This is a genomic window from Xenorhabdus griffiniae, assembly GCF_015163655.1.
Lineage (GTDB): Bacteria > Pseudomonadota > Gammaproteobacteria > Enterobacterales > Enterobacteriaceae > Xenorhabdus > Xenorhabdus griffiniae.
Window position 1 is genome coordinate 1 of sequence record NZ_JADEUF010000006.1, and the last position, 57,671, is coordinate 57,671.

Below are 57,671 nucleotides of genomic sequence, written 5' to 3' on the forward strand. Positions count from 1 at the left end.
AAGATAAGCATGACTCAGTCCTCTCTTTTGCTTTTTTGTTTGTGGAAAATCAAAATTCGCAAAAATTGGACTGAGTTTCTTCGACACTCCTACCATTTTGAAAAGTTATTTTGAAGTGAGATTGGTATAGACTAATTCTTTTTAAAAGACTTAAATATATTCCAATCAATTATTGGATGCATCATAGTTTTATATTCTATAACAAATAATATCCACCTAAAAATACAAACCATAAAACATTAAATATCAGATATATTTTCACATTCACTGATACATAATAGCAACCAGCTATTCAAATGAATATTTCTTAAAAAAAATTTAATAACCAGTATATTGACCGTTGAATTTATATTCAAACATCATCTCCTAAAAATTAAAAAATAAGGAAATAGAATATGTCATCCAAAGAACCAATTAAACAAGAAGATATTGACTTACAAAAACAGATAATTAATGAAACAGAATTTAACTTATCCAACTTTCCCAAAGATGTAATCTGGAAAACCATTAACTTTAAGAATTGGTCTGGAGAAATTAGTGCCAATAATATGCCATGCTGTGTACCAAAAACGGTTGAAGAAGTCATTTCCGTTGCCAATTGGGCATGGAAAGAAAATTATAAATTAAGACCTATTGGGCAATCACATAATTGGTCTCCACTCATATTGGGATCAGGGAAAAATCCCAAAGATAATATTATGTTAATGGATCTTTCTGCTCATTTCACCCATGTTAATATCGAGCATCGTGCCCAATTTTCTATAGTGACTGCACAACCTGGCGTATTGATGGAAACATTAATGGCCCAAATGGAAGAACAGGGCCTGGGCTTTACTGCTACACCTGCTCCTGGTGATTTAACACTCGGCGCGGTTCTCGCAATAAACGGGCATGGAACTGCCATTAAAGCCGTTGACGAAATCCCACTTCCTGGACACACATTTGGTTCTCTGAGTAACACGATATTGTCCTTGTCTGCTGTTGTATGGGATAAAGAAAGTCAGCAATATACGGTTAAACGTTTTGAACGCAATGAACCTGATTGTGCACCGCTACTCACGCATATTGGCTGCGCCCTAATTTTAGAAGTGCAATTTCAGGCGGGTAAAAATCAACGCCTTCGGTGTCAAAGTTTTACCGATATCCCTGCGGATGAATTATTTTCCCTGCCAGAAAACGCGAAAGAAAAGCGGACGTTTAGTTATTTTCTGGATCAAAGTGGTCGAGCTGAAATCATTTTATTTCCCTTTACAAAGAAGCCATGGCTAAAAGTCTGGAGTGTGGCACCAACCAAACCAGCCACCAGCATCGAGGTAACAACGCCTTATAACTACCCGTTTTCCGACAATATTTCATTAACTGTATCAGATATCGTGGAGGATGCGGTTACTACATTCCCGTTGATAACGCCTTTAATGAATCAAATACAATATCAGCATGTCCATGATTCCTTGCAAAATAGGGGAAAAGATATCTGGGGTTGGAGTAAGAACCTGTTGTTATATGTCAAACCAACCACATTGCGTGTTACAGCAAATGGTTATGCGATATTGACACAACGTACTCACATCCAGCTTGTAATGAACAAATTTTATACCCAATGGGGGGCACTCATACAACAATATGAAGAACAACTAAAATATCCCATCAATAGTCCTCTTGAAGTGAGGGTAACGGGATTAGATGATCCTGCTGAAGTCATGGTAACAGGAGCAACGGTTCCCAGTTTATCCGCCATTCGTCCCCGTTTAGATCATCCAGAATGGGATGTGGCTGTTTGGATTGACGTTTTGACTTTTCCAAAAACCCCCGATGCTATTGAATTTTTTCGCCAACTTGAACAATGGCTATTCAACGAATTTGACGGTTCTTATGCCTCTGCTCGTGTTGAATGGAGTAAAGGCTGGGCTTATGGTTCTAAGACTGCATGGGAAGATGAAGAGATATTAACCAAAACAATCCCAGCTTCATTAACTGATGGCTTGCCTGCTGATAACAACTGGGCTTCAGCAGTTTCAGCATTACAAAAGTACGATCCGCATCACATATTTAGGTCGCCATTATTGGATAGGTTGTTCCCTGATTAACAAAACCCTAAGTAACGGAACAGTGCAGGCTTTCTATTTATAACAAGCCTGCATCATAAATAATATCTATACCAATCTAACTTCAAGATGCATGTGACTTCTCCCCGCGAAGCGGGGAGAAGTCAGGTTTCATATCGTGTTGTAAATTGCAGCTTGAAGTTTAATGCGTATATCTGTGTATATGAACGATTGGCTGCGATATGTATTTCATAGCTTTCACACTCTTGATCTATACTATTGCCCCTTTTGTAACACATAAAAAACACAATGGAACGCTTTCTCGAAAATACAATGTACGCCTCCCGCTGGCTACTTGCACCGGTTTATTTCGGTTTATCATTGGCATTATTTGCTCTTGCGGTTAAGTTCTTTCTGGAAATCATGCACATCCTGCCGGATATTCTTTACATTACGGAATCCAACCTAATCCTGACGTTGCTTTCCCTGATTGATATGGCACTGGTTGGCGGGTTGCTGGTCATGGTGATGTTTTCTGGCTATGAAAACTTTGTTTCAAGCCTGGATATCCACGAAAGCAAAGAGAAATTAAGCTGGTTGGGTAAAATGGATGCAACCTCACTCAAAAATAAAGTTGCCGCTTCAATTGTCGCCATTTCCTCCATTCATTTGCTGCGCGTCTTTATGGACGCCAGAAATGTGCCGGACAATAAACTTATGTGGTATGTCATTATTCACCTCACCTTTGTTTTGTCCGCATTTGTGATGGGATATCTGGATAAACTTACGCGCCACAATCATTAGACGATCAAACAGTCGCGAACAAGCAAACCAACAATTATCGCCCTGATGCCAGTTGAACCCAACCGGCTGGCATTACGGAATTCGCCTCTTCGATGAACTTCCTCTCACGGATTCTTTGAGCAGTTTTTCAATAAACCTATCCACGACCATTTCAACGACATCACTTCTGGTTGTCTCCAGACGATTAGCCAAACTATCAATTTTTCTGATAACAGACATTCTTAAGGAAAGAGAAACCGGCTTTTTTTTCTCTTTATCAAGAAAAACATGGCTGGTGGCTTCTTCAGATTTGCAACTGAGATGTTGAGCAAGGAGTTCTTCAATCCTTCTCACATCTTTTCTGGTCAGGCTTCCTTTATCAACTAACTGATAAGTATTACCCATTTTGCTAAACCGGATATTCGCACAGTAAAGATCCCTCAGTTCCCGCAATGCACGTGTTAGCGTTGGCTCCGAACAATTCAATTCCCTAATGATCCTAACCTTACTAACCGGTTTACCATGTGAAAGTAATACCGTTAATTTGAAATTTCTAAATTGTTTGGGACTAAGTAGCATTTTTTATTACCAAGTCAGGGATAAAAAAACCCCCAAGTTCTCTACTGTTAAACTTTCAGCATAGCCACTATCACAGGTAAATCAATATCAAAACGAATTAAAAGCCTTAGCTATATTTTCGACCGTTTAAGATCCTATGCTACCTTGGGTTCTATACCATAATGTGCTGCCCGCTCAAGAATATTCACTGCCCAGCGTTGATGGGTGGCCGGTTCACACATCACTCCCTGCGATTTGAAAACGGCTTTATTGGCCTTGAGAATAGTCAACGCCTCAGCATGATCATGTGCATTAACCATGAGCGCTCGTTGGATGCATTTAATTTGCTTTGGGTGTATGGCCGTTTTTCCCACCAGACCGTGAGCAATATCCAATTCCAGCTCTTTCTCCAGTAATCTCAAATCATCAATATGCTCACAAACCGGTGCAGTCAGGGCAAATCCCCGCGCAACAAAAACGGCAACCAACATTTTAATGACATATCCCATCGGCCCATCATACAGGGTGAAATTACGGGAGCGCCGCAGGGACATGACATTCATCAGATCATTACCACCAATACGCAAGGCAATAATACGATCCTTACAAGGGTGTTGTTTGAGAATGTCGGCAAGCTGATTCATTTTCTGAACATCAAACACCTCTTCACTCTCCAGTGTTGGCATAATGCACAGATGAGTTGAATCAATAACATTCCACCAGCCTGACAACGAAGCATGGGTAAATTTAGGCAAAACCAATCCATCAATAACACTGAGATTGACATTGGCAACCAGATACTCCGCCATCCTTTCATCACGCGGACGGATAAACATCAGGGGACGATGATGGTTGATATTGGAAGAAGAGTTATCCACTTCTGCCAATGTTTGCATAACCTCTCGGAGATTTTCGAGAGCAACGGGAATATCCTGCTCACTGACAGCATCTTCCAGACAAATAACCAGCGAGCGCAGATCAGGGATCTTATTCTGTAACACAATTTCTGTAATATCCTGGCGGGTAGCTGGCATATACAGAGTGGCGCCGAGTCGATGCGGAGAAGGGATTGGTTTCATCACACTACCTTCTTAATAATAGTTACGGCACGGTATTGACCAATGAGATCATCGACTTCCGTAATAACAACATTTTTCTGACGTGCCAAATGAACCAATAAGCCAACATCAGGATCACTCTGGGAACGCACGAGCACATGGTCTGGCACTCGTCGTAATACTGCACGAGTTGCTTCTGCAATGCCAGGTTTAATACGGTTAATACTGTCAATCTGGTATTTTTCAGCAAGACTGGAAATCACCGTTTTGCTTAATTGCCGCAACGCGGTTTTTTCCTGCGGCAACCAAACTGCTTCAGGGATAGCAGCCCCATCTAATTGATTACGACAATCAGCGACAGTGTCTACTAATAAACGGCTGCACTCAAACTTGATCAGGTGATCACACTGCACACAACCGTGCAACCCTTCTTCATGCCAGATCGAACGCGATATCAATCCCGATACCGGCGCTCCCATAATACCGAAAGGAATCAACCAATCATCATCGCTGGCTGCCAGCCACGAGCAGCCACAAGGATCAGCCAATACCACCAGGCGTGGGATACCTGCATAACCAACCCGCCCCGCCAAAGATCGCGACAGTTCTGTGGTAATCGCGCCTTTGCCCGTCCAGCCATCAACAAATACCACGCCATCCGTTCCATGTTTCTGCTCAATATACGATAGCGCTGTATGATCAATACCACGATCCCGAATAATGCTGATGCCATAATGATAAGAGCGTTTGCCCATTTCCCTGAGCGTTTGATGCAACATCACCCCCAAAGGAACGCCAGCCCTGACCAAGCTGACCAATATAATCGGCGTATCACCAAAACGGGCTACCAGAGCTTTGGCGAGCATCACAACTTCCGTCGCCAACCGAACAGCCCCTTGTCCAAGTGCTTTATCAAACAGTTCAAGGTGATAAGACGTAGGCTCTGGCTCCTGACTTAACATATCCGAATAGTGACGAGCGCCAGATTGGATCAACTGCTCCTTAATATCCACAGGTGTCATCTCAATTTGAACGGGCTTTAGCAGAAATTGAACATCATCAGAAGCATAACTCCCAGAGAAAGGGGGAAAGCTATTCATTATTTACAGCTCCAAATAAGGCAGCCATTAATGTGTCAGCAAACTGGCTTTGCTGAGGCATACCAAACCAATCACACAATTGCATAAAACGGTGATCGCTCAGACTGTCTCCCAGGCCGATAACCGGGAAAATACCTCTCTCCGCACGAAGCCTTTGCAAAAGGTGATGAGTTGCCAGTCCCTTATCAACACACTTTGGCAGCACAGTAAGATTGTTATTGTTTTGATGGAAATAAAAGTTTTGATGAAAATGACTTTCTTGGGCCAAAGCTTCAGCCAGTATATTAAGCTGATTCAACCTATCGTGATCGCGGTGCTTGATGATCAGGAAAACAGGTACGTCCTCGTACTCATAGTCAATACGTGCCCAGGCTTCGATACCATAAGATGCCACCAAACGCTGGCTCAGACGTTCCAACTCACATAATTTATCCCGATATAACAACAGTTCTGGCAATAGGCACGATTGCCAAAGCTCATCAACAGCACCTTCTGGTGTGAGGATCACCGCACCATGCGAAACAATACGCCAGGAACGAAAAAGGATCTGCACGCGGCTTAACTGTTCTGTATTTCTGGCGGTGACTGGAATAACTTCTGCATGAGCCAGCAACCAATCCACTAACATAGACTGTTTTTCAGTCATATAGCTGTGGGGAAAACATTTTCGATCCAACGCACCCACGCGAAAAGATATTTCTTTCAGCTTACGGCGAGATTGAAATAGCGTGTCATCCAGATCAGTCAAAAATACAGGCTTAGTCATATCCAACGATCTCGACAACCGGAGAAACACAGGCAAGTTGTGCCATTAACGCCGGATCAACGGATATTTTGGGCGTTTCAAGGCAGAGTAATACCCGATCAAATTTCTGGTGCGCAACATTGTAGAGAAAATTGGGGATGCCAAGTCCGTAATTATCCGTAAAAGCCATCACAGATTGGATAGCATGACCGCAAGAAATGGGAGAACGAGTTGTCGAACCAAATACCACTGATGCCCCTTCCTGCTCAAGCCGTTCAGCCAGCAGGAACGGCTGCCAGACAAATTCACCGGAACCTAATACCAGCACGTTTTCGCCTGCTTTGACATTGATTGCTGCGCCAATGTCACATTGGATCTCATCCAACCCCAACCGTCCCCAGCTCTGTTGACCGATGATATTGATTTTTCCCTTGGCCGTAACATTGACTTGAGGCATCACCGGTGCAGGAGCAGAGATATCTGCTTCCCACTGCCAATTACCCTCGATCAGGGAAACCTCAGAAACTGGCAATGGGCTGCGTTTCACAACCGATTTACCACTCCAATCCGTCAATGTCACGGTGACAATATGTTCAATATGCTCAAGCCCTGCATGGCGCAGTGCCTCCAGCAAATTAAGGAACGTGTTACCCGTCGTTGCTTCATCATCAATCAGAACCAGAGTTCGGGCATTTGTCACCCGTTGACGCAATCGGCTCTCTGTTGGCCAATAAATCAAATGATCAGTAGCATGACTGTGATTTTCTTTAAACTCACACAATAAATCGCCATCAACCGGATGGCGTGTCGAAGTCAGAAATACCGGCTTATTGGCTTTGTGTTTCGTTTCCTGGAATACCCCCGCCGCCAGCCCGACAGCGGTTTCTGCCATGCCAATATAGAGAACCGGACCGGGAAGATGAGCAGGGAACCGTGCAGATAATTGCTGATATACCGAACGCATGATCGATGGCTTAACCGGAATGTGGCGCCCCAAGACTTTACTGACAAACAGGAATGCTCTTTTGGGATTACGGCGTTCAGCAATATCAAACAGGGTGTTCAGACATGCTGTGCCACGCGATGCCGTCACCGTCAATGTCCCGCTGTTTAATTTTTTTTGGTAAACCTGCTCCTGGAAAACAGGTTTTTCATCAGCTGGTTTTTTATAAACATCGGTATCGCTCAACACTGTCATGGAGATGCCTTTTCAAAAAAACTCAGCCGAAACCAATAAGGTCACTTTCAGCATTTGTTCTTAATTCGGTGAAATATACATCGCAGTCTAGAATTTCAAACCAGCACGTGTCAATCATATTATGATTATTTAGGCTAAAATTTGTTTGACTTTTCTGCATGGAAAAGAAATCATACCAAACGAAACCAGGCTGTTGTCTATCATACAGTTAACAGCCAGATATACCTGTTTACGGAGTCATAATATGACAGATTTAAGCTATCTATTTGTCATATTATGATTTTTTAATACGTGAAATTACCGTAATTCACCGACAAACAAAATAGAGGTGTCATTAATGGTTTCGTTAAGCAAAAATCAGTCAGTTTCGCTCGCCAAACAGAGCGCATCACTGGCTAAAATGGATTTTGGTCTGGGATGGGATCCTGTGACCAAAAAGAAAGGCTTTTTGGCGAGCTTATTCGGCGGTGGCAGTGATGAAATCGATCTGGATGCAAGCTGCATTCTGCTGGATAAATCTGGCAATGCCATCGATACGGTATGGTTCGGCCAACTGAAATCAAAATGTGGTTCTATACAACACACTGGCGATAACCTGACTGGTGAAGGCGATGGTGATGATGAAATTATCCGTGTCAATCTCATCAAACTTCCCGCCAATGTCGAATACCTTGCATTTACCGTTAACAGTTTCCGTGGTCAAACCTTTAATGACGTTGAAAATGCCTTCTGCCGCGTCGTTGACCAAAACGGCAAAGAACTGGCTCGCTACCAGTTGAATGAGCAAGGCGCTCACACTGGCATTATCATCTCTTCCCTGCGCCGTAATGGTGGTCAGTGGGATTTCACGGCACACGGCGTCCCTTGTCTTGGACGTACTATTGACGCGATGTATCCACAGATCGTTGAGACGGTGGTGCGCTAATGAATCTGACACCTGGGGGCAACGCCTCTGTCCCCAATCAAACACTGACTGTGCGGGTTCTATCGGGTTCAGCCGTTGATGTTTCTGCTTTCCGTTTGTATGCCGATGGCAAAGTGAAAGGCGATCCAGATATGGTGTTCTACGGTCAACCGATCAATGATGACAACACCATCCGCCTGACTGGTGGCAACATCAATACCTCATTCAGTGTCAATTTGCCTGCCTTGAGCCAGGATGTCCAAAAAGTTGCGTTCACCGCGACTTGCGACGGTAACCAAACGATTTCCAATCTGCGCAACCTTTCCATTCAGGTTGAACTGAACAGCAGCGTGATTTTACAGGGGAATGTTGAAGTACAAGGCCGTCCAGAGGCAGCCTTGATCCTCGGCGAACTGTATCGCCGCAACGGTGAATGGAAATTCCGTTTTATTGCCCAAGGTTTTAATGGCGGTCTCAAGCCACTGGCTGAACATTTTGGCGTCGATATTATTGATGATGAGCCAGCACCAAATACCGTTAATTTGAGTAAGGTTTCTCTGACCAAAGAGAAACCGACTATCAGCCTTAACAAACGTGACAACTACGGTGAAATTCGCATCAATCTGAACTGGAGTCAAAACGCCTCTTCCTCCTCAAGAGGTCTATTGCAAGGCATGTTCGGTGCAAACAAAAACGTGGATTTGGATCTCGGTGCATTCGTTCGACTGCAAGATGGAGAGAAAGACGTTATACAAGCACTGGGGAATCGCTTTGGCAATTACCGTTATGAACCGTATGTAGAATTACAAGGGGATGATCGCACCGGTCAAGTTCGTGATGGTGAATGGCTTCACGTCAATGGGTTTGAATGGAAAAACATCCGTGAAGTTTTGATCTACGCCTTTATCTACGAGGGCGTACCTAGCTGGGACAAAACCGACGGTATAGTCACAATTTATGTCCCTGATCAGCCCCCGATTGAAACGCGGATGACAGAAGGCAACAACCACAAAAGCATGTGTGCCATTGCCCGCCTGGTCAATGAAAACGGCGCTATCAAAGCAGAACGCATCAATCAATACTTTAGCGGGCATAAAGAGATGGACAGGGCGTTTGGCTGGGGTTTTAGCTGGACAGCCGGCAAGAAATAACTCTCTATTTTACCAATAAGCGGAGGGACTAATGTCCTTTTTAAACAAAATCAAATCAGCGTTCAACGCAGGCCGCGAAGAACTCACCACCCAAGTTAGTCGTTTCAAGAACAGAAAGTTCATGGAAGGTACGGTAGCAGTATGTGCACACGTTGCCATGGCAAGTGACGGCGTCAGCTCAGAAGAAAAGCAGAAAATGATCGGATTCATCAAAAACTCTCCTGAACTGAAAGTGTTCGATACCTCTGAGATTATCGAATTCTTTAACAAACTGGTTAGCAGCTACGAGTTTGATGCTGACATTGGCAAAGGTGAGGCTATGAAATTCATTATGGCTCTGAAACAGCAGCCGGAAGCGGCACAACTTGCTTTGCGCGTCGGAATTGCCGTCGCCAAGAGTGATGGTGACTTTGATAACAACGAAAAACAGGCTGCCCGTGAAATTTGCTTAGCCCTTGGCTTTGCACCGACTGATTTTGAACTGTAATCGCAGATATTTAAGAGGCTTACTTCATGGTATCCACGCACATTGGTTTTCCGATGGAAACCGTTGCTGTATTTATTATTCTGTCGGTTGGTGCGCTCTTTATCGACCTCTTTATGCATCGTCATGATAAGCCGATTTCGCTGCGCAGTGCCGCTCTTTGGTCTATTTTCTGGATCGCAATTGCCTTTGTTTTCGCAGGCTTCCTGTATGTCCATCACGGCGCAGAAGCAGCGAGTCTGTTTGTCACAGGCTATGCGCTGGAAAAAGTTCTTTCCGTCGATAACCTGTTTGTCATCATGGCGATTTTCTCCTGGTTCGCTGTTCCAGATCGCTATCGCCACCGAGTTCTGTATTGGGGAATTATCGGCGCGATTGTCTTCCGTGGTATTTTCGTTGCCATTGGGACAAGCCTGCTGGCACTTGGGCCGTGGGTTGAAATCATATTTGCGGTTATCGTTGGCTGGACAGCGGTCATGATGCTGAAAAGCGGTGATGATGACGATGAAATCGAAGACTATTCACAGCACCTTGCCTACCGTCTGGTGAAGCGTTTCTTCCCGATCTGGCCGAAACTGCGTGGCCATGCTTTTGTACTGAACCCAAAAGAAGTGGATCAGGAATTGGCTAAACCAGAAAACGCCGATGTGAAAGTCGGTCGGGCGGGCAAAGCTGCACTTTATGCTACGCCACTGATGCTGTGCCTGGCAGTAGTCGAACTGTCTGACGTGATGTTTGCCTTTGACTCTGTACCCGCGGTGATTGCAGTCAGTCGGGAACCATTAATTGTGTACAGCGCCATGATGTTTGCTATCTTGGGTCTGCGCACGCTCTACTTTGTGCTTGAAGCATTGAAAAAGTATCTGGTGCATTTGGAAAAGGCGGTGATCGTTTTACTGTTCTTTATTGCCATCAAACTAGGTTTAAATGCTTCCGAGCATATATTCCACCACGGTTATTCAATTTCAGCTACAAGTAGCTTATTTGTGGTGATTGGCGTACTGGCAGCCGGTATTCTTGCCAGCCTGCTGTTCCCACAAAAAGAAAATGCACGCTAAATCCGTAAAATCTAAGTAACTAATACGACGTAATAAGTGAGGAAATAACAATGGGTGTATCTCTTTCTAAAGGCGGTAACGTTTCTCTGAGCAAAGAAGCGCCAAGCATGAAAAACGTTCTGATCGGTCTCGGCTGGGACGCTCGTGCTACTGACGGACAAGACTTTGACCTGGATGCCTCAGCTTTCTTGCTGGCAGCAAACGGCAAAGTACGTGGTGATGCAGATTTCATTTTCTACAACAATCTGAAATCGGCTGACGGCTCCATCATGCACACTGGCGACAACCGTACCGGTGAAGGGGATGGTGATGACGAATCACTGAAAATCAAACTGGATCAAGTTCCTGCTGACGTAGAAAAAGTGGTGTTTGTAGTGACTATCCATGACGCACAAACTCGTCGCCAGAGCTTCGGTCAAGTTTCCGGTGCCTTCATCCGTCTGGTTAACGATGACACACAAGTTGAAGTGGCGCGCTACGACCTGACTGAAGATGCGTCTACCGAAACCGCTATGCTATTTGGTGAACTGTATCGCCACAATGCAGAATGGAAATTCCGCGCAGTAGGCCAGGGTTATGCTGGTGGTTTGGCTTCTGTTTGTGCCCAGTATGGTATTAATGCTGCTTAATTTGGATGTGATCCAATTAAGCATTTCAGTGTACATGCACTGAAACTAAAAGCCCTGCGTAATAATAACGACAGGGCTTTTTTGTTGCCTGTCCATATAGTGGCAACAAGGTTAAATTAACCTGAATTCTGTTTAAGTCATCATTGGAAAATTTTCTTCTGAGTAGAAAACTTTCAGTGATATTCAGGGCGACTTTGGGTAGTTCGAACACCTGATTCCGATAGGTATGTGTTTCATTCAGCACGACATACCCACCACAAATGGCACAACATTCATCGCCCACTGTGATTAAAAGTTGGGATGAATTCATTACATTTTCTCTCTCCAGAGCTGTTTTCGGCGTTCACCAAAATTTTGTTTCCAGAACAAGCTTCTCGTCAATTTCTTATCGAGAATTCAAGTTATCTATCAAATTGGCTACATCTTGATTTGATGAAAACAACCATCAAAAGCTCTTTAATAAGCTCATTATCAAAAACGCAGATACGTTTTGATGGGCTAGGCTACAAATTTTTGATTTATTCTACTAACCTCCTTGACGCACGCGTCGCAAATTTTTTTAATATGTTAACGTAATCCTCTTTGGTTTACGTAAGAAGCCATATAATTTAAACCAAACTAAGATGGAACTCTGTATGTCACACATGATCTATTTAACCTTAAACGGTAAGAAGCAAGGCTTAATATCGGCAGGTTGTTCTACTCTCGATTCCATAGGAAACCGATATCAAAAAGGACACGAAGACCAAATTCAAGTATTAGGCCTAACACATTCGATGACTAGAAATCAAAACGTCAGCCATCACCCAATACAATTCATAAAGCCAATAGATAAGTCGTCTCCATTATTGTCTATATCAATAGATACTAATGAGTCACTAAATGGAAGCTTTATTTTCTACAGAACAAGCCAAGCTGGACAACTAGAATTTTTCTATGAATTGAAGATTACAGAAGCTACAATTGCTGACATATCATGTACTTATCCAAACTCAATTAATAACAATGAGCAAATACCATATGAGAAAGTACTTCTTAATTACAAATCAATATCATGGAACCATGTAACAGCTGGAACATCCGCGTATAGCATATGGGATGACAGGGTTTATTAAAAATAATATAACCAAGCATATATAATATATATCCGACATTCTGAACTGCATTAATAATTTACTGTTTTCATAAAGAGTGAATGTGAGAATAAAATTCACACAAACGCTTAAATATCAAATTATTACAGATATAGCTGCGGAATGTCGGATTTATGGTGAACAAAATATTCCTCGATTCTAACATCGAATCCAGGCACCAAGAGAAATAAAAAAACTATATCTACGGTAAAATATTTATGAAGCCAATAGATAAGTTATCGCAGCCATGGAATCATGTAACCACAGGAATATCCATGTATAGCATATGCTTATTTTTTTTTAGATTTAGGCTTAAATGCAAAATAAGCAGTAAATGAAAGAGCAACAATGATACCTAACACAGTTAACGATCCAACATGATTTGGGAAAACAAAATACGCAAAAATCATCCAAACAAAAACACATCCCCATGGAAGATAAGACCATATGATGTAAGAATAAACATCCCTAAGAAATGACATGATTGTTCTTCTTAACCACCCGTTACTAAACATATCTTAACCCTCACTCATAACCAATAATGTCCATGATAGACACATAAACATCATCTACACTACTCCCTTTACCTTTTTGAATGACAGAAATACCTTTTTTAAATAGTGGTTCAAAAATAAAATACAACATTTCAATATTACTAGCATATAAAGACCAATATAAAGTAGGACACTCTCTTTTTAATTTACTAGCAGATACAGCGGCCTTATCAACATAGCCATAAATTTGAAAACCAAAAGTAATAGCCATTCCCATTTTTCTAAAACCTTCTCTAATAAATGCCTTATTAATCACCGCTATATAAATAGTTTCGGTTATGGCAGACATAATAGCGTTTTTCGTCGCCCCTGATGTTGCAATCTTAGATCCAAAATAAAGCATTATGCTAGAAGAACGAACTAATTTTTCATGAAGATCATTTAAAAAAGGCTCATCATGCGCATGAGGTTCCAATAATTTATCCATATAAATTTCAGCAAATTTTCTTATAACATTATTCTCAAAAATACCTCCATCAATTACCGCACCAATAGCGTCAATCATCCTCTTGTCTTCTTTATTTATTCGCTGATTAACATCCTCATAACCCTCAAAAAAATATGAGGTCCGCCATAAAAGCCTTTGCCCTCCTTTTCCTATATTTCGTACCGTGTCCTTTGCAACATCACGTACCCCATTTATCGCATGCTCTAACCTTAAAGCAAAATCACCCTGAGCTTCCCTTAAAATTCTTTGCGCTTCCAGTATGGCATTTTCATGCCCTCTACTATCAAATTCCATATATACCCCAATCAATGTTTAATTAAATTTTCTTCGAACTTTAATACCAATGTTCTTCCATCTGAAATACGCATATTAATCATCTCAGTTTGGGTTATTGATAACAGCCGAAAACAGAACATCATCATCACCGCCAGTTTGTCTTCGTCTATAGCCTGACTATTGACTAATATTTTTGTTATTTCCTGCATCAATGCTTCTTTATCATCCATACCACACCAATATATTTTATTAAGTAGACACCTAAACATAACATGTTTATATAGAAAAGACCTATGTTAATCAAATGACAATAACACTATGAAATTAAATAAACCCCATTCATAAGGATTAAAATGATCATGATTTCACGGTCACATATCCAATTTGTTGTTTTTTATGTAAAATACCCACTTTTTATAAGGAAATGAGATGACAACTGTAGAAGTGAAGTGTCGATTTTGTCAACAAACTGAATCGGTAAGAAAACATGGCACAGGCCAAGGTGAACGTCAGCGTTATCATTGCCTATCCTGACGTCGCACTTTTCGGCTTGATTATGCCTATCGCGCTTGCCAGGCGGTCATAAAAGAACACGTTGTGGATCTTGCCATGAATAATGCAAGTATCCGTGTACGGCACGGGCACTGCATATCAGTATTAATGCCGTCGTTCGTGTTTAAAAAAATTTGAGGCGAATGATGGAAACCGGTAACTAAAATCATAAGGTGCAAATAGGGGAGTCCATATAAAAGTCGGTTCTAAAGATTGCACAGGCAATCGAGAAGTGATGGCAAGACAGGTCGGACCGTGATCAGGAAACTCTGGTGTCATGCAAGCGCTTATAGCGCGCCGAAATGATAAGAGCCTGGTCAGCGAATTCCATCAGGGACAGAGGCGACGGCCTCAACTAAAGTCCGGATGTATGGCTGCAATCTTAACCGGGTTCTGGTCATGACAAACGATTGTATGGCAAACAAGGGGCGTTCATGTATGCATGACAAAACTATCGGGACTTTTATCGAAATAGAATATTACCTTTAAAGCCAATCAACAAATTAAATGCGTGCCTAATTTATCAAAAACCATTTTACTGAAATAGGTACAAAAACCAATACAATATAATTGTCCATAAATATAAAAACATAGACTACCCCAAAAGCCACATATTAAATTTTTCACCCCTATTTTTAATATCACAGAAAATCGCATAATTATTTATCGAGTTATTTTTTTGCTCTAACATTAGAGATGTATTTCAAAATGGATAAATATCCAGTTATTTTTTGCGAGTTGCTTCGCAAAGAGCGACATTACTGATGGCATATTAGCCAACTAACCGTTAGGGTAGATATTGATTATCAACAATGAATACTATTTAGATGAAAAACACGTATGAATTCGCGGTGCAGTGCGGACAAAATGCTGATAGAGTATCGCAGTATATCCATAACACAAGGAATGTCCAAATGAGCCTTCATGTTTCATTTCGCTATTCTGACATTGGCTTCCCTGAATTAATACTGAACGGCAGTGCACTCAGCGATGCTGGATTTACCGCAAATGAATTATTTCATATCTCACAGTTTTCCAATGGCGTTATTATTTCTCTTGTTGATCCTCACACAGATTTAACCAGTTTAATTAACGAAGTGGAAAATAACCCATACCAAGGAATTGATAATATTCGTGAAAATGGGGATCTTTACATTGCGGGGGACTGGCTAACCATCAGCAATTTAGTGGAACAACCTATTAGCATTGAAATACAACCTGATAAAATTATTCTAAAACCGAAATTGATGGAAATATTAGCATAAAATCATGTATCACGATAAAAATAGCTTTCCATTAATTAGCCGGAAAGAAATATTAAGAAGAATTCCGGCTTTTATATTATCTGATATTAAATACCATCTGATTTAAACAGCACTTTGGACTCTATAGACTATTTTCCACCAGCCAAATCAATAAAATTGCCTGTAACATACGACGATTCATCAGATAGCAGCCATGCAATGGCCTGAGCAACTTCTTCCGGTTGTCCACCCCGTTTCATAGGCAAAGAATCTTTGATCCTTTCAACGCGTTCAGGCTCTCCACCATCGGCATGCATTTCGGTATAGATGAATCCAGGGCGCACAGCATTTACCCTGATCCCCTGCGCAGCCACCTCTTGCGCCAACCCAATTGTCAGTGTATCAATGGCCCCTTTTGATGCCGCATAATCAACGTATTCATGGGGAGAACCTAGTCGAGCGGCAGCGGATGAAACATTGACGATGACACCACCTTGTCCACCATGACGCAAAGCCATTCTTTTAACCGCTTCACGCGCACAGAGAAAGGCGCCAGTGACATTAGTGGCAAAAATTTCATTTAGCCTCTCTGCCGTCAACTGTTCAATGGTGGCTTGAGGCTTTAAGATCCCAGCATTATTCACTAGTCCAAAAATATACCCCAACTCTTTTTCCGCTCTTTGGAACAGTGCTATCACTTGCTTTTCATCCGCAATATCCACCTGAACCGCAATTGCTGACTGCCCAAGAGCACGGATCATATCCACCACTTCATAAGCACTGTCTCTGCGGTTACGATAGCCAATGCAGATATGGTGCCCCTGTTTCGCCAAGCAAATTGCTGTGGCCTTACCGATGCCACGGGAACCACCAGTAATGATCGTTACTTTTTTCACAATGCCATCCCATATTCGATTTGCGTTATTTTTTAACTCGTTATGTAAAATTTGCAATCATAACATTCAAAACTATACTCCAAACTGCAAGAGTCGATTTCGAGTTTCAGTACTCTAATCAGAGGAACTATATGATGAAAAGCTTGAAGTTATCAGTTGCAGCATTACTGGTGTTGTTTTCAAGTGCCACACTTGCAGCGCCAGCGGTATCAACCTCAGCCGAAGCCGCCTCAAAAACAGCAACGGCAGTAGAACAAAATGTTAAATCAGCCAAAAATAAAGCTAATTCATTAGAGAAGAAAGTGACCAAAAAAGTAAAAAATCAAAAAGTATCAAAGAAGAAAAATAGAAATAGCTCAGCCAAAAAAGGCGCTAATACAGCTCTTTGTAAAGATGGTAGCTATAGCAAGAGTAAATCCCGTAGAGGAGCCTGCTCTCGCCACGGTGGTGTCGCTAAATGGCTGTAAAGTTTGATTGATTTTTCATCATGCATAATTAGGGAGCTTCGGCTCCCTAATTATTTTTTTGAATATTTTCCATTAAATTAATCAATTATCATGCGAAAAATAAGAGAAAACTGATTCCCCAATCAGAAATAATTTCACCATTATGGTGTTAATGGTTATATTTTCTTGGACAAGAAAATATTGCCTTTTATATTTTATAAACTTCAACTTCTCATACTAAAATTCAGATAAAAAACTCAAAATCAGCCAGAAAAATAGATAAAAAAACATAAACAATAAAATAATTTACAGTAACTCCAACAAAGCAAAAATTCACATACTAACGAGAGTCAAATGAAAATTGAAAATATTTAATTAATAACATATAGTTAAATAAAGACAATTCATCAAATCAAGTTACATAAACAGGCAATATAGCACCATAAAATATGACATAGATAACCCTGTTTACCCGATAAGATCATAATATTTATTACATTAATTTACTATACAAAGTAAAAAGTATAGATATTTGTCAGTAGGATGCTAATATTCATTACAGAAATGAAACTTATGAATGACGAATAACAGTAGCCATATATTGTTTGCTCTGCTAATATTCGTTTAATTTTTATCCAGAGTAATAAAAAGAGGAGAAGCAATGCCCTCTCTAATGATGAGGACAAATGCGGTCTTCGCTTTCTTTATCTCATTAATCTTTATCGGTCTGAGCCATGCCTCGACCAGTACCTCAAAAATGCAAGAGTATTCTCACAATGGCATGCAGATAAGTTTGCCTGATTTGCGACAATACCCTTCAGGTACACCTCGGAAGAAAGCGTTTTTAAATATTATTGTCCCTGTAATTGATCAACATAATCAAAAGATTATGCAAGACCGCAAATGGCTCCTGTCACACCAAAAGAATCATCATTGGTCTGTACAGGATAGTTACCGATTGAAAAAGATCTGCATGGATTATAAAATGACCTGCAATTCGCCAAGACAGGTTAATTGGAGCAAGTTATTAAGTCGGGTTGATATTATTCCCACCCATTTTGTTGCCACTCAAGCAGCGGCTGAATCGGGTTGGGGAACGTCAGAACTTGCCAAAAAAAATAATAATCTGTTCGGAATGCGCTGTAGTGCTTGCAACAATACGAAAGGAAAAGTCAAAGGTTATTCAGTTTACCCTACTGTTAATGCTTCCGTCGTTGCTTATATGAAAAACCTGAATACGCACCGTGCTTATGAGTCACTGCGTTCTTCACGTGCAACGCAGAGAACAACTCAGGAGCCGCTGAATATCAGTAAGCTGATTGATAATCTTAATGGTTATTCTGAACTGGGATCTGCCTATAATCGCTATTTACATCGGGTATTTAATCGCAACAAGGATCTGATCTCACAAGCGCAAGAATTGGCTATCCAATAACACTTCCCTCCACAATCCACATTGTATTAATTACAATGTGGACTCTTTTTTATAATCTGTCTTTGTATTATCTACTGTAAACATCGACAAATTCCATACTATAATGCACTTCAGAATTACATTCTTTCTCCCAACGATAAATGCTTAACCAGAGCCTAATATGAATTTCTTCTCTTTTGAGTTCCTTGGATCGTTTGTTATTCTGCTACTTGTCTATTGGCTTTTACAAAAAACGCCCAGACTACAGAATGGCGTGTTAATTTTAGCGAGTTATTTATTTGTATTCTCTTTTGCCGCGAAATTCGCCTACATTTTATTCGCCTATACCCTGTTTATTTACTTTTTGGCCAATGTTCTTAGTCGTTATTTATCTAATAAGATGATATTTACACTACTGACATTCGGGATCTTTGGCTGTTTCACTGTTTTCAAATATTACTCTTTCTTTCAAGAATCGATTCAACACGTATTGGCTAATGCTGGGATCAACGTGGAACTCCCTGTCCTTGAATTGCTGATACCACTGGGATTGTCATTTTATGCGTTCCATTCGGTCAGCTATGTTGTATCGGTATGCAAGAAAGAGCTGCCTGCCGCACCACTGTATGATGTCATATTGTATCTTTGCTTTTTTCCCAGCATTGTCGCCGGACCGATTAATCGAGCCAAAGATTTTCTGCCACAGATTCAGGCAACGTCGAGAATGGTACTGGAACCATTGAAGGCGCTATTGTTGATTGCTATCGCCATCGTAAAACTCTTTTTACTCAGCGCTACGCTCTCTGAGTATCTCGTGAATCCCGTTTTTGAAGATCCGATTAGCCATCATGCAGGGCAAGTCCTTGTGGCAATTTATGCTTATGCCTGGAATATCTACTTTAACTTTTCCGGCTATACCGACCTTGTCACAGGTATCGCTCTGCTATTAGGTTACCGAGTGCCACGCAATTTTGATGCCCCTTATTTGGCTGAAAACTTACAGGTATTTTGGCGTCGCTGGCATATCAGCCTGTCAACATTCATCCGTGATTATGTCTACATTCCATTAGGCGGTAACAAAAAAGGCGTATTCCGCAAGAACTTAAATATATTCACCGCTATGGTAATTTCTGGCCTATGGCATGGTGCAGGTCTTAGTTTTATTATTTGGGGCGCCATTCATGGATTAGGGTTAATTCTGCAAAATATTAAAAATGCCCTGCTCCCTATGGCAAAGAAACAGAGGGAACTACAAGCCAAAAGTCCACTTGCATTATTTTTATCTCGTGTTGTGACGTTCCATTTTGTTTGCTTTGCATGGATCTTTTTCCGTAGCCCAACGTTTAATGATGCGCTGGCAGTATTAAATCAACTGTTCTCTGGCGACACATTTGCCTCCCTGTTATCCAGCAGGTCGCTATTAATGGTTTTCTGGGGTTCCTTTATTATCTACCCCTGGTTGGTGAATTTCAGACACAAAATTGAAAAAAACTATAACCTGATTTCCTGGGTTTATTACCCAATTCCCTTAGCCCTGATCCTCACATTGGTATTTATTTTGTCACCTTCAGGAATGCCAGGATTTATCTATGCCAACTTCTGAATTTACCTCTAACCTTAAAAAAGTCGGGCAAGTGATTTGTGCCGTGGCATTAACCAGCTTAATGTTAATTTGGCTTAATCAAGATTCGTTAGATAATTTCTGGCAACAGAAATATCACCGCAATAGTCCCTGGACATCTCTCAAGGGGGAACCGTGGTGGGATTTGGGGAATAATGTGCAGCAAGGTTCCATTGCTGCCAGTAAAACTTTTATGGCATATGCGCAGGGTAAATATCAGGTTACCCCGTCATCAGCCATGAATATTGATAACCGGCAAACAATATTTCCTCCTGATTTTCAGGTTGGCTTGCGTTTTCTTGAAGGTTACGTGTATCCCATCGAAAACCTCTCTTTCACCTTTCCTGAACTACTGAACAAAAATATTAAACTCGTTCAGTCTTCTTTACCGCCAAATAGTTCAGCAGAAAATCCGCTTGTTGAAATTGTCCAAAAAACCCATGCGAATTTGGGCGTAAAAGATAAGGTGTTATTTGCCGGTGATTCAATGATGCAGGGCGTAGCCCCACATTTAAAACGTCGACTGTTTCAGCAATATGGCATATCCAGTATTAACTTAAGTAAACAAAGTACAGGGTTATCTTATCCTGGCTTCTTTGATTGGCCAAAAACGATTAACGATACATTGAGGACTCACCCTGACATTAAGTTGGTGATGATATTTTTAGGTCCAAATGATCCATGGGATATTCCTTCAGGACACGGAGGCCCTTATTTGAAATTCGCCAGTGAAAACTGGGAGGATCTTTATCGTCAACGAATTGAATCCATCTTAAATGACGCTCGCCAACATCAGGCTGATGTTATTTGGGTTGGACCACCGAATATGCGCCAGAAAAAACTTTCCAACAGGGTGTCTTACCTTAATAAATTGTACCAAACTGAGGTAGAAAAAAAGGGAGAAATCTATGTTGCGGTTAATGATATGTTCAAATATCAGTCAGATAATTATTCAGACTATATTGGCGATGGCAGCAGCACCATCAAACTCCGCAGCGGAGACGGTATCCATTTCAGTTTGAAAGGGCAACAAACTATTGCGGATTATCTATTTTCATTGATCACATTTACTCAGGAGCCAGTTAAAGAAAATGCAACCATTTAACATGTTCCGCAGATTTTATCGGATAGTGGGTGCAAGTCTGGCTATCGCGCTCTCAATAAGCCTGTTATCGTGCAAGGGAGAAAAATCGCAGCCTGCATCGGAGCTCCAAGCAACACATATATATCGTCAACAACAATTGACGAATTTTGGTGATCCCAATTTCACGCTATTAACAGATAAATTACGTCACAGCGATACTCGCCAACTCCATTTTGTACAATTGGGTGATTCACACACGGCTGCCGATTTCTTTACCGGTAAGTTGCGCAGTTTATTACAGAATCATTATGGTGACGCAGGGCCAGGTTTTATTCCTCCAATGAGCATTCCTGGTCAGCGTAACGCCTTAATACAATTCTCTGAGGATAAAACCGGTTGGTGGCTTTCCAGCAGCCGCAAGGAAAATCGGGCTGATTATCCATTGGGTGGGTTTATCGCCATTCCCGAAAGTACCAGGAGTGCGATACAAATCAAGTCTTCCTCTGCTCGTGGCGAATACTGGTTGAGTGCACTCTATCAATCCCATACAGCGACTCAAATCAAAATGCCATTTACCACCATAGAGTTACCCGCAACACAAAGTGAATGGCATTTCTCACCAGAACAGGGCGTCAGTTTCCCCATCAATCTCTATCCACAGGATACACAATTGAAAATCGGCGGCTGGCTGATAAAGCGTCAAAACCCTGGCATTATGTTATCTGCATTGGGGATTAATGGCGCCACTATTAATATGCTGGATAAATGGCAACCGCAATGGATTAATACGCTGGCACAGATAAAACCGGATATGGTTTTTCTCGCCTATGGCACCAATGAAGCCTTTAACGATTCATTGGATTTGGTTGCTTATCAGAAGGATTTGACAGCTAAAATACAAGAGATCCGCAGAGCCATACCGCAAGCCGTTATCCTGCTGATTGGGCCGAATGATTCGCTAAAAAATAAAACTGCGGCAAGCTGTGAAGAGCAGCAACCTGCCTTACTTGATCATGTGATTCAGATCCAACAAACCGTTGCCAAACAACAGCACACCCTGTTTTGGGATTGGCGGGAATATATGGGGGGGCCATGTTCGATCAGAGGATGGGAACAGCAAAACCTCGCTCGTCCTGATTACATTCACCTTTCCGCAGACGGTTATGAACGCAGTGCCGAAGCGCTTTATACGCAGTTTATGGCATTGATTGAATAATTAAAGTGCCCTATGTAAGTCGTAACAGTTTTTAAATAAAGCGGTTATACCAATCTCCCTGCGTAACGGGAGATATAAAACGCATCTTAAAAGGCGATTGGTATATTAGTGATTGCGGTTGGTAAGCGAGCAGGAAATAAGATTTATTTAGCAGCTAATGAGGGGAATAGTGTAAAACAGCACCTTATGATGGATAAGGTGCCATGAAAAATCGCTTAAAAAGGCTACCACCATTGCGATTAATACTGATATGCAACAACTTAATTCGTACCGGAAAGTGCTGGCAATACATGTTCAGGATCACGTTCAATAGCGCGCAAAAGTGCTTTTGCAGGACCTGTAGGCTGGCGGCGTCCTTGTTCCCAATTTCTCAATGTATCAACATTCACTGAAATCAGTTTTGCAAATCCAGTCTGGGACAATCCCGTCGATTGTCGAATCTTCTTGACTTGCACAGCTACCACATGTGTTTCACGTGAAGGTTCACGAGTACCATCAATAATTTCATTCATTTGCGTCATACTTTCAGTTAGACGCTCAAACAATTTTGCATCCATTTACCACCTCTCATTGAGATCGCGTAATATCTTTTTCTCTTGTTCTGTTAGATTATCTTTAATCCCTTTTCTATAGATTAACAATAATCTTATCTGTGAATCAGATAATTTGTAGTAATAAATGACTCTTACGCCACTGCGCTTTCCTTTTCCATAGGAACTCCATCGAATTTTTCTAAGTCCACCAGTATTAGGAATAACTTGACCAAATTCAGGCTGAATAGCCAAAAATGTCTGAAATTCGCGATAATCATCATCTGTTAATAATTGAACTACATCATCTGTAAATATTTTTGTTTCAATAAATAGCATTACTGTCGTTCAATGAACCATGGATAAAATCTATCCTATCACCCAAAAGCTATAAGTCAATGACTGACACTCAATTATAGAAACAACAAAACCTATGTCGAGAAGTTAGGAGAATTAATAAAAAAGCACCTTAATTCATATCATAAGGTGCCATGAAAAATCGCTTAAAAAGGCTTCATCACAACATAGCGAAATAGATCATACCAACCATCGCGCCGGTTGTGCCGAGAATGGTTTCCATTACCGTCCAAGTTTTTAGGGTTTGTGCTTCTGTCGCACCAGTAAACTTACCGAACAGCCAGAAACCAGAATCGTTCACATGGCTAAGAACCAAAGAGCCACCGGCAATACATACTGACAACGCGGCCATTTGCGCACCGGAATAGCCTAACTCGCCAATCACTGGCAGAACCAATCCTACCGTGGTCAAACATGCGACAGTTGCTGAACCTTGAATCACACGCACCGCTCCCGACAAAATAAAACACGCCAGCGCGATTGGCAGGCCGGCACCGACCAACGCATTACCCAATGCTGGCCCAACACCTGAATCCACCAGCACTTGTTTGAAGACACCACCTGCACCTGTCACCAGCAGAATAATTCCCGCAGGTTGAATCGCTGCAGAGCAGACCTCCATGACTTTCTCTTTGCCCATACCACGACGGATCGCCAACCCGTAAATTGCCACCAGACAAGCAAGCAAAATAGCAATGAAAGGATGACCAAGAAATTCCAGCCAATGATATAGCGTTGATTGCTGATCAACAAAACGTGCACCAATGGTTTTCAAGCCCACCAATATCAATGGGAATAATACCAATGCCAAGCTGAAGGCAAAGGAAGGCATCTGACTTTTGCCAATACTTGGTGTCCCCAGATCTTTGGGTAAATCCAGTGTCACATATTTGCTGATAAAATTACCGTATATCGGGCCAGCCAATAACATGCCGGGAATGGCGGCGCTCAAGCCAATCAATATCATCCAGCCAAAATCGGCTCCCATCTGGGAAGCCAGCATCATTGGCACTGGCCCCGGAACCAAAAACGCGGCCGCCGCCGCAACACCTGCGAACAATGGAAGCGCCAGTTTCACGACATTGCCATTGGTGCGACGCGCAACGGCAAATACCACGCCAATCAATAACACAACCGCCACATCAAAAAACAGTGGTAATGCACAGACAAAACCGGCAACACCCAACGCATAGTTAGCCCGCTTTTCACCGAAACAACTCAACAGTTTCACGGCAATCTGGTCAAGGGCTCCCGTTTCATGCAAGATCTTGCCAAACATTGCGCCAAGAGCCACAACAATGGCAAGAAAACCCAAAGTGCCCGCCATGCCGTCCTGCATTGTCTGGGTGATTTTCTCCAGTGGCATACCAGAAAAAATTCCTGCCCCCACGGAAACTATCATCAAGGCAATAAATGCCTGTAACCTGGCTTTCATCACCAAAAACAATAATAAGAGAACAGAACCGACAGCTGTCAAAACCAGAGTTACAGTGCTCATGAACATCCCTCACTAATACAGTTAATGGATTGAATATGGTCAATAGCTTTAATCGCATTTTTGATGACTTCATCAAGATCGGGTGTGATATCAATGTGATGGACATCTTTTTCATCACTGGTCGGCTCTTCCAGTGTCTCAAATTGTGAGATGAGCATTTGTGGTTTAAAGAAATGTCCTTTGCGTGCTTTCAGGCGGCCTTCGATTAAATCAAAATCCCCTTTCATATAGAGAAACGACAGGTTTTGATTGCCATCACGCAACATATCCCGATAATTTTTTTTCAAGGCAGAACACACGAGCAGGGAGATAGAATTGGTGCGCTGCATGGCAAAAATGGCGTCATTGAGTGCCTTCAACCATGGCCTGCGATCATCATCATTCAAGGCGTGGCCCAGTGCCATTTTTGTAATATTGGCACGGGGATGAAGGAAGTCTCCATCCAGAAACGCAGCCCCTAGTTTACGGGCAACACCACTGGCAACCGCTGATTTACCGCTGCCGGATACCCCCATCAATACAAAAACATGGTTTGGTTGTTGGGTATCACCCATATCAAACTCCTTTACACAGATCTGACTGCTTATATATCCATTTGATTGACACTAAAAAATTAGCAGGGAATATTATTCATGGAATGTTATCGGTAACATTAGCAGCAGAGCTGGATGGTGGGCAATCAATCAGGACCATCAAAAAAGGAAAATGTGAGGCTTATCGCAATTGAAAATGGGAAAGCATCATTTTGAGCTACAAAAATTAAACACTTTCACCCAATGAAAGGGTAAAGCCAACATCGATCAGAGTTTGTTCCAGCTTTTCCCCTCTCAAACGAGTAAGCAAGGATTCCGCAGCCCTGCGTCCCATTAAGTCACGAGGCGTCAACACACTGGCAAGCTTGGGAGTCATTACCTGGCCGACATCATGACCATGAAAGCCAGCTATCGCAATCTCTTCCGGTACTTTAATCCCCTGTCGCTGGCACTCGAAAATTGCCCCGATGGCGATATCATCATTAGTACAAAACAAACCATCAATTTCGGGATATTTCTGACAAGATTCCTGCAAAAGTTGCGCGCCTAACGAATAAGAAGAGCTGACTGGTGTCATCATTTTTCTCGGTTGAAGCCCAGCATTAAACATCGCCATTTCAAACCCTTGCAAACGGATCATCGTTCGCTCATCCTGCCGTGCACCGAGGTAAATAATGTTTTTGCAACCGCGTTCGATCATTGCCATCGTCATCTGACGAGCTGCTGCAAAATTATCGATTCCTACTGCAATATCAAGGCAAGGCGATACACTGTCCATCAATTCAACTACGGGTATGCCTACTGTTTGCAACACCTTTAACGTTTTGGGGGTATGCGTGCGTTCAGCCAGAATCAGGCCATCAATATTGTAAGCAAGCAAGGAGAGTAAACGTTCTTCTTCTTTCTGGGCAGAATAACCATAGTGGGCGAGCATGGTTTGATATCCATTGCGATCAGTCACATGCTCAATACCACGGATAACTTCAGCGAAGACCTGATTGGTCAAGGAAGGAAGCAAAACACCTATTGCACGGCTGGTGGAATTAGAAAGAATATCGGGTACACGGTTGGGGATATAGCCGAGTTGCTCCACAGCTTCCGCTATTCGTTTTCCCAACGCTTCAGAAACCTGATCGGGATTGCGTAAAAAACGGCTGACCGTCATTTTTGTGACCCCAACGAGGTCGGCAACATCTTGTAAAGCTGGGCGTTTTTTCTTCATTTTCAATGTAATACAATCAGTTATTGATAGGTGCAGAGGAATAACTTGCGGTTTTAACATATTTATACATCATTACAACACGCTTTCTGGTGAAAAATGCCAATATACTCGCATCTTGTTTAGCAGTAATTACTGAAATTGTGATGACTTACACGCGTTTGAGTGAATATTCCAATCTGTTGCTAACATCCCCACCGCACAACACAATAGTTTTCATAACTCTTACTCTCTTTGTTGTTGAGTTAAGGCCAACAGGTTCTTTTGCGATTTCTGCAATAGGAATCTCATAAGTTGGTAAATAAGAGTTAAGAATATGAATTAAATGCGATCTACATTACAGATGGTAAATCAGAAAAATGAACGGGAAAATTTGGCTAACTTTATAGGCTAAAAAATGGTAGAATTTTTCGGCCCTAAAAAGATTTTATAAAACAGATAGATAAAATTAGGGTGTTCCCCGTGAGTACGGGGATAAACCGAACGTGCACGCAAGGCCGCTGAACGTGATGCAGTGTTCCCCGTGAGTACGGGGATAAACCGAACAAGTGGAGGAATGACATCATGACAGCAAAGTGTTCCCCGTGAGTACGGGGATAAACCGGCAAAGATTTAAATAGCGAAGATTTCAGAAGAGTGTTCCCCGTGAGTACGGGGATAAACCGCTATTTAGATGCCGAAGAGATCTCAGCCAGCAGTGTTCCCCGTGAGTACGGGGATAAACCGAAATTCAGGGTCGTTATTATTGGCCTAATGAAGTGTTCCCCGTGAGTACGGGGATAAACCGCTGTAGCCCGCCTCGCAGCGCGTATCGACGCCGTGTTCCCCGTGAGTACGGGGATAAACCGCTACCGGGGTAACAGCGATAGCATTGCCAGCAGTGTTCCCCGTGAGTACGGGGATAAACCTTTAGTGAATTCACGGCAGCAGAAATCCGCTCGTGTTCCCCGTGAGTACGGGGATAAACCGTTCGGGTGAGCGGCTTTAAACCACAGATTGACGTGTTCCCCGTGAGTACGGGGATAAACCGAGTTGATCCGCTTTGAACCCTACACCCTAAGTGTGTTCCCCGTGAGTACGGGGATAAACCGAGATATGCAGGACGCCGTTCGGGGTTTTAGGCGTGTTCCCCGTGAGTACGGGGATAAACCGCCGTTCATATATGCCTCTATTATTAAAAAACGGTGTTCCCCGTGAGTACGGGGATAAACCGCCAATCAGATTAAGCTTATTCAAAATCCATTTGTGTTCCCCGTGAGTACGGGGATAAACCGATATGCCGCGTTGGTATCTGATGGAAGAATTGGTGTTCCCCGTGAGTACGGGGATAAACCGGTTATTATATCCAAAGGTTATCACATGGGGCGGTGTTCCCCGTGAGTACGGGGATAAACCGGGTGTTTCTTTTTCCTACACTCAGGGCGACGGGTGTTCCCCGTGAGTACGGGGATAAACCGTTTCTCAATCTGTAATGACATATCGATGTGATGTGTTCCCCGTGAGTACGGGGATAAACCGTTAGTTTGTCAGATATCGGTCGGGCTAATTCCGTGTTCCCCGTGAGTACGGGGATAAACCGGCAACTACATTCAGTTCGATGGCAAAACATGGGTGTTCCCCGTGAGTACGGGGATAAACCGGCAACTACATTCAGTTCGATGGCAAAACATGGGTGTTCCCCGTGAGTACGGGGATAAACCGTATAGAACTCGCCGCTGGATGTGGTTGTTGTAGTGTTCCCCGTGAGTACGGGGATAAACCGATAATCTGTGTAAAGCCAAAGTGATCACAAATGTGTTCCCCGTGAGTACGGGGATAAACCGAAAGTACCGGAAGCCGCAGCGCAAAGGAGCGAGTGTTCCCCGTGAGTACGGGGATAAACCGTTTATGTACTCCACCTTGTTCAAACGGTTCCAGTGTTCCCCGTGAGTACGGGGATAAACCGTCTGATCTTGCTGTTATCAAATCAAACTATGCGTGTTCCCCGTGAGTACGGGGATAAACCGCTACTGGCTATTAGAAGTTGATGACCAAGATAGTGTTCCCCGTGAGTACGGGGATAAACCGCCATGAACGATAATGCCTACGATACATCAAACGTGTTCCCCGTAAGTACGGGGATAAACCGCCCTGTCCGCATGGACATACGGAGCGATTTGTGTGTTCCCCGTGAATACGGGAATAAACACTTACTTGGATAACAAAATCATACACTTTAGAGACTTGAAAATATAATTGGCGCAAAAAGTCACTAAAAGCACTACTGGCTTCAAATCCCATTAAAACTATAAACAAACTTCAACAAGAAATTAGATACCTGAAACGAAAAGCAACCTATCAAGATAAGACATTATCAGATAATTCCACTCAGAAATTATTACAGGATAACCATAAAGAGAATCATCAAAATTTAGCTCATTATGATGCTATAGGATTTCCATCACTAACGGTTCACATAATCCTGAATGTGATCAATATTCCATATAAGATAAAATGTTAGTGATAACATAATATAAAATAGGTTAAATTCTCCAAATCCGTTGTTAATGCAGTGGATTTAACTAATTTTTTAAGTAGCTCGCTATTTTAAAAAATATAATCACCCAGGAAAACACTTTGAACGCTAATAATGCAACAGAAATAACTTACTGGAATCGTATGGTACCAGAACTTACCGTGACCAATTTTGCAGCTTCACTTGATTTCTATCAAAAAATATTAGGGTTCGAAATATTAATTCGTCGAGAAAATCCTGATTTTGTTTATTTAGGATTAGGTGAAGCACAATTAATGCTGGAAGTATTTCATGACGATGGTTGGAATACTGGAGAACTTAATAGACCATTAGGGCGTGGTATTAATTTTCAAATTGAAGTCGATAACATTATGTCAATCCTGGAAAACCTGAAAATTAACGAAATCGAACTTTATCGACCACTGGAAGATAATTATTATTGCATAGGTGATACCACAATCTGTCAGAGGGAATTTCTCGTTCAAGATCCAGATGGTTATTTACTTCGATTTAGTCAATATATAGAAAATGCAGAAGATTAATGACAAACCATTAATATAGGCAAGTTATAATTTTATTTACTCATGAGAGCATATGACTAATTTAATCAATAACTTTAATTACCTCACACGATATTGGGGAAAAGCTAAAAAGAATCCCTATTCTAACGAAAATTATCATCTCCTGGCCTATCACTGCTTAGATGTCGCCGCAGTAGGTCAATTATTATTGGCGCCACATAAGAAATTAACGCAAGATCTCGCAAATTTTTTGGGATTATCACCAGAATCATTACAAAATCTATTTTCTTTTTTTCTGGTACTGCACGATATCGGCAAATTTGCTTCTGCATTTCAGCAATTATATTCCCAAGAAGATACTGATCTAATTAAACCAAAACAATACTCCCCCTATGACTCCAGACATTTCAGGCATGATCGGTTAGGGCTATTTTTCTGGAAAAAAATTCAGGATGACGTACTGCTGGCTTTAGTGGGAGATGACAGCCTGCAATTCAGTGAAGATAAACAAAAGAAACAAGCCCTGAAAACGTTAATGGTTTTGATGCAGTGTATGCTTGGTCATCATGGTAAACCCATTGATGACGATAGTTGGAACGCAATTACCGATTTTACCGAGTCCCAAAATGTTATTGATGCAACGGCGTTCACTCATGATCTTCTGACACTTTTTCAACCTCATCTACCATTGGCAAAACTGCTTTCAAAAGAGTGGCGGCGCAAACTACAACAAGTGAGTTGGCAACTTGCCGGTATTGTCGTGCTGGCGGACTGGGTAGGCTCTGACTGTTATCATTTTCGTTATCAAACCAAAGCCCTTCCGCTGGCAGAATATTGGCAGCTTACGCAAGAACAAGCCCAAATCGCCTTAGATGGTATTGATATCCATAACACTCCCGTGATATCGCCTTATACTTCTATCGAGGAGTACTACCAATTTTCACCAACCCCATTACAAAAATGGGCGGAAGAAGTCCCGATTGATGATTCCCCACAACTTTTTATTCTGGAAGACGTTACGGGCGCAGGCAAAACAGAAGCCGCCCTCGCTCTGACTCACCGCTTAATGCAAACTGGTGCTGCGGACGGTTTCTATTTTGGTCTGCCAACAATGGCGACCTCCAACGCCATGTTTGGCCGAATCGCCAAACACTATCACCATATGTTTGATACAGAAAACGGCAAACTACCTAGTCTCGTTCTCGCGCACGGTGCACGTGAAATGAATGATAATTTCCGTGACATCATCCTGACGTCTGAACATAACGACAGTGATTACACCAGAGACGATAGCACTGCGACAGCACAGTGCCACCGATGGTTAGCCGATTCTAATAAAAAAGCCCTATTGGCATCGGTGGGGGTAGGTACTATCGATCAGGCATTACTTGCCGTTTTACCGAGAAAATACCAGTCGCTTCGATTGATTGGATTAAATCGCAAAGTATTGATCTTTGATGAAGTACACGCCGCCGATGAATACATGTTTGCATTGCTGGAAAGTGTATTAAGTCTGCACCTGCACCAGGGTGGTTCCGTGGTATTACTGACTGCTACACTTTCCTTGAAACAGCGCCAACGACTGGTGGATATCTGGTTATCTGCCAGCGGCATACCGCCACAGAAATTGCAAAAAACGGCCTTTCCACTGGCAACCCATGTCACGTTAAATCCAGAAGCTCCATTGGTTGAAACGCCCCTGCACAGTCGTCCAGATGTCAGCCGTACTGTCACCGTAAAAACGGTGAATCATCTGGATGAATGTGTACAAATCGCCCTCAACGCCGCTCAAAATGGGCAATGTGTGGTTTGGGTTCGCAATTCAGTGGATGATGCACTCCATGCTTTCCGGCTTATTCAGGCACAAATGGCTCAACCGGAAAATTGCCTGTTGTTCCACAGTCGCTTTATTTTGCATGACCGAAAAAAGATCGAAAATCGTGTGCTGGCAATCTTTGGTAAAGAAAGCAATCGGGAAGATAGGCAAGGCAATATCCTGATTACTACGCAAGTCTTTCAGGAGAGCCTTGATGCAGATACGGATGTCATGATCTCTGATATCTGCCCGATTGATGACTTGATTCAGCGGGTTGGTCGTTTGCACCGCCATACTCGTAACGCAAATAGTGAATACAAGCAAGGTATTACCGATAGCCGCTCTGCGCCTGAATTATATCTTCACGCCCCAGAATGGGATGATCAACCCAAAGCGGATTGGCTGAGCAAAGATTTTCGCAATACCCAATATGTTTATCGTTCAGCCGGACGTTTATGGCTTGGTTTACGCGAACTCCTGCGCTTGGGAGCGATTCGTATGCCTGCTGAGGCGCGAACCTTGATCGAAGCCGTTTACGGTGAAGATGCTGATGAACAGATCCCTGATGCACTCAAATACAAAGATAACGAAGCCATAGCGGAAGGGCTGAGCAAAGATGCCGCAGCACGATCACAAGCCCTGCAATGGCAGCGCTATGAATATAGCAAACGCAGTGCCCGTGGTTGGTATGACGATGACAGCGATATCAGCACCCGATTTAGCGATATCGAAACGGTGAGCGTGCTGCTTGTCAAACTGACTGAAAATGGGGAATTAATACCGTGGGTAGAGGATGAAAAATTTCCTGTCCAATTAAGTATTATCAAAATATCAAAAAACAAATTTGCCGATAAGCTGCAACCCATACCAGAGTCCCTTTCTCAAACCGTGGAGCGGTTACAGGATAAATTCAAGTCCGTCAAATACCTGCAAATCTGGCTGCCAGAGAGTGACCCGCATTTTACTTATGATCCCAACATTGGTTTTTATCCCAAGCAGGAGGCGTAATGAACCTCGTTAAAGACGCATGGCTGACTTTTAGAATGAAAGATGGCAGTGAGAAAAAGCGACCTCTGACGGCAATCTGCGATCCTACCGTTGTCGATTTTGTACTGCCACGGGCTGATTTTCAGGGTGCCGCTTACCAACTGGCCATTGGTTTGCTGCAAACCGCTTTTGCTCCTGAAGATGAAGACGAATGGTATGAGTTTTATCAACAAGCCCCTACCCAAGCGGACCTACAAACTGCATTTAATCGAGTAGAACATGCTTTTAATCTGACAGGGCATGGTCCTCTGTTTATGCAGGATCTTGATTCGTTAGCAGAAAGGAAACCCACCAGCATTTCAGGATTGTTAATTGAATCGCCGGGTGAAAAAACATTGAAGGATAATACTGATCATTTTATTAAACGCAGCCAATGTGAAGTCATTTCCCCTGAAATGGCCGCCATTGCCCTATTCACACTACAGATTAACGCGCCTGCCGGCGGTGTTGGACATCGTGTCGGGTTACGGGGAGGTGGTCCACTCACGACCTTGATTCAGCCACAAGAACCGGATGCTTCGCTATGGCAAAAACTTTGGTTGAATGTCATTAATCGGGAACATTGGCCTTACCCCGATCCTGATCTCAATAGCCCAGACGTTTTTCCTTGGTTGGGTAAAACTCATAACAGCCAAAAAGCAGGAACAGAAATTTACGCACATAATGTCCATGAACTGCATATGTATTGGGCCATGCCACGGCGGATCCGGCTGGAGATAGAGGATAAGCCCGCCATCTGCCAATTAACAGGGCAAGCAACTCACCCATCCGTTTCGGGTTATCGTACCCAAAACTATGGCAACAATTATTCTGGTACCTGGCAACATCCTCTAACCCCCTATCGGTGGAATCCGAAAAAACCGGATGAAGAGCACCTTTCTATCAAAGGGCAACCCGGGGGTGTGACCTATAAGATCTGGGATAGCCTGACTTTTTCCGATGATAAACAGGGGCAACAGGCAGCCCAGGTTATCGACCATTTTAGCCAGATCAATGATTATTTTGCCGATGAACAAAGTTCCACCCCTCGGTTATGGGTTTTTGGCTATGATATGGACAACATGAAAGCCCGCGGTTGGTATTCCACCACCCTGCCTCTGTTTTCCATGCCGATTGAAAAGAAAGATGCCGTTTTCCGGCGCGTCAAAACACTACAAAACCTCTCTGCCAATGCATTGACGCAGTGTCGTACCCAGATCAAAAACGCGTGGTTCCGTCGCCCGAATGAGATAAAAGGCGATATGTCATTTATTGATGCGACTTTCTATCAACGCACCCAGACTGCCTTTTTTAAGGCTGTTCAACAGATTGTCAGCAGCCAGCATAAAGCATCTTCCCTCTCCACCGAAGACGCTAAAACCTGGCTCTACCAACTTAGAAATACCTGCTTTGATCTCTTTGATGAGTTCGTGCTGTCAGAAGATACCGATCCCGAAAAACTCATCGAAAAGATCGAGGCGCGACAAATTCTTACCAGGTGGCTGATAGGTTCGAAAGATATCAAGTCATTTATGGCAGAGCACAATATAGAAATCCAATCATCCAAGAACAAGAAGAAGGGGGAAATTATCAATGAATAACCTAAGTGAAGGTCGTTTACTACGCTGGTGGGAAAGCATGTTTTTATCCTCCGAAGAATTGAAGAAAAAAGAGATCCTCCCTGCACCAACGCTCTTTAAAGCTGAATTAAAGCGTTGCCAAGATATTGAGGCAGCAACGCTAACCGAAGGTTTTCGCGCATTATGGTTCAGCTTACCTGAAGATATTATCAAAGAAGCTCAGCAACAGACTGTTACGCGATGGGCGATGATTGCCGTCACGCTGGTGTATGTCAAAACCAACACCACCACTAATCTGGCAACTGCCGCAGGCACCAAAACGGAAAATGACAAGCCGATTGTCAGTACACATCGCTTTGCCCAATTGCAGGCAGCCAAAACACCCGATGAATTTATTATGCGTTTGCGGCGCATCCTACAACAACTGAAAGGCCAAGTTTCCGTGTTATCCCTCGCCAAAGATATTGAACAATGGTTGAGAGAGTACCACCAGCCAAGAGCATATCGAGCCAATAAACGCCTCTGTGTGCAATGGGCGATGGATTACTACAAGGCCGCTAAATAACGCCAATAATTAGCCACTTTTAATCTAATAAGGTATTTTAAATGAGCCAATTTATTCAGCTACATCTGTTAACCTCCTACCCCCCTGCCAACCTGAACCGCGACGATCTCGGACGCCCAAAAACCGCCAGAATGGGCGGAGCGGAGAGATTAAGAATTAGTTCTCAAAGTTTGAAACGTCACTGGCGGATCTCTGACCTGTTTCAGGATGCTCTCACTGAGCACCTTGGTTTTCGTACCAAACGCTTTGGATTTCAGGTTTATCAACGCCTGCTTACTGGAGGAATCAAAGAGAAGCAAGCAACTGAATGGGCTTCTGCCATTGCGGAAGTTTTTGGCAAAAAGAAAAAAGATGAACCCTTGGAAATTGAACAGCTAGCTCATATCAGCCCGGCAGAAAAAGAGGCGACCTTTGCATTGGCCGATAAACTTATCACCGAAAATCGCGCACCAACCAAGGAAGAGCTGAATCTGTTGAGCAGAGAAAAAACCGCCGTAGATATTGCATTGTTTGGCCGTATGCTGGCATCCAGCCCTGCCTATAATGTGGAAGCAGCCTGTCAGGTTGCCCACGCTATCAGCGTTCACAGTGTTGCGGTGGAAGATGACTATTTTACCGCTGTTGACGATCTCAATGCGGGCAAAAACGATTCCGGTTCGGCTCATATTGGCGAAACTGGCTTTGCGGCTGCTCTGTTCTACAGCTATATCTGTATCAACAAATCTTTATTAATCGAAAATCTGTCAGGTAATGAAACCCTGGCGAATCAAGCCATCGCAGCCCTGACAGAAGCCGCTATTAAAATCGCCCCATCCGGTAAACAAAACAGTTTCGGCTCCCGTGCCTATGCCAGCTATGTGTTGGCGGAAAAGGGAGAATATCAGCCTCGCTCCCTGTCTGTTGCATTCTTAAAGCCCGTTGATAGCGAAGATCAGGCAACCGATGCCATCAAAGCGTTAGAAAATCAGAGAGAAAACTTCGATAACGTTTATGGTGCTTGTGCTGACACGCGCTATAGCATCAATGCCGTCACGGGTAAAGGCTGTTTTGCTGAGCTACTTCAATTCGTTACTGAATAAAAGAGGCCAATATGAAGACTTACCTGGTCTTTCGTTTATATGGGGCACTAGCCAGTTGGGGAGTAGAAGCGGTCGGTGAAAACCGGCCGACCGGCACTTATCCAACCCGTTCGGCTATTCTGGGGTTATTAGGTGCAGCACTGGGCATCCGGCGCGATGATGAAACACAACTTATGGCATTACAGCAGAGTGTCAAAATCGCCATCAAACAGAGCGTTTCCGGTTTATTGATGCGGGATTACCATACCTCCCAGGTTCCTTCGCAAGAGAAAAAACAGTCTCATCCAACCCGTAAAAGTGAGTTACGTGATAAATCCAAATTAAACACCATACTGTCTTCACGCGATTATCTTACTGATGGTGTGTGGATTATCGCGATTTCCTTGACCGAGCAGGCCAGTTTCGCTCTTTCTGCCTTGCGTGATGCGCTGATAAAACCCATTTTTACGCTGAGTCTTGGGCGAAAATCCTGCCCTCTTGCACTTCCGATGATGCCGCAACTGACAGAATACCCGTCATTAAAAGCCGCCCTTGATACGCCTTTTCCTCTCTTGCCTTATCAATCAGAAAAGGCCAATCACTATTATTGGCAGCGTAATCATGATGTCGTGAGTTATTTCTGGGAAGGAGATAAAGACGAGATCACGATCCCTGATACGACAATACTGACGCATCAACTTTGGGATGAGCCACTATCACGTAGCCGCTGGCAGTTTACGCAACGCACGATGCACCAATTATCGTTCCAGTTATCAGTCGTGGAGGGAACACATGTATCTGTCTAAAGTCACCTTGCACCCTTCTGCTTACTCTATACAAGCACCGTCACGAAAAAAGACGAAGAATGATGTCTATGCTTCCCACCAACTCTTGTGGCAATTGTTTACGGAGCAAGAAGAACGCAATTTCCTTTTCAGGCAAGAGATGAGCTTAAGTGGCAGACCTGAATTTCTTGTGTTGTCCACAACCGCACCGATAGCCAATTCCTCGCGGTTCCAGATTCAGACCAAGTCTTTTGCCCCTCAATTACATAATGGACAAAAACTGGCGTTCAAACTCCGCGCGAATCCCACTGTCTGCCTCACAAATAAAAACTCAGGCAAACAGCTGCGCCATGATGTGTTGATGCACGCCAAGCGTCAGACAAGACATGCTGGTAGCTCAGGAGACCTTGAATCAGCAATGATGCAGGCCGCCCAAACCTGGATACAAGATGAAAAACGGCTGGCTAATTGGGGAATTCGCTTTGATTTTGCTCCGGATATTGAACGTTATACCCAACATCGCAGCTTTAAAGCCTCTGGCCAGAAGGTGGCATTTTCCAGCGTAGATTTTCAGGGTGTGCTCACTTTGTCAGATAGCGAACTTTTCCTTGAGCAATACCAGAAGGGATTTGGCAGGGCAAAATCCTTTGGTTGTGGGCTAATGCTGATAAGGGCACTGTAATGGCATTTATTCCATTAAAACCCATTCCCATCAAGGACAGGAATTCAATGATCTTTATTGGTATGGGACGTATTGATGTCAAAGATAATGCGTTTGTTGTGATTGATGAAGTCAACGGCGAACGTATGCATATTCCCGTCGGCTCCCTTGCTTGCATTATGCTGGAGCCAGGTACCCGCATTAGTCATGCTGCGGTAAAATTGGCATCTACCACCGGAACATTGCTTATTTGGGTGGGAGAAGCCGGTGTCAGACTCTATTCCGTAGGACAGCCAGGCGGTGCGCGTTCAGACCGGCTGCTTTATCAGGCTAAATTAGCACTGGATGAGGATTTAAGGCTCAAGGTTGTCCGCAAAATGTTTGAATTACGTTTTGGTGAACCTGCTCCCCAAAAACGCAATGTCGAACAGCTTCGGGGCATTGAAGGTGCCCGCGTCAGGAAAACCTATCAAATATTGGCAAAACAATATGGCGTAAAATGGCACGGGCGCAATTACGATCATACTGATTGGGATAAGGGTGATCTCATCAACCGCTGCATTAGTGCAGCAACCTCATGCCTATATGGAGTGACCGAAGCCGCTATTCTGGCGGCGGGTTATGCACCTGCTATTGGTTTTCTGCATACTGGCAAGCCTTTGTCATTTGTCTATGATATTGCAGATATCTTAAAGTTTGATACCGTCGTGCCTATTGCATTTAAAGTTGCTGCCACCAATAGTATTGCTCCTGACAGGCAAGTCAGAATTGCTTGTCGTGAAAAATTCAGGACAGACAAAATTCTGAAACGCCTTATTCCCTTAATTGAAGAAGTGCTTGCGGCGGGCGAAATTTCCCCACCGCTTCCTCCTGCTGATGCACAACCCCCGGCGATTCCCGAACCCATTTCTATCGGTGACATTGGACACAGGAGTCAATAGAGATGAGTATGACGGTGGTCGTAACAGAAGCTGTTCCTCCTCGATTACGGGGGCGGCTGGCTATTTGGTTACTGGAAATACGGGCAGGGGTTTATGTGGGTAATATATCCCATAAAATCAGGGAAATGATTTGGCAACAAATCACGGAGCTGACCGAAGATGGAAATGCAGTTATGGCATGGCAGACCAACACCGAATCTGGATTTGATTTTCAGACCTTTGGTGAAAACCGAAGGGAACCGATAGATTTTGATGGCCTGCGTTTAGTGAAATTTAAACCACTTTCTGAGGATTAGTTTGGGTATTCCCTGTAGGTACAGGGATAAACCGCAAACGCTGATTGTAGAACGAGACAAAAACAAATATTCCCCATAGGCTCAATGAATAATTCCAATATGAAAAACATAAAAAAAATTAATATAAATTAAATAAGATAATAGAAAACCAAAAATAAGATTATCAATTGTCGTTTAACAATGGCTTATTGTGATAAGTCATGTAAATAATAAATAAAATTAAAACCGTTATAGACTATCTTCTTATTTTAAGTAACCGAAATAAAAATCAATATAAGAAATAATTGCAATATAAATTAATTATTTTTACTAACATCTGGAGAGATAAAACTCGCTCTATTTGACGATAAAACAAACGAATATTCCAAATCGTGCGATATTCCACCTACAAACATAGATCATTGATGATTGCCCAAAATAGCTATGATAATCTACGCGCCTTTCCGTCTTAACATGTTCATTTTACAGACAATTAAATATCAAAAATTAGGAAGCGAATTCACTTATGAACTTAACTAATACCAACAAATTATTAGCTGCCACTTTGTGTCTTGCGGCCTCATACAGTTATGCAGATAGCGAGCGCCCACTTTTTTCATTAACCGTATCCGAGTCTGGCGTTCAGCAAACAAATAATGACGGTAGCTTATCCCAATCGACTAAATCGGGATCTCGTATTCTGCCAATTTGGGGTGATGCCGCACGCGCAAAAGGTTACGACCTGCCTGAACCGTTTGGTGCTAGTTATGGTTATATGAATCTGCGCCAGGATGTTGTTGTGGATAGCATTAAATTTGAATTTACAAATCCACTTATAAATAAAAATTGGAAAGACAAAATCATTGTTAACGCAGGTGATACAAGAGAAAAAAATGAGTCCCATCTGCTGAAATTGGATACTTGGGTTCTACCTTTTTTGAATGTTTATGGAGTGTATGGAACAACTAAAGGTAAATCTAAAACTAATCTTGATAGCATTTACTTTATGAATATGGAGGAACCTTGGCTAGAAAATATTCCTTTTGAATTGAATTTCAAAGGAAAAACCTATGGTGGTGGTGTAACATTTGCTGGTGGTTATAACCAATTTTTTGCCACTCTAGATGCAAACTACACTCGCACTAATCTGGATATTCTAGATGGTGATATCAGTGCTTTTGTCCTCACACCTCGCGTTGGTTATGAGTTTGTGTTTGAACCACTCTTTTCCGGACAGGGAAATAGCAAGGTTCAGGTATGGGTAGGTGCTATGTACCAAAATATTACCCAACGCTTTAAAGGTGATGTCAGCAAGCTCACTTTACCACCTCAGCTAGCTAGCTGGTTTGGACCAATTAAAAATAATCCAGCTGATAAAGGTAAATATAAATCTGACATCAAATTCGACGTTGAACAACACCTTGCCCATAAGTGGAACAATACCGTTGGTGCACGCTTCGAAATCACTCGTAATTTCAATATCCTGTCAGAAGTCGGTTTTGGTAACAGAAACAGTTTCTTTATTTCCGGTGAGTTCCGTTTTTAATGTTTGGCTTTGCAACATTCAAAAGGCTGGTCGTCATTGCCAGCCTGCTTATCTTCACCATTTCATCAGCCCACGCTGATATCTTGCCTAACCGGCAAAAAATTGATGGTTGGTTAAACGAATTAGGCGGCAGTAATCATTTTGATGACCGCAAAAAAATTGATTGGGGCGTATTGCCTGGTCCTTTCTACACCCCTGAAATGGGGATGGGGATTGGTGTTGCCGTCGTTGGCCTGTACCGTCCTGACCATTTAGATAACATCAGCCAGACTTCTTCATTAGGACTCAGTGGATTTGCTTCATCTACTGGCGCGTTTGGCCTGAACTTTACCAATTACAATTTTCTTGCCAGTGACCAATGGCGGTTATTCGTTTCCGGTACACTGAATAACATCCCAACTTACTATTGGGGTAAAGGTTATCGTGCCGGTAAAAATGACAGTAACAAAGAGGAATACCGTTCACAGGAATTTGCTATTCATCCGCGACTTCTCTACCGCGTCGCTAATACCACCTATATGGGATTAGGCTGGAATTTCTCATCCGTCAATGCCAGTGATCCGGATAGCGGAGCGAAACGGTATTTTTCCCAGTCTGTCGGTGGCCGTTCCGTGATGAGTTCCGGTATAAGTGCCCACTTCAGTTATGATACACGGGACTTTTTACCCAATGCACGACACGGACAGGCATTTGAGATCGTTTATACCTATTTTTCCCCAGAATTAGGTAGCGATCACCGTTTCCATACCACACAGCTTCAGTTCTCGACCTATTACCCGTTATCTGAAAAGACCGTCCTGGCCTTCGATAACTATGCCCGTTTCAGCGCAGGTGATGTCCCGTGGAACCAGCTATCACTGCTTGGTAACGGCCAGCGGATGCGCGGATATTATGAAGGGCGTTATCGTGACAACAATATCTTCACAACACAGTTAGAGTTAAGACATAAACTGGACTGGCGCCACGGTGTGGTCGGTTGGATAGGCACCGGCACGTTGGGAGATTCCCCTTCACAATTGGGAACCAGGCATTGGCTTCCTTCTGTTGGTATTGGCTATCGTTTTGAGTTTAAACCACGCATGAATGTCAGATTAGATTTTGGTGTCGGTAAAGACAGTACTGGATTCTATTTTCAGGTTGGGGAAGCGTTTTGAGATTATTCGTTACACTTTGCCTCTGTTTTCTACTGATGGCATGCCAAAACCAGCCACAATCAGTTGATCCGGTCAAACCGGTCCTTGTCAGTGATACCCATGAGCAGTCACAGCAAAATTGGAATGCGTTACCTCCCATTGCCCCACCAGAAGGTTTAAGGGCTTGCTGTGCTTTCGGCTATAACCTAAAAGCTCAACTATGGAATATTCCCATTCCCTTCTATGACATCGATAATATTGTAGAAGCCAAGAAATTGGGTGAACATCACTATAATGACAGTGTTGTCGGTGCCAGTGCCGCCTTGTTGGGGGTAAGCAATGAAAAAGTGGGTCTGCTCTATACCCATAAGGGAGGGTTTATTGATATCTCCCATGTCAGGGATACCGCAGACTATACGCTTTATCTGTTTAGCCAGATTTACACTCATCTTGGTCAAGAGAGGGAGTTAACCCTGAATAATGAACTTGCTGCGCGTAAAATGCATTTTTTTGCTTTTACGCCACCGCAAGATCCGGCTGAACGCTATACGCTAAGTGCCTATTTAGCGGCTAAACTCGCTTTTCAACTTGCCGCCTGGCATGAAATAGCGCAATGGTATGGCTATCAATCAGTCCCTGGATTTTCAGAGGGCATTTCGGCTTTTTCCCCGGAAGATCTCTATTCAAACCTGTTGGGTGCACGGTTGGCGCTGACATTGATTCTGGAAGGACACGCTTCTTCTATAGCACAGTTCTCGGACGCAATGACGAAGATCTTGCCGATAGCTTTGCATGAACTTGGAGATTATCCCAAATCAGGCACAAAAGAGATGTTTGATAGCGTAGATGGTTTGTGGTGGAACAGTTATCAACGCATTCCTGAGAAATTTTTAGTTCTGCACCGGAATTATGATATCCAGGACAACCGCTCCCCATTAATGCCTTTCGGTAAAGAACACTTTGCCCTGCGCTTGTCTCTGCCTGAGCATTATCAGCATTTTTCGTTGGATAAACTGGCTGAATTTCAGCTCTGGCCAACCAATGAGATGAAAAACCTGCCTGCTCCAAAGCAATATTGGACAATAAAAGATTTTAAAATGCTGGCGGAAAATGCCCAACGGGAAGATGAAAAACAGTTGCTAATTAAATAAGATCCATCTGAGGAATATACCTAATTCACCGGTATATTCCTCACAATGTTCCATACGAATGATTTACTAAATCCTCCCTGGTGTATGCCGTTTAATCAGTTCCTGCAAAACCGCTTTCAATAGCTGACTTTTTCCATCCCCCAATGGCTCCAGCACACTTTTCTCATGGGATTCAGCTTCAGTCAGTAATCCTTCTACCACTTTTTGCCCAGTTTCAGTCAAACATACCAAGGTAACACGGCGATCACGGCCAACATTGGCAAAACGCGCTACATACCCCTGTAGCTCCAAACGCTGCAAAACGCGAGTAATAGTCGGTTGTTTACTGACCGTTTTCTGTGCCAGGAGGCCAGTGCTAATGGAGCCACTTCCTGTCAACGCTGATAACACCCGCCACTCCAGCACTGACAACCCCCGCGCTTCAACGACATCATGAAATTGAGACGAAACTAACATCCATGCCCGCCCAAGCAAGGCAGGCAAGTAATTATCAACAAATACTTTTGAATCTGGCATAAGTTGAACAACCTTTTGTATCTCGATCAATATTTTCCTGATAACAGTGAGCCAAATCGCGGAACGTATGTATTCAGCCCAAGCTGTTTCAATATCATGTAGGTTGTTGCCACAGATGAAGAAATCACAGGTATCCCCACCCGATCTTCGATCAGTGCTACTGACGGCAGAGAAGGCATTTGTACACAGGCGGAAGCCACTATCACATCGACATTGCTGTTTAGTCGTTTGGTAATCTCCACCGGCGCGAGAGGATCTTGTCGTCCGACAGCAAGGTTATCGGGGATTTCCAGCGAAATGCTGTCGATAACTTCAATTCCTTCATTTTCAATGTAATCAATGACTAACTGAGTCAATGGCTTCATATAGGGCGTCAGTATAGAAATCCGTTTCGCCCCCAAAGCATGTAACCCATCCACCAACGCCCCCGCGCTGGTAACAACAGGTGCCGGATGTCCATTTTCAGCTGTTCGTAGATGGAGGCGCTTTTCAGAGATCCGGTGATATCCCTGTCCCATGCTCATAATCGCCACTAAACAGGCATATCCCAGCACATCAACCGCGGCATCCGACAACTCAAGCGCACAGCGATCACTGTCTGCATCCATGGCCGCCAGTTCCGCTTTTGTGACTGTTTTCATTCTCATTCGACTGGAATGAAAGGTAAAACGTTCAGGGTTTACGACTTCACGGGCCTGCAGGATAGCGGGAATTTCTGTTTCCATTGTCGTATTCGATGAAGGAACAATCAGCCCCACGCGAAAATGCGGTGTGTTATTCATGGGCGATCCTCCTGATCGGCTGGCAGATCAGTAAATCGGATCGCACGCATTGGCTGACGGTTCACTTTGAGATCGAAGATATCAAATCGGTTGTAATGCCCCGTGATATCGTGCATTTGACGAGGCTGAATACAGCGGTTCAGGTCAATATGCGCATAGACGATCCCTTCCTTATCAATCAGGGGATCACCTATCACGCGCCCATCTGGTCCAATAATGCCGGTGAATGCACTGTTAGAACGTGCCAGCAACGCTTCGGCTTCAGGATGGCTGGCCGACATCGCTGTGACAATTTCCGGCGAAATCGTGGAGCAGGAGACAATGGTAAACACCTTGCCTTCAAAACAGTGGGCTGCCGCCCGCAAACGGATCGCCTCAGCCATATCATAATCCGCTGGTGCAACCGGCAGGGAAATGTAACTGGCAACATGGACCAATTCCCCCTGAGATAATAAGGAAAAACGCGCTAACGGATTGGTATTTTCGCCACAAGCCAGCACGCCCAATGGCCCAATACGGGTATCATGCACTTTTAACGAAGCCGCATCACCATTCGCCCATGTCAGTTTTTCCGCCCATGTCGGCACCAGTTTGCGGTGACGCCCCAAAATGTTCCCTTCATCAGAAATAGTCACCAGCGTGTTATAGAGTGTTGCTATGCCGTCAGGACTGCGCTCATTAACCCCAATCACAACGTTGATGTGATGACGAGCCGCAGCCAGGGCAATTTTGTTGATCTCCGGCCCCGGCACTTCAATAGCCGATTTGCACAGTTTTTCAAACCACGGACTACCTTGTATTGGGTTCATCACCCAATTCCAATAGGGGTAACCAGAAACAAACACTTCAGGAAAAGCCACCAAACTGGCCCCCTTGTCTGCCGCTTCCTGAATCAGCCGACAAACGAGATCAACCGTCGCTTCTGTATCCAGAAAGACAGGAGCAGCCTGTACCGCAGCCGCTTTGAACTTAGGAAGTTTCAGCATATCAGGCTCCTGTTTTATTTACACCGCAATAACGGGGTGACGCAAATGACCAATCTTTTCAAGGTAGGCTTCAATCACATCCCCTGGCCATAGCCATTCTTGTGGATCACGCCCCGCTCCAACACCTTCTGGTGTTCCTGTGGCAATGATATCGCCTGGTTCCAGCGTGATGCCTTTGCTAATATCCGCAATCAAGGTATTGACCTTGAACAACATATGGCGCGTATTGGAGTCCTGTTTAGTCACGCCATTGACTTTTAGGCTCAATGCCAAATCTTGTGGATTGGGAATTTCATCAGCCGTGACGATGCAAGGGCCAAAAGGGGCGTAGGTATCCTGTCCCTTAGAGTAGATCCACTGCCCAGCCCGACGGCAATCACGGGCGCTCATGTCGATCATCAGGCTATAGCCAAAAACATATTTCAAAGCCTTATCTTCCGATACACCTTTAGCGCGGGTTCCGATAATCACCGCCAGTTCCACTTCCCAATCTAATTGCGCTGTGATCGCACTGTTATGCTCAATGGCGTCACCAGGGCCAATCACTGTTGTTGGCGGCTTAGAGAAAATGACCGGTTCTTTTGGCAGATCTTTTGCCGTATCCAAAGCACGGCTGGATTCAGCCACATGTTCAACATAGTTCAGGCCAATACCAAAGATGTTTTTCCGTGGGCGGGGAATAGGAGCAAGAATTTTCACATTCTGCAATGGCAGTGAAACTCCCACTGGCCAAAATCCCTTAAATGAATCTAGCAGCGCGGTTGTGCTATTCACCGCCAATGGTCCCAAATCAATAAACTCCAGCATATTATCCGGCAATCTATTCCCCGTATGGGAAGCCAGCTTTGCCAAGTCTATGACATGTTCATTGACAATGGCGCCTAATCGCGCAGCAGCCGTGACTTCTGAACGGTAAGTGATTAAACGCATCTCTTATCCTCTCACTCGTTGGTGCCCATCGTTATCGGTCAGGGCTTCTTCGTAATACAATTGCAATGCCTGCATAACGGGCAAGTCGTTGAAACAAAACAGGCAAGCATCATCCGTTTGCGAAACATTCACATGCTCATGAAATGCCCATGAAGGAACGCAGAAAATATCCCGCTCCTGCCAGTCAAATCGTTGACCATCAATCACGGAATAACCTTTTCCTTTCGCCACTTGATAGATAAAACTGCCGGTATGACGATGTGCCTTACCCACAAAACCAGGGCGCAATAACTGCATACTGGCGCTAAGCGTTGCCATGATATGCCCCCCTGTCAGGGGATTGGTGTAGTGCATCAAAACGTCATCAAAAGGCGAGCCATCTGTCACACGGGCGTAACGCTGTAAGGCTTCATACGTTGGTTCCCATTGATATCTGAACAACGGGGAATAGGGTTTCTCCCAGCCAACATTTTGTGGACGCAAAGCGGGAGCGCTCCAACGCGCAACGGAAGAATTCACCGGTTCAGTCACTACCTGAGACAAATCAGGATGTACCTTATAAAAACTCGCCTCCAATACGTTAATCAGCGGGATATCCAGGCCGTCCTGCCAGATACATTGCGATCCCGTAGATTCAACACCGTGTTCATGCCAGGTGCCATTCGGGGTTAAGACGAGATCATTCGCTTCTAACAACATTTTTTGGCCATCGACAATCGTGTAAGCGCCACGCCCTTCCATGATGAAACGCAGAGCAGAAGAGGAGTGGGCATGTGCCGATGCCGCCTCGCCTGGCCGCATTGTCTGGAGACCGGAGTAGAGCAAGCCAACTGCGGTGGAGGCTTCCGGATCTCCCGAATTGTTCAGGTAGACCACACGGCGCCCGGCTTTTTCCGGTGTCACCAAATCGGCTGATCTTATAACGTGCTCACGCAAATCACGGTAACGCCAAAGTACCGGCACTGAGGCTGATTTAGGTTGCCAGGGTTCTATTTTATTGGCGATGGTCCAGAGTGCCCCTGTCCGGTATTTTTCCAACTCCCTGTAATACGCCAGCAGTTCAGGGCTATCGGCCACATTGGCACGGCCGATAATATCTTCCCTATATTGATCATGAGCTTGGATATTTGCTTGTTGAGACATAACTATCTCCTAGAGTTGTTTTTTAATTAGTTGGGCTTTGCCGTAAAGATAAGGTTTCGGCCAATCGATACCCGTCCAGCCATATCTGGCGCATTCATGCAGTAGCCAGGCTGCATTAGATAAGAACGGGCGGGATAAGGCACAAAGGTCAGCGCGCCCAGACGCGATAATGCCGTTGATTTGATCAGCATCTGTAATCGCACCGACCGCAATCACCGGCACATTGCCTTCATTGCGAATGCGATCAGCCATCGGAGTCTGGTACATGCGCCCGTAAATCGGCCGCTGACCAGCGGAAACTTCCCCTGTAGAACAATCCACCATATCCACTCCGGCTTCACGGAAACGACGGGCAATCTCTACGGCTTCATCAATCGTCGTTCCCCCTTCCACCCAATCCGTGGCAGAAATACGCACCGATATCGGCAAATCAACCGGCCAAACCTCACGTACTGCCTTGAAAACGGCCAACGGGAAACGAAGCCGGTTTTCCAGCGAACCACCATATTCGTCATCGCGCTGATTAGTCAGCGGGGAGATAAAACTGGAGAGCAGATAACCGTGAGCGGCCTGGATCTCCAGCCAGTCAAAACCGGCTTTGATGGCACGCTGGGTTGCTGCAACAAACTGCTCCGTAATTTCTTGTAGTTGTGTCTTGGTCAGCGCTGCCGGCACTTGTGAAATTCCGGCTAAGTAGGGCAAGGCCGATGCCGAAACCAAAGGCCAATTACCCTCTGGCAAAGGATGATCAGACTGTTCCCATCCCAATTGGGTTGATCCTCGTCTTCCCGCATGTCCCAGTTGAATGCCTATCCGCGAGCCAGAATGCTGATGGACAAAATCGGTGATTGTCTTCCACGCCTGTACCTGCTGATCATTCCACAATCCCGTACACGCAGGAGTGACACGTGCTTGCGGAGAAATAGCCGTCATTTCAGCAATCACCAAACCCGCGCCTCCCAATGCTCTGCTACCCAGATGAACCAGATGGAATGAACCCGGAACCCCCTCCACGGCGCTATACAATAGCGTTGGAGAGACAACAACCCGATTTTTCAGGTTAACCCCCCGTACCTGATAAGGTGTCAGCAACGGCGGGGTTAATGGTGAAGACAGATGAAACTTTTGGGCAAACCAGCTTTCGTAATTTTCCAACCATGCCCGATCCCTCAAGCGCAAATTTTCATGGGAAATGCGCTGTGAGCGTGTCAACAATGAGTAAGCGAATTGTTCAGGCGAAAAACGTTCATAGCGTGCGACATTCTCGAACCACTCCGTTGAATTACGGGCGGCATTCTGAATTTTCAGCACTTCCACACTGCGCGATTGTTGGTAATCAGACAACCCCGCCTGCCAATTCCCCTGATGGGCTTTCAGGCTGTTTGCCAGTTCAATCGCATCTTCTAATGCCAATTTTGTGCCAGAGCCAATGGAAAAATGGGCGGTATGGGCAGCATCTCCCATTAACACAATCGGGATATTTTTGCCGTTATCTTCCTCTGGCTTGATCCAGTGCACCCAGTTCGCACAAATTACACGGGGAAAACGTATCCAAATAGCAGCCCCCCGCAAATGGGAAGCATTGGAGATTAAGGGATGTCCATCCAGCCACGGTGCGAATATTTTTTCGCAATACGCAATGCCCTCTTCCTGTGACATTTTGTCTATCCCCGCAGCCAGCCAGGTTTCTTCCGTTGTCTCGACAATAAAAGTCGATAAGCCTTCCTGAAATTGGTAGGCGTGAACCTGAAACCAGCCATATTCGGTTTCCACAAACAGAAACGTAAACGCATCAAAAATTTTGCGCGTCCCCAGCCAGACAAAACGGCAATGGCGTTGATCAATATCAGGCTGGAAAAATTCAGCATAACGGGTACGGATCTGGCTATTAATCCCATCAGATGCAATCAGCAAATCAGCATGATATTGGCGGGCAATCTCCTGCTCATCCTCAACCTGCGTTTCAAACAGCAACTCAACCCCGACTTCGTGACAACGATCTTGCAGGATATTCAGTAACTTTTTACGGCCAATGCCAATAAACCCATGACCACCACTACGATTTACTGTTCCCTTAAAGTGGATATCAATATCATCCCAACGGCTAAATTCCTCCCTGATAATTTCAGCCGACACCGGATCAGCCAGATGCAGGTTTTCCAATGTTGCATCCGAAAACACCACGCCCCAGCCAAAAGTGTCATACGGACGATTGCGCTCGATGACCACGACACGATTATCAGGATTTTGCAACTTCATCAGCAAACCGAAGTACAATCCCGCCGGTCCACCGCCAATACATACGATATTCTTACCCGTTACGGTCACTGCATTTTGCCTGACTACTGCATTCTTACCTCTTACATTCATAATTTCTTCTCCTGCCGCACGATATCTACCCCATGCGTAATGCGCCAGTTCTGCTAAGGCATCTGTTTAGTTAACGCATAATAAATTTCATCAGGTATGGGGATTGCTTGATGGGTATCCAGTGAAGTGGTGACATAAGTCTGCGTTACATTCATCCTCAGCTCACCTTCTTTGCTGACGCAGCGTTGGATCAACGTCAATGATTTCTTGCCAATTTTCTCAACGTTTAATTCCAGCCAAACCTGATCCCCCATTCTGCTAATGGCCTTAAATTCCGCCTCCAGGTGAACTGTCGGCAACCCAAAACGGTGTTTGGCGATGTAGTTGGCATATCCCATTGGCGTTAATTCATCGAACCAATCTTCCAGCAAGTTATTGAACATCACAAAATACTGGGGATAAAAGACGATCCCCGCCGGATCACATTCAGAAAAACGGATCTTATGGGGCTGTATAAATCTAAGCAGGCTCATTACAGGCTCCTTAGGATAAGTTCTTTAATATAAAGAGAGACGCTGCTGGCACTCGCGTAATCGGTCACCCTGCTCATCTGCCAATGCCGCTTCACGCAGTTGCCGCAGGCTGGCAGGAGATAAGTCATGCAGATGGTGATCAACAATCTCCATCAGAGTTTGAAAATGACGTGATCCACGAGAGTAAGTATCACCATATCCCTTGATTAAGCGCTGACATTGGGCAATTTCCGTAGCCAGTGCGGGATCACGCTTTGCTGTTACGCTAATTCGCCCCAACCACTCTTCAATGCGTAACGTTTCATGTTGAAAACGCAGCGTATAGCGGCGCATTCGACGCCAACTTGCCAGCATACCAAGCAACAGATATCCCCGAAGGGAACTGGTGGTAATCACTCGCCCACGGCTGAGTAATTTCGCCAACATGCGATTGACAAAATGAGGACAAGACAACCAGCGACCAATATTGGCCGGCAAGCTGTCACAAATTTCTTCCATTCTGGGATGCAGAAAGTCATTGATCTCGAATAGTTGACCGTCTTTCACCCTCATTTCTTTCCTGACACGTTCGAATCGACTGGCACGAGTTTTGAGATCTGCCACCCGCATGGTGTCTTCGTAAGCCATCCACAGTGCCAAATGGCGGGCAGTTTCACGTAATAATTGCTCGTGCAATAATCGCTCATCCGGTTTAACGGCTTGCTCGATCAGATTTTGCAATCGGTCAAGGTACAAACCGGCGTAAGCCAGATCTTGATAATCAATCAGGCGCCTGACACCTTCAATGGCGATGTCATGGACACACGCAGGCAGCTTTTGCCGGATACGTAACAACAGGGCATTGACTTTCTTGTTCTGGAAAAAACGATGATGGGAACGCAGGGCTTTTTGTGGAATATGGGGTTCTGGCGCCGTTTTTGATTCTGCCTCCAGTTGTGTCCGGCTCAATCCCAAACTAAAGGCTTGCAAACTGGGTTTTATCCCCACGTTTTTCTTGATGATCGCTGCTTCAAATTGATTACGACTAAACGGCAAGATCTCCGTCCCGCAAAGTGCACCAAACAAGACTGCACTGATCACACTGCCACTCTTCTCTGCCATCTTCGCCATATCAAAATGGATAAAACGCAAAGCAGCTTGTCGGGATTGCTGGATCAATACCTCGCTATCCACACGCCCATCGCCCATTGCCGAACGCTCTTCCATCGAAAATATCCGATGGCTTGATGCGATAAGCGTCGTGCGATCCGCTGTTACCAAACCGCGTTGGACAGCGCGTCCGGCTTCCATTAATTCCGAAGCCAGCACAATATCCACATCACCGGCAGTTGGCATTAATGCCAATACAGGTGTCGGTACTTCAGGATCATCAGCACCAGGAAATAATTCGACATAATAAATGGTTGCCCCAGTCCGCTGGGCGACACCCGGAACTGAAGTTGTTTGGGCGAAATAGCCATGCTCTTCCCCCAGGGTTACGATCCAATCGGCCAGTACACCGCCGCCTTCACCTCCCATCGCCAGGATAGCAATCTTAATCGGCTGTTTAGGCGAATTCGTCAACGGGGAATGGATGGATGGTGGCATAAGTATGACTCCTTCTTAAAAATCATATTGCTTACGACGTTTAACATCGCGACGCTGCAAATAACCGATGAGTCCTTTGCGAATACGATGGAGCAGCCGCTCCCAACGTTTGGGATTGCTAATGATCCGTGCCTTAAAGAAAGAGGGGCACAACACTGCCGCATGAGATAACTCCCCGCACAACCCACAGCCCACACAGCTATTCAATACTGTTGTCACCGGATCGGTGCGCAATGGATCAGGATTCGGTTTAATCGATAGAGAAGGACAACCGGACAAACGGATACAAGAGTGATCGCCCGTGCAGGTATCAGGATCAACCCCAAACTGTTCGCGGACGATCCGCTTCCCTGCCGCAATAGCGCCTTTGATTTTTACCTTCTCGCGCCGTTGTTTATTCAACATGCACTCACTCTGTGCGACCAATACTTTTGGCCCATGCTTACCTGTTGTCAGCGCCTCGCGTAAGGTATTCATCATGGCTTTGAGATCGTAGGTACGTTTGATCGTGCGTACCCATTTCACCCCCACACCTTTAACTGCTTTTTCGATATCATGTCCGGTACTGCGATGGGGATTTAACGCTGTTGAAGAGGGAATATCCTGCCCTCCGGTCGCGGAGGTGTAACTGTTGTCCACAATAATGGTCAGATTGTCGCTACGGTTAAAAACACTATTGGCTATACCAGTGGTTAATCCGTTGTGCCAAAATCCACCATCCCCCATAACTGAGATTGCCCGCTTATTCGTAATCGGTGTATTCAGTGCTGCCGCACTCGCTGCCCCCAATCCGTATCCCATCGTGGTATTACCCAAATTAAATGGCGGTAAAATGGCAAACAAATGACAACCAATATCAGCACTGATGTGATGTTGCCCCAACTCCCGTTCAAGCAATTTCATCGCCGTAAAGATTGGGCGCTCTGGGCAACCGGTGCAAAATCCGGGTGGACGGGTATGAACCGCTTCTTTCAGTGGATCTTTTGTCGGTAAAGTGACGGCTGGGATGCGTACCTGGCAAGCAGACACCCCACTTTCCGCTGCAATTTTGCCGTAACGCTCAAGGAAAGCACGGAGTCCTGATAACACGGTAGCCGTGTTGTATTCCCCCGCCATTGGCAGTAAGTCCTTGCCATGTAACCGGGTCGCTATCTCACGTTGGCGCAAGATATTAGCGACATTCTGCTCGACAAAATTGGGCTGGCCTTCTTCCAGCACTAAAATCGCCCGCTTACCATGACAAAAACGTTCAAACTCTTCATCGATCAACGGGTAAGCGACATTCATGACATACAGCGGGATTTGGCTATTGCCAAAAACATCTGCCAACCCAAGTAAATTCAGGGCACGGATCACGGTGTTATAGCATCCCCCTTGCAGGGCAAGGCCAACATCCTCTGCCTGTTCAGCGAAAAACTCATTCAGTGCGTGCTGTTGGATAAAACGCACCGCCGCAGGCCAGCGATCTTGCACTTTCTCTTTCTCATGCAGAAAACTGGCGGGAGGCAAAACAATACGGTTAAGATCGCGCGTCGGATTTTCCAGTGCATCCTGAATCATAAACGTTGACGAACGATTTTTCTCACAGACAAACCGACCATGCACATGGCAAGCACGAATGCGCATCTGTAACATCACGGGGGTATGACTGGCTTCTGATAGCGCAAACCCCATCTTCACCGCCTGGACAATCGAAGGCAGATTGGGGCGAGGATCGAGCAACCAGATCTGAGACTTCATCGCGAAAGCATGGCTGCGCTCCTGCATAATGGAAGAACCTTCACCATAGTCTTCACCGACAATAATCAGCGCACCACCCACCACACCGCCCGATGCCAGATTTGCCAATGCATCCGAGGCAACATTCGTGCCCGCCGTCGATTTAAACGTGATGGCTCCGCGCAGTGGATAATTCACGGAAGCGGCAAGCGTCGCAGCAGCGGTGGCTTCACTGGCACTGTTTTCAAAACGAATGCCATATTCAGATAAAATATCCTGTGCATCCAACAACACATCCATCAGATGGGAGATTGGCGCGCCCTGATAGCCGGCCACATATGCCACCCCCGATTCCAACAGTGCTTTTGTCACGGCAAGTATGCCTTCACCACTGAAAACTTCGCCCTGTCCCAGACGTAATTTTTTCACTTCTTCGACAAATGATCGTTCAGCCATGCTTACCTCACCGTGTCCGCTTTACACCTTTTCGTTATCTTTTATGTAATTCGGCTATGCGTTAACGGTCAATGCATGATTTGTCATGTAATTATGATTTATGCAGTGTTTGGATAAAGTGAGCAGCAGGCGGATATAAAGTACCCATCATCAATATATTTATCATCATATATATTTCATTTAAATAATATGTGGATACTGTTATCAGTTAATTGAATAAGGTTAATTCTGTTATTTTTTCTATCCCGAATAAACAAAACAGGGAATATACGCATTAAGCTTCAAGTTGTAATTTACAACACGATATGAAATCTCACGCATCTTGAAGTTAAATTGGTATAAACACGTTATTAGCGGGATATCTCATACATCATAACAACGATATGACTGGCTAGAGGTATCTGAAATTATGAGCAATTCGTGGTCTTACGATTATTTTGGATCTAAAAATACTGAATCAAAGCACACTGGTTCTCGAAGAGCAGAATCAAGATATTCCACTACAAACTGTTCAGATCCTAAATATGCGGTGACAAAAATTGGGGAGCATCTCAATTCGCCAGAACATTTACTTTTTTCATCCAACGATTTTGATGAAGTTAAATCTATGGTCGGACGGATTATGCAACCTCATCAGCTAACTATACTGGGTAACAATCAAAAGCTGGACGCCAAAATGCACTATATTCCACTGGGGGATATTTCTATGAGCCGATTGCGTTACGGTGCCAGCGTTGAAATCACGCCAGGAGAATTGGATGCGTTCTTTCTCATCCAGATGCCGCTGGCTGGCTGTGCGGGTATTGAAAGCGGCAGCCAGTGTCTTGATTCCACCCCCAATCTGGCTTCCATTCTCAGCCCAAATCAGCATACTTCCATGCGCTGGAACGCCGATAATGACCAGTTTATGGTCAGGATCTCCCGCTCCTTGTTGGAGAGAACGCTTGTCGGCCAATTAGGGCACCCTCTGGATCAACCACTGGTATTTGAACTGGGGTTTGAATGGCAACGCTGTCAGGCATGGCGCTGTTTGATGCCTTATATTCTGGAATGTACCACCCAGGTACCTGATATCTTGCAACACAAACTGATTACCAACCAAATAGAGCAATTGATTTCCGTTACCCTGCTGTCCACCCATCAACATAATTACAGTGACACGCCCACTAACCGCCGGTGCTCCATTCGCCCACGGCATGTACGACGAGTTCAGGAATATTTACAGGCCCATGCCCACGAACCCATAACCGTAGAGCAACTCGCCCAGGTAGCAGGAGTCAGCCTGCGCAGTCTCTATTCCGGCTTTAAGGAGTTTCTGAATATTAGTCCGATGCAGTATTTACGTAACCTGCGTATGGAACATGTGCGCACAGAACTCCTGGCTGGAGAAGCCACCAGCGTCACAGGCGTCGCCCTGCGTTGGGGATTCGCCCATATGGGGCGCTTTAGCGCGGAATATAAAGCCCGTTATGGTGAAACACCAAGTAAAAGCCTGAAACGCGGCTGACAACCTAATCCTGTTCTAACCTGTGACCATCTTCACAAATTATTAATATATGCATTAAACTTCAAGTTGCAATTTACAACACACGATGTTGGAGTTCCTTATTCAGTATTGGATTAAATAGCCTAATGATGATTAACATAGTAAAGGAATATCCCCTACGTACTTAAAAGGACATCATGTATGGATCTTCAGGCAGGACAAAATATCGTTTTAGCAAAAACTTTTCTTCGACTCACACTCTCTTACCCAACAACAGCTTCTTTTCGCAGTGAAGTGGACGCCTCAGCTTTTCTGTTAAACGCCAATGGGAAAGTCAGAGGAGACAGTGACTTCTATTTTTATAATAATCCCGCAGCTGCAGATAACAGCCTGATTTTGGCAGCATCTCACCAAGGCAGCATTATCACTGTAGATTTGACAAAAATAGATGCCAATGTAAGTAAAATTGCTATCACGCTGGTGATAGACGGTCCGGATTCAGTTGACGGTCTTCAGCAATTGAAATTTGAGGCGCAGGATGTTGCTACCTTCGCCGTTTCAACGGCAGGCAGAACAGAAAAGGCCATGATTATTGCAGAGATTTACCGACATTCCGGCAACTGGAAACTCCGCGCTCTCGGACAAGGTTTCAATGGTGGGCTGGAACCTCTGGCGGTGAATTTTGGTGTCGATGTGGAACAACCGGCGCTTTCAAATAATCCCCCCACGAACCAAACCATAAGTCTTGAGAAAAAACTACAGGATAAAGCACCACGCCTTGTCAACCTTGCTAAGAATGCAACCGTCAGTCTGAGTAAACATAACCTGCAATCAATCAAAGCGCGGGTTGCATTTGTTCTTGATGCATCAGGATCGATGAGAGGTCAATTCAAAAAAGGAAATGTTCAGGCGGTTTTGGACCGTATTGCAGTCCTGGCTGTGCAATTTGACGATGACGGTTCAATGGATGTTTGGGGCTTTGCCGAGCGACACAGAAAATATCAGGACGTAACCCTTGATAACCTTGATGATTATATCCATACAATACAAACCGCTATAAAACCCTCCAGATGGGAAATCCTCCCTAATCTTGGCGCTACCAACAATGAGCCGCCAGTGATGGAAGAAATTATCGACTATTTTAAAGACAGTGACCTCCCTGTCTACGTCGTGTTTATTACAGACGGTGGTATCAGTAAGACCCGTCAAATTAAGGAAGCGATCCGACGTTCAGCAAATTACCCTATTTTTTGGAAGTTTGTTGGCTTGGGCGGTTCGAATTATGGAATACTCGAAAAACTCGATAACTTTACCGATCGCCGTCTGGATAATACCCATTTCTTCGCAATCGACAACTTTGCAACGGTAGAAGAAAACGCACTGTATGATCTGTTGTTGACAGAATTTAAAGACTGGCTCGACGCCGCAGCCGCCGAACGAATACTTTAGTTATGAACGGCTAACGGGTTAATACTTAGCTCGGTCATATGGAGAAGACAAGCGTAGCGCGTCAGGATTTTCCTCTACAATAGGAAAAACGCTCTTGCATTTGGAGCAGTATTTCAATAACCAAAAGGCTGAGTCCCCAATAGCACTCAGCCCATATCAAACAACGTCTTTTATTACTTTTGCAAAGCAGGCAAATCTGCCAACGGCCAACGTGCTTTCACCGTTACACCTAATTCACCAGCAGTGCCACCTTGCAAACGGATCATACCAGCCAGCGCGATCATTGCTCCATTATCAGTACAGAATTCAGGTCGGGCATAGAAAACTTCGCCCCCCAACTTTTTCATCACGTCCTGCATCTTGGTACGCAAGGTTCGGTTTGCACTCACTCCACCTGCCATCACCAGCCGTTTGAATCCCGTCTGTTCCAATGCTCGTTTACACTTAATTGCCAGTGTATCCACGACGGCATCTTCAAAGGCGCGGGCGATATCTGCTTTAGTCTGCTCATCCTCAGCCATATTATGGCCATGAATGTTATCGCGGATGGTATTCGCTGCGAACGTTTTCAGGCCAGAGAAACTGAAATCCAACCCCGGACGATCGGTCATCGGGCGGGGGAAAATAAAACGCCCTGCCTTCCCCTGTTGCGCCATACGGGAAAGCACTGGCCCACCTGGGTAGTCTAAACCAAGCAGTTTTGCTGTTTTATCAAAAGCTTCGCCAGCAGCATCATCAATGGATTCACCCAACAGTTTGTATTCACCGATACCCGTTACACTAATAAGCTGGGTATGACCACCTGAAACCAGCAAAGCAACAAAAGGGAACTCAGGGCTGTTTTCTTCCAGCATCGGTGCCAGCAAATGGCCTTCCATATGATGCACAGGAATAGCAGGTACATTCCATGCAAATGCCAGTGAACGTCCAATGGTTGCTCCAACCAGCAACGCACCAACCAATCCCGGCCCCGCAGTGTAAGCCACTGCATCAATGTCTTTACTCGTCAACCCAGCTTCCTTCAAAGCTGCCTGAATCAAAGGAACCGTTTTACGAATGTGATCACGGGACGCCAGTTCAGGCACGACACCACCATAATCAGCATGTAACTTGACCTGGCTGTATAATTGATTGGCTAGCAGACCGTTTTTTTCGTCATAAATTGCGATTCCGGTTTCATCGCAGGACGTTTCTATACCTAAAACTCGCATTGCACTATTTGTCTCGTCGTCTCGTGTCTCGTTATCTGGTCATATACATTCGCATTCCTTTAACGCGCGACAGTGTAACACTATCTATTGTTGAATTCTCTGCCCACACGCCCTCCATATCAATATTCTCACCACTGAATCCATTACATGCTGGCTATTTTTTCTGTTTAGTCTATAATCAATGCCCTACTTGAATATCCTGTGTGGTTAATGTTAATAACGTCGGTATCAGGCTGCCTTTTTTATAGACAAAAAT

General features: G+C 44.2%; 52 protein-coding genes, 1 pseudogene and 1 CRISPR repeat array. Of the genes and pseudogenes, 29 read left to right on the forward strand and 24 right to left on the reverse strand.

All coding sequences use genetic code 11. The features are described from left to right. Positions 1-395: 395 nt before the first annotated feature. Positions 396-2,087 carry a cholesterol oxidase substrate-binding domain-containing protein gene (locus IQ211_RS02200; protein ID WP_189758764.1) on the forward strand — a complete coding sequence of 564 codons (1,692 nt, stop codon included), beginning with the start codon at positions 396-398 and terminating at the stop codon, positions 2,085-2,087. A gap of 267 nt (positions 2,088-2,354) precedes the next feature. Further along, complete coding sequence (locus tag IQ211_RS02205) at positions 2,355-2,849, forward strand: TIGR00645 family protein (protein ID WP_189758765.1); 495 nt, start codon at positions 2,355-2,357, stop codon at positions 2,847-2,849. A gap of 72 nt (positions 2,850-2,921) precedes the next feature. Here IQ211_RS02205 and IQ211_RS02210 read toward each other — a convergent pair whose 3' ends face one another. The 5 genes from IQ211_RS02210 to IQ211_RS02230 form a co-directional block, all read right to left on the reverse strand. After that, complete coding sequence (locus IQ211_RS02210) at positions 2,922-3,407, reverse strand: tellurium resistance protein TerW (RefSeq protein ID WP_189758766.1); 486 nt, start codon at positions 3,405-3,407, stop codon at positions 2,922-2,924. A gap of 134 nt (positions 3,408-3,541) precedes the next feature. After that, a complete protein-coding gene (locus tag IQ211_RS02215; RefSeq protein WP_189758813.1) occupies positions 3,542-4,465 on the reverse strand; it encodes an HpcH/HpaI aldolase/citrate lyase family protein in 924 nt (307 codons plus the stop codon). Continuing rightward, positions 4,465-5,544 (reverse strand): cysteine protease StiP family protein, encoded by a 1,080-nt coding sequence (locus IQ211_RS02220; RefSeq protein WP_189758767.1) that lies wholly within the window; start codon positions 5,542-5,544, stop codon positions 4,465-4,467. The genes IQ211_RS02215 and IQ211_RS02220 overlap by 1 nt, the downstream gene beginning before the upstream one ends. Further along, entirely contained in the window at positions 5,537-6,310 is a 774-nt protein-coding gene (locus IQ211_RS02225; RefSeq protein WP_189758768.1) for a hypothetical protein, read from the reverse strand. Before IQ211_RS02225 ends, IQ211_RS02220 begins: the two co-directional genes overlap by 8 nt. Then, a complete protein-coding gene (locus IQ211_RS02230) occupies positions 6,303-7,487 on the reverse strand; it encodes a phosphoribosyltransferase domain-containing protein (RefSeq protein ID WP_189758769.1) in 1,185 nt (394 codons plus the stop codon). The genes IQ211_RS02225 and IQ211_RS02230 overlap by 8 nt, the downstream gene beginning before the upstream one ends. A 337-nt stretch (positions 7,488-7,824) precedes the next feature. Between IQ211_RS02230 and IQ211_RS02235 the strand changes: the two genes are divergently transcribed. From IQ211_RS02235 to IQ211_RS02255, 5 genes are read left to right on the forward strand one after another with little or no spacing between them, the layout of a single operon-like run. After that, positions 7,825-8,412, forward strand: a complete 588-nt coding sequence (locus tag IQ211_RS02235; protein ID WP_189758770.1) for a TerD family protein — start codon at positions 7,825-7,827, stop codon at positions 8,410-8,412. Further along, positions 8,412-9,542 carry a TerD family protein gene (locus IQ211_RS02240; RefSeq protein ID WP_189758771.1) on the forward strand — a complete coding sequence of 377 codons (1,131 nt, stop codon included), beginning with the start codon at positions 8,412-8,414 and terminating at the stop codon, positions 9,540-9,542. The genes IQ211_RS02235 and IQ211_RS02240 overlap by 1 nt, the downstream gene beginning before the upstream one ends. Positions 9,543-9,573: 31 nt before the next feature. Next, a complete protein-coding gene (locus IQ211_RS02245) occupies positions 9,574-10,029 on the forward strand; it encodes a tellurite resistance TerB family protein (RefSeq protein ID WP_189758772.1) in 456 nt (151 codons plus the stop codon). Between the two features lie 26 nt (positions 10,030-10,055). Continuing rightward, positions 10,056-11,084 (forward strand): TerC/Alx family metal homeostasis membrane protein, encoded by a 1,029-nt coding sequence (locus IQ211_RS02250; RefSeq protein WP_189758773.1) that lies wholly within the window; start codon positions 10,056-10,058, stop codon positions 11,082-11,084. 50 nt (positions 11,085-11,134) lie between these two features. Continuing rightward, the gene (locus IQ211_RS02255) at positions 11,135-11,713 is read left to right on the forward strand and encodes a TerD family protein (protein WP_189758774.1); all 579 of its coding nucleotides are present in this window, start codon (positions 11,135-11,137) and stop codon (positions 11,711-11,713) included. Positions 11,714-11,738: 25 nt separating this feature from the next. On the opposite strand, the gene IQ211_RS02260 is transcribed toward IQ211_RS02255, so the two are convergent. Beyond that, positions 11,739-12,023 (reverse strand): hypothetical protein, encoded by a 285-nt coding sequence (locus tag IQ211_RS02260; protein ID WP_189758775.1) that lies wholly within the window; start codon positions 12,021-12,023, stop codon positions 11,739-11,741. A 325-nt stretch (positions 12,024-12,348) separates the two neighbouring features. Between IQ211_RS02260 and IQ211_RS02265 the strand changes: the two genes are divergently transcribed. After that, on the forward strand, positions 12,349-12,828 hold the full coding sequence (locus IQ211_RS02265) for an Hcp family type VI secretion system effector (protein WP_189758776.1): 480 nt from the start codon (positions 12,349-12,351) through the stop codon (positions 12,826-12,828). 543 nt (positions 12,829-13,371) lie between these two features. On the opposite strand, the gene IQ211_RS02270 is transcribed toward IQ211_RS02265, so the two are convergent. After that, positions 13,372-14,142: a hypothetical protein gene (locus IQ211_RS02270; protein ID WP_189758777.1), complete on the reverse strand. Its 771-nt coding sequence runs from the start codon at positions 14,140-14,142 to the stop codon at positions 13,372-13,374. A gap of 11 nt (positions 14,143-14,153) precedes the next feature. Next, a complete protein-coding gene (locus IQ211_RS02275; protein WP_223281615.1) occupies positions 14,154-14,354 on the reverse strand; it encodes a hypothetical protein in 201 nt (66 codons plus the stop codon). Positions 14,355-14,553: 199 nt separating this feature from the next. Between IQ211_RS02275 and IQ211_RS02280 the strand changes: the two are divergent. Both IQ211_RS02280 and IQ211_RS02285 read left to right on the forward strand, forming a co-directional pair. Then, a pseudogene (locus IQ211_RS02280) lies at positions 14,554-14,798 on the forward strand (IS1-like element transposase); the annotation flags it as partial. Positions 14,799-15,590: 792 nt separating this feature from the next. Continuing rightward, positions 15,591-15,941, forward strand: coding sequence for a hypothetical protein (locus tag IQ211_RS02285; protein ID WP_189758778.1), 351 nt, complete (start codon positions 15,591-15,593; stop codon positions 15,939-15,941). A 128-nt stretch (positions 15,942-16,069) separates the two neighbouring features. On the opposite strand, the gene IQ211_RS02290 is transcribed toward IQ211_RS02285, so the two are convergent. Next, positions 16,070-16,816, reverse strand: coding sequence for an SDR family oxidoreductase (locus IQ211_RS02290; protein WP_189758779.1), 747 nt, complete (start codon positions 16,814-16,816; stop codon positions 16,070-16,072). A 131-nt stretch (positions 16,817-16,947) separates the two neighbouring features. Here IQ211_RS02290 and IQ211_RS02295 point away from each other — a divergent pair, with 131 nt between their 5' ends. The 5 genes from IQ211_RS02295 (at position 16,948) to IQ211_RS02315 (ending at position 22,597) form a co-directional block, all read left to right on the forward strand. Next, positions 16,948-17,283 (forward strand): DUF3761 domain-containing protein, encoded by a 336-nt coding sequence (locus IQ211_RS02295; RefSeq protein ID WP_223281617.1) that lies wholly within the window; start codon positions 16,948-16,950, stop codon positions 17,281-17,283. A gap of 640 nt (positions 17,284-17,923) precedes the next feature. Further along, positions 17,924-18,697, forward strand: a complete 774-nt coding sequence (locus tag IQ211_RS02300; protein WP_189758780.1) for a protein bax — start codon at positions 17,924-17,926, stop codon at positions 18,695-18,697. Positions 18,698-18,857: 160 nt separating this feature from the next. Continuing rightward, a complete protein-coding gene (locus tag IQ211_RS02305) occupies positions 18,858-20,279 on the forward strand; it encodes an MBOAT family O-acyltransferase (RefSeq protein ID WP_189758781.1) in 1,422 nt (473 codons plus the stop codon). Beyond that, the gene (locus tag IQ211_RS02310; RefSeq protein ID WP_189758782.1) at positions 20,266-21,402 is read left to right on the forward strand and encodes an SGNH/GDSL hydrolase family protein; all 1,137 of its coding nucleotides are present in this window, start codon (positions 20,266-20,268) and stop codon (positions 21,400-21,402) included. Before IQ211_RS02305 ends, IQ211_RS02310 begins: the two co-directional genes overlap by 14 nt. Then, positions 21,389-22,597, forward strand: a complete 1,209-nt coding sequence (locus IQ211_RS02315; RefSeq protein ID WP_189758783.1) for an SGNH/GDSL hydrolase family protein — start codon at positions 21,389-21,391, stop codon at positions 22,595-22,597. Before IQ211_RS02310 ends, IQ211_RS02315 begins: the two co-directional genes overlap by 14 nt. Before the next feature lie 260 nt (positions 22,598-22,857). Here IQ211_RS02315 and nadS read toward each other — a convergent pair whose 3' ends face one another. From nadS to gntR, 5 genes are all read right to left on the reverse strand, one after another. Further along, positions 22,858-23,154, reverse strand: coding sequence for a NadS family protein (nadS, locus tag IQ211_RS02320; RefSeq protein ID WP_189758784.1), 297 nt, complete (start codon positions 23,152-23,154; stop codon positions 22,858-22,860). Beyond that, entirely contained in the window at positions 23,155-23,466 is a 312-nt protein-coding gene (locus IQ211_RS02325) for a type II toxin-antitoxin system RelE/ParE family toxin (protein ID WP_189758785.1), read from the reverse strand. A gap of 178 nt (positions 23,467-23,644) precedes the next feature. Beyond that, complete coding sequence (gntU, locus tag IQ211_RS02330; RefSeq protein ID WP_189758786.1) at positions 23,645-24,982, reverse strand: gluconate transporter; 1,338 nt, start codon at positions 24,980-24,982, stop codon at positions 23,645-23,647. Beyond that, a complete protein-coding gene (gntK, locus tag IQ211_RS02335) occupies positions 24,979-25,536 on the reverse strand; it encodes a gluconokinase (RefSeq protein ID WP_189758787.1) in 558 nt (185 codons plus the stop codon). The genes gntU and gntK overlap by 4 nt, the downstream gene beginning before the upstream one ends. 205 nt (positions 25,537-25,741) lie before the next feature. Beyond that, the gene (gene gntR / locus IQ211_RS02340; RefSeq protein ID WP_189758816.1) at positions 25,742-26,737 is read right to left on the reverse strand and encodes a gluconate operon transcriptional repressor GntR; all 996 of its coding nucleotides are present in this window, start codon (positions 26,735-26,737) and stop codon (positions 25,742-25,744) included. Positions 26,738-27,187: 450 nt separating this feature from the next. Beyond that, a CRISPR array of direct repeats spans positions 27,188-28,923; the repeat unit is 29 nt; unit sequence GTGTTCCCCGTGAGTACGGGGATAAACCG. A 469-nt stretch (positions 28,924-29,392) separates the two neighbouring features. Between gntR and IQ211_RS02345 the strand changes: the two genes are divergently transcribed. The 12 genes from IQ211_RS02345 to IQ211_RS02400 all read left to right on the forward strand — a co-directional run bounded on the left by IQ211_RS02345 (position 29,393) and on the right by IQ211_RS02400 (position 42,307). Next, positions 29,393-29,791: a bleomycin resistance protein gene (locus tag IQ211_RS02345; protein WP_189758817.1), complete on the forward strand. Its 399-nt coding sequence runs from the start codon at positions 29,393-29,395 to the stop codon at positions 29,789-29,791. Between the two features lie 52 nt (positions 29,792-29,843). Next, on the forward strand, positions 29,844-32,594 hold the full coding sequence (gene cas3, locus IQ211_RS02350) for a CRISPR-associated helicase Cas3' (RefSeq protein ID WP_189758788.1): 2,751 nt from the start codon (positions 29,844-29,846) through the stop codon (positions 32,592-32,594). Next, positions 32,594-34,213: a type I-E CRISPR-associated protein Cse1/CasA gene (gene casA / locus IQ211_RS02355; RefSeq protein ID WP_189758789.1), complete on the forward strand. Its 1,620-nt coding sequence runs from the start codon at positions 32,594-32,596 to the stop codon at positions 34,211-34,213. The genes cas3 and casA overlap by 1 nt, the downstream gene beginning before the upstream one ends. Next, positions 34,206-34,757 (forward strand): type I-E CRISPR-associated protein Cse2/CasB, encoded by a 552-nt coding sequence (gene casB / locus IQ211_RS02360; RefSeq protein WP_189758790.1) that lies wholly within the window; start codon positions 34,206-34,208, stop codon positions 34,755-34,757. The genes casA and casB overlap by 8 nt, the downstream gene beginning before the upstream one ends. A 41-nt stretch (positions 34,758-34,798) precedes the next feature. Next, entirely contained in the window at positions 34,799-35,836 is a 1,038-nt protein-coding gene (gene cas7e, locus IQ211_RS02365) for a type I-E CRISPR-associated protein Cas7/Cse4/CasC (protein WP_189758791.1), read from the forward strand. 11 nt (positions 35,837-35,847) lie between these two features. Further along, positions 35,848-36,621, forward strand: a complete 774-nt coding sequence (cas5e, locus tag IQ211_RS02370) for a type I-E CRISPR-associated protein Cas5/CasD (RefSeq protein ID WP_189758792.1) — start codon at positions 35,848-35,850, stop codon at positions 36,619-36,621. After that, a complete protein-coding gene (gene cas6e / locus IQ211_RS02375) occupies positions 36,608-37,282 on the forward strand; it encodes a type I-E CRISPR-associated protein Cas6/Cse3/CasE (RefSeq protein WP_189758793.1) in 675 nt (224 codons plus the stop codon). The genes cas5e and cas6e overlap by 14 nt, the downstream gene beginning before the upstream one ends. Then, entirely contained in the window at positions 37,282-38,202 is a 921-nt protein-coding gene (cas1e, locus tag IQ211_RS02380; protein ID WP_189758794.1) for a type I-E CRISPR-associated endonuclease Cas1e, read from the forward strand. The genes cas6e and cas1e overlap by 1 nt, the downstream gene beginning before the upstream one ends. 2 nt (positions 38,203-38,204) lie before the next feature. After that, positions 38,205-38,498: a type I-E CRISPR-associated endoribonuclease Cas2e gene (gene cas2e, locus IQ211_RS02385; RefSeq protein WP_189758795.1), complete on the forward strand. Its 294-nt coding sequence runs from the start codon at positions 38,205-38,207 to the stop codon at positions 38,496-38,498. Positions 38,499-39,003: 505 nt separating this feature from the next. Then, on the forward strand, positions 39,004-40,023 hold the full coding sequence (locus IQ211_RS02390; RefSeq protein ID WP_189758796.1) for a hypothetical protein: 1,020 nt from the start codon (positions 39,004-39,006) through the stop codon (positions 40,021-40,023). Then, entirely contained in the window at positions 40,023-41,177 is a 1,155-nt protein-coding gene (locus IQ211_RS02395) for a BamA/TamA family outer membrane protein (RefSeq protein WP_189758797.1), read from the forward strand. Before IQ211_RS02390 ends, IQ211_RS02395 begins: the two co-directional genes overlap by 1 nt. Positions 41,178-41,212: 35 nt before the next feature. Further along, positions 41,213-42,307 carry a DUF4056 domain-containing protein gene (locus IQ211_RS02400; RefSeq protein ID WP_189758818.1) on the forward strand — a complete coding sequence of 365 codons (1,095 nt, stop codon included), beginning with the start codon at positions 41,213-41,215 and terminating at the stop codon, positions 42,305-42,307. 66 nt (positions 42,308-42,373) lie between these two features. Here IQ211_RS02400 and IQ211_RS02405 read toward each other — a convergent pair whose 3' ends face one another. From IQ211_RS02405 to IQ211_RS02445, 9 genes are read right to left on the reverse strand one after another with little or no spacing between them, the layout of a single operon-like run. Continuing rightward, positions 42,374-42,823, reverse strand: a complete 450-nt coding sequence (locus IQ211_RS02405; protein ID WP_189758798.1) for a MarR family winged helix-turn-helix transcriptional regulator — start codon at positions 42,821-42,823, stop codon at positions 42,374-42,376. Positions 42,824-42,849: 26 nt separating this feature from the next. After that, on the reverse strand, positions 42,850-43,605 hold the full coding sequence (locus tag IQ211_RS02410) for a maleate cis-trans isomerase family protein (protein WP_276529765.1): 756 nt from the start codon (positions 43,603-43,605) through the stop codon (positions 42,850-42,852). After that, entirely contained in the window at positions 43,602-44,591 is a 990-nt protein-coding gene (locus IQ211_RS02415) for a carbon-nitrogen hydrolase family protein (RefSeq protein ID WP_189758799.1), read from the reverse strand. The genes IQ211_RS02410 and IQ211_RS02415 overlap by 4 nt, the downstream gene beginning before the upstream one ends. A gap of 18 nt (positions 44,592-44,609) precedes the next feature. Continuing rightward, a complete protein-coding gene (locus IQ211_RS02420; protein ID WP_189758800.1) occupies positions 44,610-45,521 on the reverse strand; it encodes a fumarylacetoacetate hydrolase family protein in 912 nt (303 codons plus the stop codon). Between the two features lie 3 nt (positions 45,522-45,524). Continuing rightward, entirely contained in the window at positions 45,525-46,664 is a 1,140-nt protein-coding gene (locus tag IQ211_RS02425; protein WP_189758801.1) for a cupin domain-containing protein, read from the reverse strand. A gap of 9 nt (positions 46,665-46,673) precedes the next feature. After that, a complete protein-coding gene (locus tag IQ211_RS02430; RefSeq protein WP_189758802.1) occupies positions 46,674-49,034 on the reverse strand; it encodes a bifunctional salicylyl-CoA 5-hydroxylase/oxidoreductase in 2,361 nt (786 codons plus the stop codon). 53 nt (positions 49,035-49,087) lie between these two features. Further along, complete coding sequence (locus IQ211_RS02435; protein ID WP_189758803.1) at positions 49,088-49,507, reverse strand: acyl-CoA thioesterase; 420 nt, start codon at positions 49,505-49,507, stop codon at positions 49,088-49,090. Positions 49,508-49,531: 24 nt separating this feature from the next. Next, positions 49,532-51,094: an indolepyruvate oxidoreductase subunit beta family protein gene (locus IQ211_RS02440; RefSeq protein WP_189758804.1), complete on the reverse strand. Its 1,563-nt coding sequence runs from the start codon at positions 51,092-51,094 to the stop codon at positions 49,532-49,534. A 15-nt stretch (positions 51,095-51,109) separates the two neighbouring features. Continuing rightward, positions 51,110-53,269: a thiamine pyrophosphate-dependent enzyme gene (locus IQ211_RS02445; protein WP_189758805.1), complete on the reverse strand. Its 2,160-nt coding sequence runs from the start codon at positions 53,267-53,269 to the stop codon at positions 51,110-51,112. 529 nt (positions 53,270-53,798) lie between these two features. On the opposite strand from IQ211_RS02445, the gene IQ211_RS02450 reads away from it, so the two are divergent. Both IQ211_RS02450 and IQ211_RS02455 read left to right on the forward strand, forming a co-directional pair. Continuing rightward, a complete protein-coding gene (locus IQ211_RS02450; protein WP_317618137.1) occupies positions 53,799-54,776 on the forward strand; it encodes an AraC family transcriptional regulator in 978 nt (325 codons plus the stop codon). 180 nt (positions 54,777-54,956) lie between these two features. After that, positions 54,957-56,204, forward strand: coding sequence for a vWA domain-containing protein (locus IQ211_RS02455; protein ID WP_189758807.1), 1,248 nt, complete (start codon positions 54,957-54,959; stop codon positions 56,202-56,204). A 173-nt stretch (positions 56,205-56,377) separates the two neighbouring features. On the opposite strand, the gene tsaD is transcribed toward IQ211_RS02455, so the two are convergent. Beyond that, on the reverse strand, positions 56,378-57,415 hold the full coding sequence (gene tsaD, locus IQ211_RS02460; RefSeq protein WP_189758808.1) for a tRNA (adenosine(37)-N6)-threonylcarbamoyltransferase complex transferase subunit TsaD: 1,038 nt from the start codon (positions 57,413-57,415) through the stop codon (positions 56,378-56,380). Positions 57,416-57,671 lie beyond the last annotated feature (256 nt).

Bases quoted from the DNA above. Each gene is read 5' to 3' on its own strand.
- IQ211_RS02200 (WP_189758764.1), top strand. From the start codon at position 396: ATGTCATCCAAAGAACCAATTAAACAAGAAGATATTGACTTACAAAAA.
- IQ211_RS02205 (WP_189758765.1), top strand. From the start codon at position 2,355: ATGGAACGCTTTCTCGAAAATACAATGTACGCCTCCCGCTGGCTACTT.
- IQ211_RS02210 (WP_189758766.1), bottom strand. From the start codon at position 3,407: ATGCTACTTAGTCCCAAACAATTTAGAAATTTCAAATTAACGGTATTA.
- IQ211_RS02215 (WP_189758813.1), bottom strand. From the start codon at position 4,465: ATGAAACCAATCCCTTCTCCGCATCGACTCGGCGCCACTCTGTATATG.
- IQ211_RS02220 (WP_189758767.1), bottom strand. From the start codon at position 5,544: ATGAATAGCTTTCCCCCTTTCTCTGGGAGTTATGCTTCTGATGATGTT.
- IQ211_RS02225 (WP_189758768.1), bottom strand. From the start codon at position 6,310: ATGACTAAGCCTGTATTTTTGACTGATCTGGATGACACGCTATTTCAA.
- IQ211_RS02230 (WP_189758769.1), bottom strand. From the start codon at position 7,487: ATGACAGTGTTGAGCGATACCGATGTTTATAAAAAACCAGCTGATGAA.
- IQ211_RS02235 (WP_189758770.1), top strand. From the start codon at position 7,825: ATGGTTTCGTTAAGCAAAAATCAGTCAGTTTCGCTCGCCAAACAGAGC.
- IQ211_RS02240 (WP_189758771.1), top strand. From the start codon at position 8,412: ATGAATCTGACACCTGGGGGCAACGCCTCTGTCCCCAATCAAACACTG.
- IQ211_RS02245 (WP_189758772.1), top strand. From the start codon at position 9,574: ATGTCCTTTTTAAACAAAATCAAATCAGCGTTCAACGCAGGCCGCGAA.
- IQ211_RS02250 (WP_189758773.1), top strand. From the start codon at position 10,056: ATGGTATCCACGCACATTGGTTTTCCGATGGAAACCGTTGCTGTATTT.
- IQ211_RS02255 (WP_189758774.1), top strand. From the start codon at position 11,135: ATGGGTGTATCTCTTTCTAAAGGCGGTAACGTTTCTCTGAGCAAAGAA.
- IQ211_RS02260 (WP_189758775.1), bottom strand. From the start codon at position 12,023: ATGAATTCATCCCAACTTTTAATCACAGTGGGCGATGAATGTTGTGCC.
- IQ211_RS02265 (WP_189758776.1), top strand. From the start codon at position 12,349: ATGTCACACATGATCTATTTAACCTTAAACGGTAAGAAGCAAGGCTTA.
- IQ211_RS02270 (WP_189758777.1), bottom strand. From the start codon at position 14,142: ATGGAATTTGATAGTAGAGGGCATGAAAATGCCATACTGGAAGCGCAA.
- IQ211_RS02275 (WP_223281615.1), bottom strand. From the start codon at position 14,354: ATGGATGATAAAGAAGCATTGATGCAGGAAATAACAAAAATATTAGTC.
- IQ211_RS02285 (WP_189758778.1), top strand. From the start codon at position 15,591: ATGAGCCTTCATGTTTCATTTCGCTATTCTGACATTGGCTTCCCTGAA.
- IQ211_RS02295 (WP_223281617.1), top strand. From the start codon at position 16,948: ATGATGAAAAGCTTGAAGTTATCAGTTGCAGCATTACTGGTGTTGTTT.
- IQ211_RS02300 (WP_189758780.1), top strand. From the start codon at position 17,924: ATGCCCTCTCTAATGATGAGGACAAATGCGGTCTTCGCTTTCTTTATC.
- IQ211_RS02305 (WP_189758781.1), top strand. From the start codon at position 18,858: ATGAATTTCTTCTCTTTTGAGTTCCTTGGATCGTTTGTTATTCTGCTA.
- IQ211_RS02310 (WP_189758782.1), top strand. From the start codon at position 20,266: ATGCCAACTTCTGAATTTACCTCTAACCTTAAAAAAGTCGGGCAAGTG.
- IQ211_RS02315 (WP_189758783.1), top strand. From the start codon at position 21,389: ATGCAACCATTTAACATGTTCCGCAGATTTTATCGGATAGTGGGTGCA.
- nadS (WP_189758784.1), bottom strand. From the start codon at position 23,154: ATGGATGCAAAATTGTTTGAGCGTCTAACTGAAAGTATGACGCAAATG.
- IQ211_RS02325 (WP_189758785.1), bottom strand. From the start codon at position 23,466: ATGCTATTTATTGAAACAAAAATATTTACAGATGATGTAGTTCAATTA.
- gntU (WP_189758786.1), bottom strand. From the start codon at position 24,982: ATGAGCACTGTAACTCTGGTTTTGACAGCTGTCGGTTCTGTTCTCTTA.
- gntK (WP_189758787.1), bottom strand. From the start codon at position 25,536: ATGGGTGATACCCAACAACCAAACCATGTTTTTGTATTGATGGGGGTA.
- gntR (WP_189758816.1), bottom strand. From the start codon at position 26,737: ATGAAGAAAAAACGCCCAGCTTTACAAGATGTTGCCGACCTCGTTGGG.
- IQ211_RS02345 (WP_189758817.1), top strand. From the start codon at position 29,393: ATGGTACCAGAACTTACCGTGACCAATTTTGCAGCTTCACTTGATTTC.
- cas3 (WP_189758788.1), top strand. From the start codon at position 29,844: ATGACTAATTTAATCAATAACTTTAATTACCTCACACGATATTGGGGA.
- casA (WP_189758789.1), top strand. From the start codon at position 32,594: ATGAACCTCGTTAAAGACGCATGGCTGACTTTTAGAATGAAAGATGGC.
- casB (WP_189758790.1), top strand. From the start codon at position 34,206: ATGAATAACCTAAGTGAAGGTCGTTTACTACGCTGGTGGGAAAGCATG.
- cas7e (WP_189758791.1), top strand. From the start codon at position 34,799: ATGAGCCAATTTATTCAGCTACATCTGTTAACCTCCTACCCCCCTGCC.
- cas5e (WP_189758792.1), top strand. From the start codon at position 35,848: ATGAAGACTTACCTGGTCTTTCGTTTATATGGGGCACTAGCCAGTTGG.
- cas6e (WP_189758793.1), top strand. From the start codon at position 36,608: ATGTATCTGTCTAAAGTCACCTTGCACCCTTCTGCTTACTCTATACAA.
- cas1e (WP_189758794.1), top strand. From the start codon at position 37,282: ATGGCATTTATTCCATTAAAACCCATTCCCATCAAGGACAGGAATTCA.
- cas2e (WP_189758795.1), top strand. From the start codon at position 38,205: ATGAGTATGACGGTGGTCGTAACAGAAGCTGTTCCTCCTCGATTACGG.
- IQ211_RS02390 (WP_189758796.1), top strand. From the start codon at position 39,004: ATGAACTTAACTAATACCAACAAATTATTAGCTGCCACTTTGTGTCTT.
- IQ211_RS02395 (WP_189758797.1), top strand. From the start codon at position 40,023: ATGTTTGGCTTTGCAACATTCAAAAGGCTGGTCGTCATTGCCAGCCTG.
- IQ211_RS02400 (WP_189758818.1), top strand. From the start codon at position 41,213: ATGGCATGCCAAAACCAGCCACAATCAGTTGATCCGGTCAAACCGGTC.
- IQ211_RS02405 (WP_189758798.1), bottom strand. From the start codon at position 42,823: ATGCCAGATTCAAAAGTATTTGTTGATAATTACTTGCCTGCCTTGCTT.
- IQ211_RS02410 (WP_276529765.1), bottom strand. From the start codon at position 43,605: ATGAATAACACACCGCATTTTCGCGTGGGGCTGATTGTTCCTTCATCG.
- IQ211_RS02415 (WP_189758799.1), bottom strand. From the start codon at position 44,591: ATGCTGAAACTTCCTAAGTTCAAAGCGGCTGCGGTACAGGCTGCTCCT.
- IQ211_RS02420 (WP_189758800.1), bottom strand. From the start codon at position 45,521: ATGCGTTTAATCACTTACCGTTCAGAAGTCACGGCTGCTGCGCGATTA.
- IQ211_RS02425 (WP_189758801.1), bottom strand. From the start codon at position 46,664: ATGTCTCAACAAGCAAATATCCAAGCTCATGATCAATATAGGGAAGAT.
- IQ211_RS02430 (WP_189758802.1), bottom strand. From the start codon at position 49,034: ATGAATGTAAGAGGTAAGAATGCAGTAGTCAGGCAAAATGCAGTGACC.
- IQ211_RS02435 (WP_189758803.1), bottom strand. From the start codon at position 49,507: ATGAGCCTGCTTAGATTTATACAGCCCCATAAGATCCGTTTTTCTGAA.
- IQ211_RS02440 (WP_189758804.1), bottom strand. From the start codon at position 51,094: ATGCCACCATCCATCCATTCCCCGTTGACGAATTCGCCTAAACAGCCG.
- IQ211_RS02445 (WP_189758805.1), bottom strand. From the start codon at position 53,269: ATGGCTGAACGATCATTTGTCGAAGAAGTGAAAAAATTACGTCTGGGA.
- IQ211_RS02455 (WP_189758807.1), top strand. From the start codon at position 54,957: ATGGATCTTCAGGCAGGACAAAATATCGTTTTAGCAAAAACTTTTCTT.
- tsaD (WP_189758808.1), bottom strand. From the start codon at position 57,415: ATGCGAGTTTTAGGTATAGAAACGTCCTGCGATGAAACCGGAATCGCA.